General features: G+C 69.9%; 54 protein-coding genes, 1 tRNA gene and 1 riboswitch (2 of these 56 running past the window's edge). Of the genes, 20 read left to right on the top strand and 35 right to left on the bottom strand.

Annotation, left to right across the window (positions count from 1 at the left end; genetic code table 11):
• From IEY79_RS09830 to IEY79_RS09820, 3 genes are all read right to left on the bottom strand, one after another.
• Positions 1 to 903, bottom strand: partial view of an LLM class flavin-dependent oxidoreductase gene (locus tag IEY79_RS09830; RefSeq protein WP_189106984.1) — the 5' portion only. Its footprint begins 159 nt before the window's first position; only the first 903 of its 1,062 coding nucleotides appear in the window; the start codon lies at positions 901 to 903; its stop codon lies beyond the left edge, outside the window.
• A 95-nt stretch (positions 904 to 998) separates the two neighbouring features.
• Positions 999 to 1,724, bottom strand: a complete 726-nt coding sequence (locus tag IEY79_RS09825; RefSeq protein WP_189106983.1) for a maleate cis-trans isomerase family protein — start codon at positions 1,722 to 1,724, stop codon at positions 999 to 1,001.
• Complete coding sequence (locus IEY79_RS09820; RefSeq protein WP_229700776.1) at positions 1,721 to 2,707, bottom strand: maleate cis-trans isomerase family protein; 987 nt, start codon at positions 2,705 to 2,707, stop codon at positions 1,721 to 1,723. The genes IEY79_RS09825 and IEY79_RS09820 overlap by 4 nt, the downstream gene beginning before the upstream one ends.
• Before the next feature lie 130 nt (positions 2,708 to 2,837).
• Between IEY79_RS09820 and IEY79_RS09815 the strand changes: the two genes are divergently transcribed.
• Together IEY79_RS09815 and IEY79_RS09810 are read left to right on the top strand one after the other, a co-directional pair.
• Positions 2,838 to 3,788 carry a D-2-hydroxyacid dehydrogenase gene (locus tag IEY79_RS09815; protein WP_189106982.1) on the top strand — a complete coding sequence of 317 codons (951 nt, stop codon included), beginning with the start codon at positions 2,838 to 2,840 and terminating at the stop codon, positions 3,786 to 3,788.
• Positions 3,781 to 5,190: an amidase gene (locus IEY79_RS09810; protein ID WP_189106981.1), complete on the top strand. Its 1,410-nt coding sequence runs from the start codon at positions 3,781 to 3,783 to the stop codon at positions 5,188 to 5,190. The genes IEY79_RS09815 and IEY79_RS09810 overlap by 8 nt, the downstream gene beginning before the upstream one ends.
• Positions 5,191 to 5,244: 54 nt before the next feature.
• On the opposite strand, the gene IEY79_RS09805 is transcribed toward IEY79_RS09810, so the two are convergent.
• The gene (locus IEY79_RS09805) at positions 5,245 to 5,745 is read right to left on the bottom strand and encodes a DUF3830 family protein (protein WP_189106980.1); all 501 of its coding nucleotides are present in this window, start codon (positions 5,743 to 5,745) and stop codon (positions 5,245 to 5,247) included.
• A 173-nt stretch (positions 5,746 to 5,918) separates the two neighbouring features.
• Here IEY79_RS09805 and ehuB point away from each other — a divergent pair, with 173 nt between their 5' ends.
• The 5 genes from ehuB to IEY79_RS09780 all read left to right on the top strand — a co-directional run bounded on the left by ehuB (position 5,919) and on the right by IEY79_RS09780 (position 10,060).
• Positions 5,919 to 6,842, top strand: coding sequence for an ectoine/hydroxyectoine ABC transporter substrate-binding protein EhuB (gene ehuB / locus IEY79_RS09800; protein WP_189106979.1), 924 nt, complete (start codon positions 5,919 to 5,921; stop codon positions 6,840 to 6,842).
• Positions 6,839 to 7,585, top strand: coding sequence for an ectoine/hydroxyectoine ABC transporter permease subunit EhuC (gene ehuC, locus IEY79_RS09795; protein ID WP_189106978.1), 747 nt, complete (start codon positions 6,839 to 6,841; stop codon positions 7,583 to 7,585). The genes ehuB and ehuC overlap by 4 nt, the downstream gene beginning before the upstream one ends.
• Complete coding sequence (gene ehuD / locus IEY79_RS09790) at positions 7,582 to 8,232, top strand: ectoine/hydroxyectoine ABC transporter permease subunit EhuD (protein ID WP_189106977.1); 651 nt, start codon at positions 7,582 to 7,584, stop codon at positions 8,230 to 8,232. The genes ehuC and ehuD overlap by 4 nt, the downstream gene beginning before the upstream one ends.
• Positions 8,222 to 9,046: an ectoine/hydroxyectoine ABC transporter ATP-binding protein EhuA gene (gene ehuA / locus IEY79_RS09785; protein ID WP_189106976.1), complete on the top strand. Its 825-nt coding sequence runs from the start codon at positions 8,222 to 8,224 to the stop codon at positions 9,044 to 9,046. Before ehuD ends, ehuA begins: the two co-directional genes overlap by 11 nt.
• Before the next feature lie 255 nt (positions 9,047 to 9,301).
• Positions 9,302 to 10,060 (top strand): IclR family transcriptional regulator, encoded by a 759-nt coding sequence (locus tag IEY79_RS09780; RefSeq protein WP_189106975.1) that lies wholly within the window; start codon positions 9,302 to 9,304, stop codon positions 10,058 to 10,060.
• A gap of 166 nt (positions 10,061 to 10,226) precedes the next feature.
• Here IEY79_RS09780 and IEY79_RS09775 read toward each other — a convergent pair whose 3' ends face one another.
• The 3 genes from IEY79_RS09775 to IEY79_RS09765 all read right to left on the bottom strand — a co-directional run bounded on the left by IEY79_RS09775 (position 10,227) and on the right by IEY79_RS09765 (position 14,366).
• A complete protein-coding gene (locus tag IEY79_RS09775; protein WP_189106974.1) occupies positions 10,227 to 10,820 on the bottom strand; it encodes a lytic polysaccharide monooxygenase auxiliary activity family 9 protein in 594 nt (197 codons plus the stop codon).
• Between the two features lie 154 nt (positions 10,821 to 10,974).
• Positions 10,975 to 13,017, bottom strand: a complete 2,043-nt coding sequence (locus tag IEY79_RS09770; protein ID WP_229700775.1) for an SPFH domain-containing protein — start codon at positions 13,015 to 13,017, stop codon at positions 10,975 to 10,977.
• 14 nt (positions 13,018 to 13,031) lie between these two features.
• A complete protein-coding gene (locus tag IEY79_RS09765) occupies positions 13,032 to 14,366 on the bottom strand; it encodes a peptidoglycan-binding protein (protein ID WP_189106973.1) in 1,335 nt (444 codons plus the stop codon).
• Between the two features lie 181 nt (positions 14,367 to 14,547).
• Here IEY79_RS09765 and IEY79_RS09760 point away from each other — a divergent pair.
• The 3 genes from IEY79_RS09760 (at position 14,548) to glxA (ending at position 18,966) form a co-directional block, all read left to right on the top strand.
• Positions 14,548 to 14,621, top strand: a tRNA-Lys gene (locus IEY79_RS09760).
• Positions 14,622 to 15,049: 428 nt separating this feature from the next.
• Positions 15,050 to 17,017 (top strand): glycosyltransferase family 2 protein, encoded by a 1,968-nt coding sequence (locus IEY79_RS09755; protein ID WP_189106972.1) that lies wholly within the window; start codon positions 15,050 to 15,052, stop codon positions 17,015 to 17,017.
• A complete protein-coding gene (gene glxA, locus IEY79_RS09750) occupies positions 17,014 to 18,966 on the top strand; it encodes a radical copper oxidase GlxA (protein ID WP_189106971.1) in 1,953 nt (650 codons plus the stop codon). The genes IEY79_RS09755 and glxA overlap by 4 nt, the downstream gene beginning before the upstream one ends.
• A 95-nt stretch (positions 18,967 to 19,061) precedes the next feature.
• Here the strand turns inward: glxA and IEY79_RS09745 are convergent, their stop codons facing one another.
• The 7 genes from IEY79_RS09745 to IEY79_RS09715 all read right to left on the bottom strand — a co-directional run bounded on the left by IEY79_RS09745 (position 19,062) and on the right by IEY79_RS09715 (position 26,811).
• Entirely contained in the window at positions 19,062 to 20,081 is a 1,020-nt protein-coding gene (locus IEY79_RS09745; RefSeq protein ID WP_189106970.1) for a glycoside hydrolase family 6 protein, read from the bottom strand.
• Between the two features lie 182 nt (positions 20,082 to 20,263).
• Entirely contained in the window at positions 20,264 to 20,956 is a 693-nt protein-coding gene (locus IEY79_RS09740; RefSeq protein ID WP_189106969.1) for a class F sortase, read from the bottom strand.
• A gap of 19 nt (positions 20,957 to 20,975) precedes the next feature.
• Positions 20,976 to 22,142 carry a hypothetical protein gene (locus IEY79_RS38365; protein ID WP_189106968.1) on the bottom strand — a complete coding sequence of 389 codons (1,167 nt, stop codon included), beginning with the start codon at positions 22,140 to 22,142 and terminating at the stop codon, positions 20,976 to 20,978.
• Between the two features lie 111 nt (positions 22,143 to 22,253).
• Positions 22,254 to 23,033 carry an HAD-IIA family hydrolase gene (locus IEY79_RS09730; RefSeq protein WP_189106967.1) on the bottom strand — a complete coding sequence of 260 codons (780 nt, stop codon included), beginning with the start codon at positions 23,031 to 23,033 and terminating at the stop codon, positions 22,254 to 22,256.
• 117 nt (positions 23,034 to 23,150) lie between these two features.
• A complete protein-coding gene (locus IEY79_RS09725; protein ID WP_189106966.1) occupies positions 23,151 to 24,239 on the bottom strand; it encodes a 2-aminoethylphosphonate ABC transporter substrate-binding protein in 1,089 nt (362 codons plus the stop codon).
• A gap of 261 nt (positions 24,240 to 24,500) precedes the next feature.
• Positions 24,501 to 25,535 carry a hypothetical protein gene (locus IEY79_RS09720; protein ID WP_229700774.1) on the bottom strand — a complete coding sequence of 345 codons (1,035 nt, stop codon included), beginning with the start codon at positions 25,533 to 25,535 and terminating at the stop codon, positions 24,501 to 24,503.
• A gap of 124 nt (positions 25,536 to 25,659) precedes the next feature.
• Entirely contained in the window at positions 25,660 to 26,811 is a 1,152-nt protein-coding gene (locus tag IEY79_RS09715; protein ID WP_373292516.1) for an ROK family transcriptional regulator, read from the bottom strand.
• Between the two features lie 194 nt (positions 26,812 to 27,005).
• On the opposite strand from IEY79_RS09715, the gene IEY79_RS09710 reads away from it, so the two are divergent.
• Complete coding sequence (locus IEY79_RS09710; protein ID WP_189107157.1) at positions 27,006 to 28,106, top strand: Gfo/Idh/MocA family oxidoreductase; 1,101 nt, start codon at positions 27,006 to 27,008, stop codon at positions 28,104 to 28,106.
• A complete protein-coding gene (locus IEY79_RS09705; RefSeq protein ID WP_189106964.1) occupies positions 28,103 to 28,591 on the top strand; it encodes a heme-degrading domain-containing protein in 489 nt (162 codons plus the stop codon). The genes IEY79_RS09710 and IEY79_RS09705 overlap by 4 nt, the downstream gene beginning before the upstream one ends.
• Positions 28,592 to 28,652: 61 nt before the next feature.
• Here the strand turns inward: IEY79_RS09705 and IEY79_RS09700 are convergent, their stop codons facing one another.
• From IEY79_RS09700 to IEY79_RS37295, 6 genes are all read right to left on the bottom strand, one after another.
• Positions 28,653 to 29,249, bottom strand: a complete 597-nt coding sequence (locus tag IEY79_RS09700) for a mycothiol-dependent nitroreductase Rv2466c family protein (protein ID WP_189106963.1) — start codon at positions 29,247 to 29,249, stop codon at positions 28,653 to 28,655.
• A gap of 57 nt (positions 29,250 to 29,306) precedes the next feature.
• Positions 29,307 to 30,164 carry a fumarylacetoacetate hydrolase family protein gene (locus tag IEY79_RS09695; protein WP_189106962.1) on the bottom strand — a complete coding sequence of 286 codons (858 nt, stop codon included), beginning with the start codon at positions 30,162 to 30,164 and terminating at the stop codon, positions 29,307 to 29,309.
• A gap of 196 nt (positions 30,165 to 30,360) precedes the next feature.
• Positions 30,361 to 31,125: a YidC/Oxa1 family membrane protein insertase gene (locus IEY79_RS09690; protein ID WP_189106961.1), complete on the bottom strand. Its 765-nt coding sequence runs from the start codon at positions 31,123 to 31,125 to the stop codon at positions 30,361 to 30,363.
• A gap of 136 nt (positions 31,126 to 31,261) precedes the next feature.
• A complete protein-coding gene (locus IEY79_RS09685) occupies positions 31,262 to 31,582 on the bottom strand; it encodes a DUF6412 domain-containing protein (protein WP_189106960.1) in 321 nt (106 codons plus the stop codon).
• Positions 31,583 to 31,693: 111 nt separating this feature from the next.
• Complete coding sequence (locus IEY79_RS09680; RefSeq protein ID WP_189106959.1) at positions 31,694 to 32,224, bottom strand: winged helix-turn-helix transcriptional regulator; 531 nt, start codon at positions 32,222 to 32,224, stop codon at positions 31,694 to 31,696.
• Between the two features lie 73 nt (positions 32,225 to 32,297).
• Entirely contained in the window at positions 32,298 to 32,498 is a 201-nt protein-coding gene (locus IEY79_RS37295; RefSeq protein ID WP_229700798.1) for a hypothetical protein, read from the bottom strand.
• Here IEY79_RS37295 and IEY79_RS09675 point away from each other — a divergent pair.
• Entirely contained in the window at positions 32,410 to 33,780 is a 1,371-nt protein-coding gene (locus IEY79_RS09675; protein ID WP_229700793.1) for an MFS transporter, read from the top strand. The genes IEY79_RS37295 and IEY79_RS09675 overlap by 89 nt on opposite strands.
• A gap of 74 nt (positions 33,781 to 33,854) precedes the next feature.
• Positions 33,855 to 34,853 carry an SEC-C domain-containing protein gene (locus IEY79_RS09670; RefSeq protein WP_189106957.1) on the top strand — a complete coding sequence of 333 codons (999 nt, stop codon included), beginning with the start codon at positions 33,855 to 33,857 and terminating at the stop codon, positions 34,851 to 34,853.
• 90 nt (positions 34,854 to 34,943) lie between these two features.
• On the opposite strand, the gene IEY79_RS09665 is transcribed toward IEY79_RS09670, so the two are convergent.
• Both IEY79_RS09665 and IEY79_RS09660 read right to left on the bottom strand, forming a co-directional pair.
• On the bottom strand, positions 34,944 to 36,059 hold the full coding sequence (locus tag IEY79_RS09665; RefSeq protein WP_189106956.1) for an MrcB family domain-containing protein: 1,116 nt from the start codon (positions 36,057 to 36,059) through the stop codon (positions 34,944 to 34,946).
• A 126-nt stretch (positions 36,060 to 36,185) separates the two neighbouring features.
• Positions 36,186 to 36,866 (bottom strand): ATP-binding protein, encoded by a 681-nt coding sequence (locus IEY79_RS09660; protein ID WP_189106955.1) that lies wholly within the window; start codon positions 36,864 to 36,866, stop codon positions 36,186 to 36,188.
• A 201-nt stretch (positions 36,867 to 37,067) separates the two neighbouring features.
• Between IEY79_RS09660 and IEY79_RS09655 the strand changes: the two genes are divergently transcribed.
• Both IEY79_RS09655 and IEY79_RS09650 read left to right on the top strand, forming a co-directional pair.
• Positions 37,068 to 37,916: a helix-turn-helix domain-containing protein gene (locus IEY79_RS09655; RefSeq protein ID WP_189106954.1), complete on the top strand. Its 849-nt coding sequence runs from the start codon at positions 37,068 to 37,070 to the stop codon at positions 37,914 to 37,916.
• A complete protein-coding gene (locus IEY79_RS09650) occupies positions 37,913 to 38,113 on the top strand; it encodes a DUF397 domain-containing protein (RefSeq protein WP_189106953.1) in 201 nt (66 codons plus the stop codon). The genes IEY79_RS09655 and IEY79_RS09650 overlap by 4 nt, the downstream gene beginning before the upstream one ends.
• 5 nt (positions 38,114 to 38,118) lie before the next feature.
• On the opposite strand, the gene IEY79_RS09645 is transcribed toward IEY79_RS09650, so the two are convergent.
• The 6 genes from IEY79_RS09645 to IEY79_RS09620 form a co-directional block, all read right to left on the bottom strand.
• On the bottom strand, positions 38,119 to 38,604 hold the full coding sequence (locus IEY79_RS09645) for a hypothetical protein (protein WP_189106952.1): 486 nt from the start codon (positions 38,602 to 38,604) through the stop codon (positions 38,119 to 38,121).
• Positions 38,605 to 38,653: 49 nt separating this feature from the next.
• The gene (locus IEY79_RS09640; protein ID WP_189106951.1) at positions 38,654 to 39,634 is read right to left on the bottom strand and encodes a hypothetical protein; all 981 of its coding nucleotides are present in this window, start codon (positions 39,632 to 39,634) and stop codon (positions 38,654 to 38,656) included.
• A 305-nt stretch (positions 39,635 to 39,939) separates the two neighbouring features.
• Positions 39,940 to 40,662, bottom strand: coding sequence for a hypothetical protein (locus IEY79_RS09635; RefSeq protein ID WP_189106950.1), 723 nt, complete (start codon positions 40,660 to 40,662; stop codon positions 39,940 to 39,942).
• A gap of 143 nt (positions 40,663 to 40,805) precedes the next feature.
• On the bottom strand, positions 40,806 to 41,624 hold the full coding sequence (locus tag IEY79_RS09630) for an alpha/beta fold hydrolase (protein ID WP_189106949.1): 819 nt from the start codon (positions 41,622 to 41,624) through the stop codon (positions 40,806 to 40,808).
• Positions 41,625 to 41,762: 138 nt separating this feature from the next.
• Positions 41,763 to 42,335 carry a dihydrofolate reductase family protein gene (locus IEY79_RS09625; RefSeq protein ID WP_189106948.1) on the bottom strand — a complete coding sequence of 191 codons (573 nt, stop codon included), beginning with the start codon at positions 42,333 to 42,335 and terminating at the stop codon, positions 41,763 to 41,765.
• 210 nt (positions 42,336 to 42,545) lie between these two features.
• On the bottom strand, positions 42,546 to 44,087 hold the full coding sequence (locus IEY79_RS09620; RefSeq protein WP_373292503.1) for a DUF445 domain-containing protein: 1,542 nt from the start codon (positions 44,085 to 44,087) through the stop codon (positions 42,546 to 42,548).
• Between the two features lie 187 nt (positions 44,088 to 44,274).
• On the opposite strand from IEY79_RS09620, the gene IEY79_RS09615 reads away from it, so the two are divergent.
• Positions 44,275 to 45,609, top strand: a complete 1,335-nt coding sequence (locus IEY79_RS09615; protein WP_189106947.1) for an SGNH/GDSL hydrolase family protein — start codon at positions 44,275 to 44,277, stop codon at positions 45,607 to 45,609.
• Positions 45,610 to 45,654: 45 nt separating this feature from the next.
• Here IEY79_RS09615 and IEY79_RS09610 read toward each other — a convergent pair whose 3' ends face one another.
• From IEY79_RS09610 to IEY79_RS09595, 4 genes are read right to left on the bottom strand one after another with little or no spacing between them, the layout of a single operon-like run.
• A complete protein-coding gene (locus IEY79_RS09610; protein ID WP_189106946.1) occupies positions 45,655 to 46,350 on the bottom strand; it encodes a DUF1707 SHOCT-like domain-containing protein in 696 nt (231 codons plus the stop codon).
• Positions 46,351 to 46,381: 31 nt separating this feature from the next.
• A complete protein-coding gene (locus tag IEY79_RS09605) occupies positions 46,382 to 47,398 on the bottom strand; it encodes an ABC transporter ATP-binding protein (RefSeq protein WP_229700773.1) in 1,017 nt (338 codons plus the stop codon).
• Between the two features lie 25 nt (positions 47,399 to 47,423).
• The gene (locus IEY79_RS09600; RefSeq protein WP_189107155.1) at positions 47,424 to 48,296 is read right to left on the bottom strand and encodes an ABC transporter permease; all 873 of its coding nucleotides are present in this window, start codon (positions 48,294 to 48,296) and stop codon (positions 47,424 to 47,426) included.
• Between the two features lie 4 nt (positions 48,297 to 48,300).
• On the bottom strand, positions 48,301 to 49,101 hold the full coding sequence (locus IEY79_RS09595) for an ABC transporter permease (protein WP_189106945.1): 801 nt from the start codon (positions 49,099 to 49,101) through the stop codon (positions 48,301 to 48,303).
• A 222-nt stretch (positions 49,102 to 49,323) separates the two neighbouring features.
• Between IEY79_RS09595 and IEY79_RS09590 the strand changes: the two genes are divergently transcribed.
• The gene (locus tag IEY79_RS09590; RefSeq protein ID WP_189106944.1) at positions 49,324 to 51,771 is read left to right on the top strand and encodes a transglycosylase domain-containing protein; all 2,448 of its coding nucleotides are present in this window, start codon (positions 49,324 to 49,326) and stop codon (positions 51,769 to 51,771) included.
• 284 nt (positions 51,772 to 52,055) lie between these two features.
• Here IEY79_RS09590 and IEY79_RS09585 read toward each other — a convergent pair whose 3' ends face one another.
• From IEY79_RS09585 to IEY79_RS09575, 3 genes are all read right to left on the bottom strand, one after another.
• Complete coding sequence (locus tag IEY79_RS09585) at positions 52,056 to 52,376, bottom strand: DMT family transporter (protein ID WP_189106943.1); 321 nt, start codon at positions 52,374 to 52,376, stop codon at positions 52,056 to 52,058.
• Between the two features lie 32 nt (positions 52,377 to 52,408).
• A riboswitch (guanidine-III (ykkC-III) riboswitch) is annotated at positions 52,409 to 52,479 on the bottom strand.
• A gap of 48 nt (positions 52,480 to 52,527) precedes the next feature.
• Positions 52,528 to 52,830 carry a GroES family chaperonin gene (locus tag IEY79_RS09580; protein WP_189107154.1) on the bottom strand — a complete coding sequence of 101 codons (303 nt, stop codon included), beginning with the start codon at positions 52,828 to 52,830 and terminating at the stop codon, positions 52,528 to 52,530.
• Between the two features lie 166 nt (positions 52,831 to 52,996).
• On the bottom strand, positions 52,997 to 53,335 hold the full coding sequence (locus IEY79_RS09575) for a DUF3618 domain-containing protein (protein WP_229700772.1): 339 nt from the start codon (positions 53,333 to 53,335) through the stop codon (positions 52,997 to 52,999).
• 140 nt (positions 53,336 to 53,475) lie between these two features.
• Here IEY79_RS09575 and bcp point away from each other — a divergent pair, with 140 nt between their 5' ends.
• Positions 53,476 to 53,943: a thioredoxin-dependent thiol peroxidase gene (gene bcp / locus IEY79_RS09570; RefSeq protein ID WP_189106942.1), complete on the top strand. Its 468-nt coding sequence runs from the start codon at positions 53,476 to 53,478 to the stop codon at positions 53,941 to 53,943.
• A gap of 126 nt (positions 53,944 to 54,069) precedes the next feature.
• A protein-coding gene (proP, locus tag IEY79_RS09565; protein WP_189106941.1) for a glycine betaine/L-proline transporter ProP crosses the window boundary here: on the top strand, positions 54,070 to 54,881 show its 5' portion. 697 nt of this gene lie beyond the right edge of the window; the window shows 812 of its 1,509 coding nt (coding positions 1-812); the start codon lies at positions 54,070 to 54,072; its stop codon lies beyond the right edge, outside the window.

Raw genomic sequence — 54,881 nt, 5'->3', positions numbered from 1 at the left:
GTTCGTCAGCCAGCCGTCGACGAAGTCACGCTCCTGCGGGCTGAAGCTGTACGCCTCCGCCTCCTCGGGCGTCGGGACGAGCCCGGGGCGCCCCGTGCGCAGCCGCAGCATCGACAGGGCGCCGGTCAGGACCTGGCGGCGGGCCTCCATCTCGTCGTCGGCCGCGAGGGCGGCGACGCCGATCAGCGCGTACGGCGCGTCGAGGACGGCGGACGGCCGGAAGGACTCGCGGTAGAGCTCCAGCGCGGGGACGGTGTTCTGCGCCGAGAAGTGGTGGGCGAAGGCGAACGGCAGCCCGAGCGTGGCGGCGAGCCTGGCGCTGAACCCGGAGGAGCCGAGGAGCCAGATCGGCGGCCGGCCCGCGGGGCCCTGGACGGGTCCTGGGACGGCGTGGATCCGGGAGTACGGGTGCCCGTCCGGGAAGTCGTCGTCCAGGAAGCGGGTGAGTTCGGCGAGCTGCTGCGGGAAGTCGTCGGCGCCTTCGTTGAGCCGGTCGGTACGGCGCAGGGCGGCGGCCGTCGCCCCGTCGGTGCCGGGCGCGCGCCCGAGCCCGAGGTCGACCCGCCCGGGTGCGAGGGCCTCCAGGGTGCCGAACTGCTCGGCGATGACGAGCGGCGCGTGGTTGGGCAGCATCACGCCGCCCGAACCGAGCCGGATGGTCTCGGTGTGGGCGGCGAGGTGCGCGAGGATCACGGCGGGCGAGGACGAGGCGACGCCGGGCATCGAGTGGTGCTCGGCGACCCAGTGCCGCTGGTAACCCCGGCGCTCGCCGAGCTTGGCGATCTCGACGCTGGTGCGCAGTGAGTGCCGCGCGGTGCTCCCGCTGCCGACGGTGACCAGGTCCAGTACGGACAGCGGCACGGGCGCGGTGCCCAGCTTCGTACCTCGAATTGCGTCAACCACCGGTGCGAGCCCTCCTGAGCGGGAATCAAGTACGAATCCCGACAACAGGAGGACGGCTCCGTTTTATTCCCGGGGCCGGGAGACCCGGCCGGGTTCTAGTCCCTCTCGCGGCCGGCGAAGAGTGTCCCCAGCTTCGGGGCCCACGCGTGCCGCTCGACCAGGCGCAGGCCCTCCCAGACGGTGACCTGGTTGGCGGTGAGGACCGGCTTGCCCACGGCCTCCTCCAGCTCCGGGAGGTACGCCACGGTGTGCAGCGCCGTGTCCGGGAGGAGGAGGACTTCCGCGTCCGGGTGGTCACCGGCGCGGGCCAGGGCCAGTACCTCGTCCCGGCCCCAGGTACCGACCTCGGCGGCGGTGATGATGCCGCTGCCGCGTGTGGAGACCACCTCGATGCCCGCCGCCTTCAGGAAGGCGGCGAAGTAGCCCGCGACGTCCTCCGGATACGTCGCGGCGACCGCGACCCGTTTGGCGCCGAGCGCCTGGACCGCGTGCGCGAAGGCGAAGGACGTGCTCGAAGCGGGCAGTCCCGCGTCCATCGCCAGCCGGCGGGCCTGCTCGTGCGCGCCGTCCCAGCCGTACACGAAGCTGCCGCTCGTGCAGGCCCAGACCACGGACTCGGCGCCCGCCATCCGCAGCTCCTCGACGCCGTCCGCCAGCCGCCGGGCGGAGCCCATTTCCAGGAGCGCGTCGACCCGGTGGGCGTCCTCGCCGATGTCGGTGTGGACGAGAGGCAGTCTGATGTCGCTGTCGAAGAGCATCTCCAGCCGCGGGTAGTCGTCCTCGGCGGAGTGGCCGGGGTAGAGAAGTCCGACGGTCGTCATGTCCACCCTTCCTGTTCCTCGGTCGGAGCGTCCGGCTGGGAAGGCTGCGCCCACTCGCCGGGCTGGGCCGGCTGGATGTCCTGCATCTGCTGGACCGGTTCCATCCGCTCCATCTCCGCGATGCCGGGGATGTCGCTGATCTCGGAGATCTCGTTGATCTCCGCGATCTCGGAGATCGGGACCTCGGGGATGCCCGAGATCTCGACGGGTTCTCCTAACCCTTCCAGCGTAGGCACGTGGCGCACCGGAGGCGGGTTGAGCAGCAAGCCCTGGTACGGGCCGACGGCGTGTGCGCCGATTCTGCGCAGCGCCGCCCACATCGTGACCTGGTTCGCCGACAGCACCGGCATCCTCAGCTCAGCCTCCAACTGCGGGATCGCGTCGTACGTCGGCAGGTTCGTACAGCTGATGAACAGCGCGTCGGCCGCACCGACGACGGCCTGCCGCGCCATGTCCACGACGGACCTGTACGGCACCTTCCAGATGTGCCGGGTCAGCCCCAGAAAGGCGCGACCCGTGACGGTTACCCCGGCCTCCGCCAGGTACTCCTCCAGCGACTCGGTGACCGACTCCGTATAGGGCGTGACCAGCGCGATCCGTTTCGCGCCCAGCTCCTCCAGTGCTTCGAGGAGCGCGCCCGACGTAGTGAGCGAGGGCACCTCGCCCGCTCTGTTCATCGCCTCGCACATGGCCCGCTCGCCGCCGACACCGCCGACGAAGCTGCCCGATGTGCAGGCGTACGCGATCACCTCTGGTTCGGACGCTCCAAGGGCCCGCACCGCCTCTCCGAGGGTCTCGTGCTCACTCACGAGCCTGGCAAGGTCCAGCGACACCTCGACGGGGACGTAAGGGGTCCTCGTCAGGCGCAGCGAGATCTCGTCAGGCATCCAACGCCAGAGTTCACGGTCGAGAGCGAAATCGAATGGGGCGACCACACCGACACCACGCTGCGGCTGTGGTCCACCCAGAAAGGAGACATCCAAGGCACGGCCCCCTTTGGCTGTTGTTGACGACGGTAGGAGCTAAATGCGAGCGTGGTCAATCCGCACAGGAAAGACGTTGCACCGAGTTTTCCTCGGGGAAATCCCCGCCCCGCTCAGAAGGGCTCTCCCGATGGCCGAACCGACCCTTCTCGTACTGGGTGCCGACCCGCCGCCGCGCCTCGGCCGGCTGACCGGCCGAGCCCGGATCCAGTACGCGGACGACTCCACCCTCGCCGCCCAACTCCCCCTGGCCGACGTCCTGTTGGCGTGGGACTTCACCTCGGACGCGATCCGGCTCGCCTGGCCCGGGGACGGGCCGAGGCCGGTCTGGGTCCACACGGCGAGCGCCGGGGTGGACCGGCTCCTCAGCCCCGAGTTGATCAACTCCGAAACATTGGTGACAAACGCGCGCGGCATCTTCGAGGAGCCCATTGCCGAATACGTGGCGAGTCTGGTGCTTGCCATGGCCAAGGATCTGCCGGGAACTCTCGAACTCCAGCGCCAGCGGCGCTGGCGTCACCGCGAGGGACTACGGGTAGCCGGCAGCCGCGCGACCGTCGTCGGCGCGGGTCCGATCGGCCGGGCGATCGCCGACACCCTGAAGGCGCTCGGAGTGACGGTGGCGGTCACCGGCCGTACGGCGCGCCCGGGAATCCACGGCGCCGATCAGCTGGACCGGCTGCTGACCCGCTCCGACTGGGTGATCTGCGCGGCGCCGCTCACGGAGAGCACACGCGGCATGTTCGACGCGCGTCTCTTCGGTCTGATGCAGCCGTCCGCACGCTTCATCAATGTGGGCCGTGGCCAGCTCGTGGACGAGAACGCGCTGATGGAAGCCGTGTCCAAGCGCTGGATCGCGGGCGCCGCCCTCGATGTCTTCGAGTCGGAGCCGCTCGATCCGCAGAGCCCTCTGTGGGACGTGCCCGGACTGATCGTGTCGCCGCACATGAGCGGCGACACCGTCGGCTGGCGCGACCGACTGGGCGAGCAGTTCGTCGCGCTTTACGACATCTGGGCGTCCGGGGAGCCCTTGCCTAACGTGGTGGACAAGAAACGTGGGTACGTCCCCATGCATGACTGAGTCCATGTTCCTCACCGATCTCACCGCACGACAGTTGCTGGCCGGCTACGAGAGGGGTGACTTCTCACCGGTCGACGTGACACGCGCCACGCTGGACCGGATCGAAGCCGTCGAACCGCTCGTCAACGCCTTCGTCCGGGTCGACGCCGACGAGGCGCTGGCCGCCGCCGAGGAGTCCACCGTCCGGTGGCGCGGGAAGGAGCCCCGGGGGCTGCTCGACGGGGTCCCGGTCTCGGTGAAGGACATCTTCCTCCAGCGCGGCGGGCCGACCCTGCGGGGCAGCAGGACCATCGATCCGGCGGGCCCCTGGGACGAGGACGCGCCCGCGGTGGCGCGGCTGCGCGAGCACGGCGCGGTCCTCGTCGGCAAGACGACGACGCCGGAGTTCGGCTGGAAGGGCGTGACGGACTCGCCGCTGAGCGGGGTGACCCGTAATCCGTACGAGCTGTCCCGGACCGCCGGCGGGTCCAGCGGCGGCAGCGCGGCGGCGGTGGCCCTCGGCGCGGCTCCGCTGTCGATCGGCACCGACGGCGGCGGCTCGGTCCGGATCCCCGCGTCCTTCTGCGGCATCTTCGGATTCAAGCCCACCTACGGGCGGATCCCGCTCTTCCCGTCCAGTGCGTTCGGCACGCTGGCGCACGCCGGTCCGATGGCGCGGGACGCCGCCGACGCCGCGCTGCTGCTCGATGTCATCAGCGGCCCGGACTGGCGCGACTGGTCGCAGCTCGCCACGGCACCGGGTGTCGGGGCGACCCTGTCGGACGGGGTGGCGGGGCTGCGGATCGGATACTCGCCGTCGTTCGGCGGCCAGGTCGCGGTGCGGCCGGACGTGGCGGCGGCGGTGCGGCGCGGAATGACGCGGCTCGCCGAGCTGGGCGCGTACATCGAGGAGGCCGACCCGGACATCTCGGATCCGGTGGAGGCGTTCCACATGCTGTGGTTCACGGGCGCGGCCCGGGTGGCGCAGTCGCTCGGCGACGAGCAGCGCGAGCTGCTCGACCCGGGGCTCCGGGAGATCGTGGCGACGGGGTCCCGGGCGAGCGCCCTGGACTATCTGGCGGCCGTGGACACGCGGATGGAGCTGGGCCGGCGGCTCGGCCGGTTCCACGAGACGTACGACCTGCTGGTCACCCCGACCATGCCGATCACCGCCTTCGAGGCGGGGGTCGAGGTGCCGAAGGGCTCGGGGCACCACCGCTGGACCGGCTGGACGCCGTTCACGTATCCCTTCAACCTGACCCAGCAGCCCGCGGCGACCGTGCCCTGCGGGGTGGACGCGGACGGGCTGCCGATCGGCCTCCAGCTGATCGGTGCCCGTCACGCGGACGCGCTGGTGATGCGGGCGGCACACGCGCTGTACGAGTCGGGAGCGACATCGCTCCCGGCACCGACCGGCGCGTAGCGCACTGTCCGCACAGGCTCACCGGCCCCTCCCTCGGCCGGTTCACCCCCGCGCTCAGGCGCGCCTGAAATTCAGTGTTTCCCCCGTCGCGCCCGCGCGCCACAGGTCCTGGCACGCCTCCGCCATCTCGTCGAGCCCCTCGACGACCGAGCCCCAGACGATGCCGGGGATCCACCCCGTATCGCCGTTGATCAGCAGGTTGTTGCGCTCGTAGAAGAGAGCGAGGTCGACGACGGTACGGCGGCCCCGGTGGGCGGCCTTCTCCTCGTAGCCGTACGACGTGGTGCCGAGCACCGTGTCGGAGAAGGTGAAATAGCACAGATCACCCGGAATGGGGGTGACCGTCGGGTTCTCCAACGGCGGCTCCTCCTCCGCGAACCCGGGCATCAGCGCGTAGATCTCGTTGCGCGCGTACTTGGCGTGATAGACGTCACCCCCCAGCGGCAGCGCGTCCCACACCGCGGCGCAGGTGATCGGGGCCAGTTCGTCGAGGAGTTTGGCGGTGCAGCGCACTCCGCGCTTGTCCAGGGAGACTTCGATGAAGCGCTCGCTCATAAGTCTTCGCGCCCTTCTCGTCGGTTCGGTACAGCCGGTGTCCGGCCATGAATACCCGCCCCGGCCGCGCGAATGCCGGGCCGGACGGACCCGCCCTCCCCGCGGGTAACGATAGGCATATCGGTCCGAAAATGATCCGCATACCCCCGGACGATTCGGGTAGCCGCGCGCCTATGGCTCCACTAAAGGGGAACAACACACGAAGCACAGGAAGCGGGCTCCGGCGCCGCTCGCTGCTCGCGGGTGCCGCGGCACTCGGTGTCGCGGGGGCGGTCGGAGCCACCAGCGGATGCAGCCGCGTGGCCACCGCCGACACCGGGGACGGGGGAACTCTCCTGGACCAGTTGCGCGCCAAGGGGACGGTGCGCCTCGGGCTGGCCGGCGAACAGCCGTACAGCTACATCGGCAAGGACGGCGAGATGACGGGCTCGGCCCCGGCGATCGCGTCACGCATCTTCAAGGAGCTGGGCGTGGACAGCGTCCAGCCCTTCGCCACCGAGTTCGGTTCGCTGATCACCGGCCTGAACTCGCTCCAGTTCGATGTGGTCGCCGCCGGGATGTACATCAATCCGGAACGCTGTGAACAGGTGATCTTCGCCGACCCCGAATACCAGATGCTCGACGCGTTCATCGTGCCGAAGGGGAATCCGAAGAACCTGAACAGCTACAAGGACATCGCCGAGGCCGGTGCCACCATGGCGACGGGTGTCGGTTACGCGGAGATCGGTTACGCGGAGGAGGCCGGGGTCAAGAACATCACGACCCTGCCCGACCAGCTGGCCGGCCTGCTCGCCGTCGAACAGGGCCGCGTCGACGTCTTCGCCGGTACGGCGGTCACGGTGTTCAACGTCATCAAGGAGACCGAGAGCACGAAGGCCGAGGCGACCAAGGAGGTCACGCCGATCGTGGACGGCAAGCCCGTCATCGACGTCGGCGGCTTCGCGTTCCGCTCACCGGAGACCAACCTGCGCGACTCCTTCAACCGCGAGCTGCACAAGCTCAAGAAGAGCGGCGAACTCCTGGAGATCATGCGGCCCTTCGGCTTCACGAAGGACCAGATGACGACCATCACCGCCAAGGAGAAGTGCGCGCCATGAGCGAAATTACCTGGGGTCTCTGGGAAATACTCCTCAAGGGCGTCTGGATCACCGTCCAGCTGACCGTGTTCAGCGCCGCACTGGCCGCCGCGGTCGCGCTCGTCGTCGGACTCGCCCGCTCCCACCGGCTGTGGATCGTGCGCTTCATATCCGGGGCGTACTTCGAGATATTCCGCGGCACGTCCGCGCTGATCCTGATGTTCTGGATCTTCTTCGTGCTCCCGCTGGGCTTCGGCTGGCAGCTCGTCCCGCTGTGGGCGGCGACGCTGGCGCTCGGCCTCACCTACGGGGCGTACGGCTCCGAGGTCGTCCGGGGCGCCGTGCAGGCCGTGGCTCCCGCGCAGCGCGAGGCGGGGATCGCGCTGAGCTTCACCCCCGCCCAGCAGCTGCGGAAGATCATCCTGCCGCAGGCCTGGCCGGAGATGATCCCGCCGTTCAACAACCTGCTGATCGAGCTCCTCAAGGGCACGGCACTGGTCTCCATCATGGGCGTGGCCGACATCGCCTTCGGTGCGTCGCTGGTGCGCAACGCCACGGGTCAGAGCGCCCCCGTCTACACGATCATCCTGCTGATGTACTTCGTGCTCGCCTTCGTGCTCACGCGCGGGATGCGCGTCCTCGAACGGCAGGCGAAGGCCGGGATCGGCCAGCGCCCGGAGAAGAGGTCCCGGCTGATCGGCCGCAAGGCCGAGATCCCCCGGCAGGACGCCACTCCGGCGACCGTCGGAGGTGAGGGCCGATGAACTGGGACTGGTCCGCGGTCGGCGACTTCATGCCGATGTTCTGGGACGGCCTGCTCGTCACGCTCCAGGCGCTGGTCCTGGGCGCGCTGCTCGCCTTCGCGCTCGGTCTCGTCTGGGCGATGGCCCAGCGGTCCGGCCTGGCGGTGGTGCGCTGGCCGGTGAACGTCATCACCGAGTTCGTCCGCAACACCCCGCTGCTCGTGCAGCTGTTCTTCCTCTACTACGTGCTCCCCGAGTGGGGTCTCACGCTCAGCGCCATGGTCACCGGTGTGATCGGCCTGGGCCTGCACTACTCGACGTACACGGCCGAGGTCTACCGCGCCGGCATCGACGGCGTCCCGGCCGGCCAGTGGGAGGCGGCCACGGCGCTCAGCCTGCCCAAGTCGCGCACCTGGGGCGCGGTGATCCTGCCCCAGGCGATCCGCCGCGTCGTGCCCGCGCTGGGCAACTACGTCATCGCGATGCTGAAGGACACTCCGATGCTCTTCGTCATCGGAGTACTGGAAATGCTCGGCGAGGCACGGCAGTTCGCCTCCGAGACCTTCCTGACGGTCGAGGTCTTCACCGTCGTGGGTGTGGCCTTCATCGTCATCTCCTATCCGGCATCCCTTCTCATGCGAGCATTGGAGCGTCGCCTTGTCCGCTGACAGCACTCCCCTCAACACCTCGAAGGAAACAGCCAATCCCGCCGCCGACGGCAGCGAGCTGATCCGCTTCGACAAGGTCACCAAGCGCTTCGGGTCCAACACGGTCCTGGACTCACTGGACTTCACCGTCAACTCCGGCAAGCACGTGACGCTGATCGGCGCCTCCGGATCGGGCAAGACCACGATCCTCAGACTCCTGATGACGCTGATCAAGCCGGAGGAGGGCACCATCAAGGTGGCCGGCGACTACCTCACGCACGAGGAGAGGGACGGCGAACTCGTTCCCGCCGGCGACCGCCATGTCCGTGAGGTGCGCAAGAAGATAGGCATGGTCTTCCAGCAGTTCAACCTCTTCCCGAACATGAAGGTGCTGCGGAACGTCACCGAGGCGCCGGTGCATGTGCTCGGGCTCTCCCCGGACGAGGCCGAGGAGCGGGCGCGCGGCCTGCTCGACCTGGTGGGGCTCGGCGACCGCTGCGACGCGTACCCGAGCCAGCTCTCGGGCGGGCAGCAGCAGCGGGTGGCGATCGCGCGTGCGCTCGCGATGCGGCCGCAGGTCCTGCTCCTGGACGAGGTCACGTCCGCGCTCGACCCGGAGCTGGTCGCGGGCGTCCTCGACGTCCTGCGGGACATCGCCCACACGACGGACATCACGATGCTGTGTGTGACGCACGAGATGAACTTCGCACGGGACATCTCCGATGACGTACTGATGTTCGACGCGGGTCATGTCATCGAGTCCGGGCCGCCGGAGAAGATCTTCAGCGAGCCGGAGCACGAGCGCACCAGGGAGTTCCTGAGCGCGGTGCTGTAGGGCGTACGCCCGGCGCGTTCACGCAGGCGACGGGCGCGCCGAATTCGGGGGAACCCGGTCCGATCACGCGGACCGGGTTCCCCCGTTTTCCACGCCACCCCGCCGAAGGTTGTGACGCTGGCATATGCCTGGGCGATACGCCCCAGTTGGGAACGCCGGGCGGGCTGTTCTTCTGGTCAACGTCCGCCCCGCAAAGGGCTCTTGACGGCTATCGTGGTAGGGAAGCTTGCGGTCACAACCTGCTAGGGGGAAACCGTGGCGCTGAAGCCGGAGCCGACCGCGCCGTTCCACTCGGTGCAATACGTCCTGCGCGTCCTCGAAACGGTTTCCAAGCACACCGGCGGCGTCACCGACGTCCAGATCGCCCGCGAGACGGGCCTGCCGACCGGCCATCTCGCCCCGCTGCTCGCGATGCTGCGCCGCGAGGGCTATGTGGAACAGGTCGCGGACGGGGCGTACGTCGTGGGGGACTCGCTGGTGCTCCTCGGCTCCGGCACCACCCGCGAGGAGGCCCTGGAGGCCAAGCTCCGGGACACGCTCGCCGAGCTGCGCGACTCGGTCGGGGCGGCGGTATACATCAGCCGGTACATCGACGGCGAGGTCAAGATCACACAGATCGCCGACGGCCCGGACGCGCCCGCGGTGAACGAGTGGGTGGACTTCCGTTCGGCGGCGCACGCGAGCGCCGTCGGCAAGTGCCTGCTGACCCAGCTCGACCAGAACAGCCGCCGGGATCATCTCTCCCGGCACAAGATCGCGCGCCTCACCTCACGGACCATCACCAGCGAGCGGGTGCTGTTCTCCAAGCTGGACAGCCAGCCGCCGACGGTGCCGATCCTGGACCTCCAGGAGTACGCGGTGGGCACGGTCTGCGCGGCGGTACCGCTGACGGCGGGCTCGTCGGTCGGCTGTCTGGCGCTGTCGATGCCGATCGAGCACGCGCACCGGCTGCGCTCGGCGGCCGACACGCTCAACCGGGGCGCGGCTCCGGTGGTGCTCTCGCTGGCCATCTAGCCGGGGCCGCCGGACCGGGCGTCCGACGGGGGCCGGGGCGCGCAACGGCATCGGACCGGGCCGCGGTAGGCGGGGTGCGGCACACACCCCACGTACGACGACCCGGCCCGTCAGCGATGAAGCGGACCCTCGCCGGTCACATGCTGATGGATCTCATTCGGATGGATCAGAACTTCACGTCCGAGCACGCGTAGAACGCGTTGGACGTGTCCGCCACGTTCCAGACGGCCAGGACGATGTGCTTGCCCGTCTTCCCACTCGGCATCGCGCCCTGGTGGACGAGCGTGGCCGGCGGCTGCTGGTTGCCGTACGGCACGGTCATGAACGGCTGGGGGTCGAGCGCCGCGCGGGTGAGCGGCTGGGTCGGGTCCCATCCGTTCTTGGTGATGTAGTAGCGGAAGTCGGACGTGGAGTGCCGGGCGGTGAACTGCCAGCGGAAGCTGTAGGACTGCCCGCCCGAGACGCTGGTGGCGGGCCAGTTGCCGCCACGCGGGTCGTCGAGCTGCGCGAACTGGCCGTTGCCGCCCGCGCAGATCTTTCCGTCGGCGGGACCGGCGGCCGGGAAGCCCTTGGGCCCCTCGACGCTCTGCGGCTCCCACTGGATGTTTCCGCATCCGGTGACGCTGCCGCTCTGGCACAGCTTCTGACGGCTGATCGGTGAGTCGGTGTAGCCGTGGCTGGTCGCGCTGCCGGTGGCGAGCAGGGACACGCCCGCCACCGCGAGACCGAGTACCGCGGCGCTGATTCTCTTCTTTCGCATGCTCTCGCTCCAGTGACCGTGGGGATGCGGGTGGTGCGGTGACTCCTGACTGCGCAATCAGGTCTAGACCAAGGCTCAGAGTATTGACGGCAAGTGACCGTGTCCATAACAAAGCCAAGAAAGGTCCAGACCAATCCCCACGGGGCTGGAGCGGTCAGCTCCCCTCGTTCAGACCGTGCCTGCCGGTGTAGAACGCCACGGTCAGATCCTTCACGAGGACCTTGCGCTCGTAGTCGTCCAGCTCCACGAGCCCCCGCGACGTCAGCCGGTGCACCGTGTCGTCCACCGCGTCGACCACCGACGTCAGCACGGTGTCCCGGTGCCTGGCGTCGATCGCCGCGATCCTGCTGCGCTGCATGGCCGCCGAGATCTCCGGCGCGTACTCGATCCGGGTCGGCTGCGCCGAGAAGACGTCCAGCCCGACGGGCCGGCACTCGGCCGACAGCATCCGGGTCAGCGCCTCGCCGACCAACTCGGCGTTACGCAGGGTCGGCGCGGCCTCGTTGAACGCGTCGGCGGGCAGCTGCGAGAGCACACGTGCCATGGCCGCCTCGACCTGCTCGCGCAGATACTCCTCGTGGTCTCGCACCCCGAGCGCCGCTCTGACGGTGTCCCTGACCCGCCACACCACCAGGACCACGACCCGCAGCGCCGTACCGTTCGCGTCGACCGCTGGCATCGGCTCGCTGCGCCAGTGCCGCAGCCGTACGTCGACGCGGCGGCGCAGCAGGAGCGGGCTGACCCAGAGAAGTCCCGTACGGCGCACGCTCCCCCGGTACTCGCCGAAGAGCGTGAGCACCCAGGCGTGTCCGACCCGGCCGCGGCCGAGCCCGCCGAAGGCGAAGAGCGTGAACGTCACGGCGACGGTCAGCAGCGTCCACATACCGATGCCGATGCCGTTGTACGGGTTCGAGCCCAGCCCGAACATCTCCGTCAGCGCCTCGGGCACGGCGCCGACCCACCAGAGCACCGTCACGCAGCCGAACAGCCCGGCGACACCGACGAGCGCCGCGGTCCAGCCGGGCAGTGTGGGACCGGGGCGCTCGACCAGCTTCGTGTCCACAGGTGTCGCGGGGCGCGAGGCGGCGGGCGCCAGTACGGGCGGCGCGGGAGGAGTGGCGACGGCGGGCCCGCGCCGGAACTGCGGGCGTCCGGCCGTCGGGGCGGTCGCGGCTTGCTCGTCGCGGAAGAGGAGATGGACGGGGATCTCGTGGGTGGCCTCACCGACGATGAGCGGGCTCCAGCGCTGGCTGTCGAAGGTGAGAGCGGCCCGCGTCGGGACGACGGAGCCGGACCCGGCCGGCACGGTGACGTTCCACACGGGCGCGGGGATCCCACTCGGTGCGCCGGACAAGGCATCTGACGGGTCGTCATCGGCGCTGGTCGCGACCGCCGCTTCCGCCACATCGTGTGGCCACGGGTCGTCGGTCCCGGTCTCCGCCTCGGGCGCCGCCTCCGCGTAGAGGTCCGGTCCGGGCTCGGGATCGGCCGCCTCCTCCGGGGGCTCGTCGGTCGCGGGCATCGCCCAGGACTCGCCTCGCGAGTGCGGGACGTCGGCGTCCTCGGGCGCCGGTGCCGTCTCCGGCGCGGCCGGATCGGCCCCGGTCGGGGCCAAGTCCAGGACATCGCCCGCCACGGCCTGCGGCTCGGCAGGGGACTCGGTGGCGGCCGTGAACAGCGAGGTATCCGTCTCCGCCGGCAGTTCCACCGACACGAACTCCGGCTGCCGCTCCCGCTCCTTCTCGGCCGACGCCCACTCCACGATGTCGGCGACCTCGGGTGCCGTACCGCCGTAGCAGGCCTCCGGTCCTGCCGCGAAGCTGTGTTCGGGCTCGGGCTCGGGCGTCCGCGCGGGCTCGTGCCGAGGCTCCACGGGCTCCTTCGCGAACACGTCCACCCGCTCCGCGGTGGCCACCGGCCCCGGCGGCTCCCCCTCGTGCGGTGGATCCGGCTCGGCAGGAGGCCCGCTCAGCAGCCGTACGTTCTGGTTCCAGCCGGTCTCGTTCCAGCCGGCCGGGGCCACGGGCGCGGCCGGGACTTCGGCCTCCCTGGGCGGAGCCGGGTCCACGGGGTGCTCCGCTTCCACCGGCTCCGCCGGCCCACGCGCCGTCAGCGCGTTGCGTGCCGCCGCCCGGAGCGCCTGTGCGCCGCGCAGCATCTGTCCGTCACCGTTCGGTTGCGATGTCTGTGTGGTCATCCTTGCCTCCGTCGTCATGCGAAGAGTCGTCGCCAAGTCTCGGGGCCGGGGTACCCGTCGGCCGCGCTGCCGCGCCAGCCCTGCGCTCGTTGGAAGGCTTCGACGTTGCGCCGGTCGGCCTCGCCCCACCTCGGCCCGGGGTCCGTGACGTAGTGGTCGCCGTAGCCGCGCTTCACCAGCCGCTTGCCGAGCTGGGTGACGTGCTCGCCGGACCTCCCCGGCCGGAACTGCCCCTTGCCGGGGTACGCCGGCCGCGCGTCCGAACCGCCGGGGCGGCCCGCCCGCGTCGCCGGGATGTCCTTGCCGAGCCCCTCCACCAGATATCGCCAGGTGTCCGGCCCCGGCAGCCCGTCGGCCTCCGCGCCCCGCCACCCCTGAGCCCGCTGGAAGGCCTTGGTGGCGCTCCGGTCCGCCTCACTCCAGCGGGGGCCGGGACCAACGGAGTAGAAGTGTCCGCCGCCCCGGGCGACGAGCATCCGCCCGAGCTTGGTCACGTCCGCGCTGTCGGCCCCGGGCCCGAACGACTTCGCACCGGGGAAGGCCACCGGCTTCGCCGTGTCGGCCTCGGCGCCGCTGTTGCCTCCGGTCACGCCTTTGTAGCGGTACGCCACGTAACTCGCCGAATTGTTCCAGTACGCCATCGGCGTGGACTGCGCCCGCGTGGTCGGCTTCGTCTGCTCGTACGCGAAGTAGTGCGAGTGCGTGTAGTCGCTCCAGCCGCCGAAGATCGTCACGTGCGAGCCCTTGGTGGGGTCGGACGGATTGTGGAACAGCAGGATGTCGCCGGGCTGGAGTTCCTCCCTGGCGATCCGGGTGCCGAAGCGGGACAGGCTGCCCGTCCACTCGTTGCCGTCCAGATTCCAGGCCATCGAGACATAGCCCGAGCAGTCCTGGCGGTAGCCGTCGGACCAGTACTTCGTCATGGAGTACGGGACCTTCGCGCTCACCCACAGCTTGGCGCGGTTGATGATGGCGGCGCGGCTGGTCACGCGCAGCGTGTCGACCGAGTGGTCGGGCGAGGGCCCCGCCGACGGCCGCCCGTACAGCGGGCCGCTCGCGCCCTGCGGGGTCGCGGGATCCGGGTCCGTGTCCGCCCGTTCGGTGCCGAGCGCGGCGCCGGCCGCGGACCCGCCGGTGTCCGCGTCGGCCTCGCCGGCGCCCACGCCCGTGGCGGAGAGGGCGACTCCGGCCGCGGTGACGAGGACCAGGGCGCGCCGAGCGCCGTGCGCGGCCGGGTGGCCGCCCGCGCGCAGGGACAGGCCTTGGGCCAGCAGGCGGCGCTGCTCGACGCATCCGCCACAGGGACAGTCACAAGCGGGTTCGTACTCCTCGAAGACCGGTGCGGTCATGCGATCCCCTCCACACTCGACAAGATGCTGTGCGGTGTTGCACGGGCGTCAGGTCCCAACAGTCCTGACCAATCGCATTTTGACGGATCAAAGGTAAAAAACGACCATCCGACAGGCCACATCGCTCATCAAATGGTTGGGAGCACTCCGGAGCGTCGGGTAGAGTTCTCCAGGTCAGCAGGCGCCGCTAGCTCAGTTGGTTAGAGCAGCTGACTCTTAATCAGCGGGTCCGGGGTTCGAGTCCCTGGCGGCGCACGCACGGCTGAGGCCCCCTCGCAATTGACGCGAGGGGGCCTCGCTCGTTCCCCGATCTCGCGTACGAGCCCGGGTGGCCTTCGCGGGAACTTCACAGTCCGGCCACAGCTCCGCCCCCAGCAGGCCTTCAATAAGGGCATATTAGACGTAAGTAGTATCTTTCACCCTTGCGATCATGGCTGGGGTCGTAGAACCTATCCTGAAGCCGACGGGTCCAAAGAAGCACGCGTTTCTTGCAGTTGGGGCAGCTGAAGAATTTGCTCCGGTTTGCATACCGAGCGGGGTGGGGGTCCCCCTCGTGGGCCGATGTCGCACAAAGGCATCATGCAACCGGATAGGTCCCGATGCGTGTCTGTACCGACGGTGGCGCGCGACCGGACGAACCGACCGACCAATCACGCACCAGCATGCGTGCGGGGGGATGACTGATGACGTCGACGCCGAACGGCGAGCGGCCGAACAACGACGCGTCCCGGACCACTCAGCTCCGGGTCCCCTCCCAGCTCAGGGCCGGCGGATCGCGGTTTCGGCAGAAGAAGACGGAACTGCCAAAGTACGACTACGAGCACTACAGCCGGCTCGCCGGGCCGCTCACCCAGCCCGATCCGGACAAGCCGTACAAGGTGCAGTACCGCTCACTGCTCTCGCAGGAGCCGCACCGGATCCGCGCCGCCCTCCTGCTCGGCGCGGCCCCGCTCCTCTCCCTCGGTCTCTTCGCCTGGCTGATGCAGCCTCAGCACTGGACCGAGCGCGACCCGAACCTGAAGAACGACACGCTCCTCATCCTCGACATCGTGATGCTCGTCTCGATCGGACTGATCGAGCTGTTCCGCACGATGAACGTGCTCTCCAACGCGCACGCGACGCTGGTGGCCCGTGACCCCGTCCCCGTCGTGCCCGCGAGCGGCACCCGCGTCGCCTTCCTCACCTCCTTCGTGCCGGGCAAGGAGCCCCTGGAGATGGTGACGAAGACACTGGAGGCCGCGGTCAGGATCCGGCACCGCGGGCTGATGCACGTCTGGCTCCTCGACGAGGGCGACGACCCCGCCGTCAAGGAGGTGTGCGCCCGTCTCGGCGTGCACCACTTCTCCCGCAAGGGTGTGGCGAAGTGGAACCAGGCGAAGGGCGCGCACCGCGCCAAGACCAAGCACGGCAACTACAACGCATGGCTCGACGCGCACGGCGACGACTACGACTTCTTCGCCTCCGTCGACACCGACCATGTCCCGATGGCCAACTACCTGGAGCGGATGCTCGGTTACTTCCGCGACCCGGACGTCGGCTTCGTCATCGGCCCGCAGGTGTACGGCAACTACGACACGTTCGTCACGAAGGCCGCGGAGTCGCAGCAGTTCCTCTTCCACGCCCTGATCCAGCGCGCGGGCAACCGCTACGGCTCGCCCATGTTCGTCGGCACGAGCAACGCCGTACGGATATCGGCGCTCAAGCAGATCGGCGGGCTGTACGACTCGATCACCGAGGACATGGCGACGGGCTTCGAGATGCACCGCGCCAGGAACCCCCGGACGGGCAACAAGTGGCGCTCCGTGTACACCCCGGACGTGCTCGCCGTCGGTGAGGGCCCGACCGCCTGGACGGACTTCTTCACCCAGCAGCTGCGCTGGTCGCGGGGGACGTACGAGACGATCCTCAAGCAGTACTGGCGGGGCTTCACCACGCTGCCGCCCGGCAAGCTCTTCAACTACACGATGATGATCATCTTCTACCCGATGTCGGCGCTCAACTGGATCCTGGCGGCGCTGAGTTGTGCCCTGTTCCTGGGCATGGGCGCCTCGGGTGTGCAGATCGACCCGGCGATCTGGATGATGCTGTACGGCAACGCCTCCGCCCTTCAGATCGGCCTCTACATCTGGAACCGGCGGCACAACGTGTCGCCGCACGAGCCCGAGGGGTCCGGCGGTCTCGCCGGCATGGCGATGTCGGCGCTCTCGGCACCCATCTACGCGCGCTCACTGCTCGACGCCGTCCTGCGGCGCAAGAGCGGCTTCGTGGTGACGCCGAAGGGCGACTCGTCCAGCCCGGACACCCTGTTCGGGACGTTCCGGATCCATCTGTTCTTCATTCTCGTCTTCGCCGGATCGCTGGTCTCCTCCTTCTTCCTCGGGCACGACCACCCGGCGATGATCACCTGGGCGACACTGGCGCTGCTGATCACGGCGTCGCCGATCATCGTCTGGCGCCTGGGGATGCGCGCGGAGAAGAAGAAGCGCGGGAGGCACGGGGCGCGGCACTCCTCGCGACACTCCGCCCAGCAGCCGCCACAGCCGGCCTCGCAGACACCACAGGCACCGCACGTGCCACCGGCCTCGCAGCAGACGCCCCCCGGGGCGGTCGACCAGACCATACAGATTTCCCTTGGGGGACCTAAGCAATGAGTGCGCTTCCCGTCCGGCCGAACCACCGCAGGAACCGCGCCCGTCGCCTCGCGATAGGCGCGGCGGTGGTCGTCGTGGTGGCCGGGATGAACGGGCCGGCGATGTGGCGGTTCGGTTCGGAGCAGTACCACGAGTACAAGATCAACCGGCCCGAGTACAAGGCCGCGAACGGTCACTGGGACTTTCTCGACATCCCGTCGAAGTACAAGATCAATTCGATTCACGCGTCGCTGCTGCACACCGGCAAGGTGCTGCTGATAGCCGGGTCGGGAAACAACCAGAAGAACTTCGACGCCAACAAGTTCGAGTCGGTCCTCTGGGATCCGGCGACCAACGACTTCAAGATGATCCCGACACCCAAGGACATGTTCTGCTCCGGGCACACCCAACTGCCCGACGGCAGGCTCCTGGTGGCGGGCGGCACGAAGCGGTACGAGAAGCTCAAGGGCGACACCACCAAGGCCGGCGGTCTGATGGTGGTCCACAACGAGGACCCCGACAAGCCGATGACGCTGCCGGCGGGCACGATGTTCACCGGCAAGAAGAACGGCAAGACCTTCGAGTCCAAGGACCCGGTCCTGGTCGAGAAGGCGAAGAAGATATTCGACCCGGTGACCGGCGTCTTTCTGCGGACCGAGCCCGGTCTGGGCCGTATCTACGTCGAGGCCGACAAGTCCGGGAAGAAGTACGAGACCGGCACCGAGGACAACTACCGGGTGCAGGGCATGAAAGGCGCCGACGCCCGTAACGTCTACGGCATCGCGCAGAAGCTCGCGCTCGACAAGAAGGACTTCCAAGGCATCAAGGACGCCTTCGAGTTCGACCCGGTCGCCGAGAAGTACATCAAAGTGGACCCGATGAACGAGGCCCGCTGGTATCCGACGCTGACGACGCTGGAGGACGGCAAGGTCCTCGCGCTGTCGGGCCTGGACGAGATCGGGCAGATCGTCCCCGGCAAGGACGAGATCTACGACCCGGAGACCAAGGAGTGGGAGTACACCGGCATCATCAGGAAGTTCCCCACCTACCCGGCGATCTTCCTGATGGACAACGGCAAGCTCTTCTACAGCGGCTCCAACGCCGGTTACGGCCCCGCCGATGTCGGACGCAAGCCGGGCATCTGGGACCTGGAGACCAACAAGTTCCAGAACATCCCGGGCCTGAGCGACGCGGACACGATGGAGACGTCGGCGACCGTCATGCTGCCGCCCGCGCAGGACCAGAGGTTCATGGTGATCGGTGGCGGTGGCGTCGGCGAGTCCGAGAAGTCGAGCGAGAAGTCCCGGCTGGTCGACCTCAAGGAGGACAAGCCGGAGTTCAAGGACGGCGCCGCGCTCGACAAGGGCACCCGCTACCCCAGCGCGTCGCTGATGCCGGACGACACCGTCCTGGTGACGGGCGGCGCCGAGGACTACCGGGGCCGCGGCGGCTCCAACATCCTCGAAGCGCGGATGTACGACCCGAAGTCGGGCGAGTACACGCGCGTCGCCGATCCTGAGGTCGGCCGCAACTACCACTCGGGGTCGCTCCTGCTGCCCGACGGCCGCGTCATGATCTTCGGCTCCGACTCGCTCTACGCCGACAAGGCGAACACCAAGCCGGGCGTCTTCGAGCAGCGGATCGAGATCTACACCCCGCCGTATCTCTTCCGGGACTCGAAGCCTGAGCTGACCGACGGACCGAAGCGGATCAAGCGCGGCGGCTCGGGAACCTTCACGACGAAGGACGCCGCGTCGCTCAAGTCCGCGAAGCTGCTGCGGCCGAGCGCCGTCACCCATGTCACCGATGTCGAACAGCGGTCCATCGACCTGGACATGGAGAAGACGGCGGACGGGATCAAGGTGACGGTGCCGAAGAAGCGGGCGCTCGTGCCGGCCGGCTGGTACATGCTCTTCGTGACGGACGACAAGGGGACGCCGTCCGAGGGTGTGTGGGTCGAGGTGCCGTAGCCGGTCGCCGTACCGACGTGAGCGGGCCCGTACGTGTCGTACGGGCCCGCTTTCCCTGCCTGCTCGGCCTGCCGCTCGGCTCCCCGCTCGGCCTGCTACTTGGCGTTGCGCGCCAGCTCCAGCGCGTACTCCGGGTACCAGTCGCCGGCCTTGGGCCCGCCCTTGCAGTCGCCGTCCGACTCCCCCGGGCGCTTGACCCACAGATACGCCTTCACGAGCGGATCGCCGGTCTTCGTGGTCGGCGGCTCGCCGAGCGCGCGGCCCGGCGGGTTGCACCAGTTCTCGGCGGGATCGCCCTCCGTGTAGGGGCCGTTGCCGTTACGGCTGGTGTCGATCACGAACGGCTTGTTGCCGACCTTCGCCGACAGCTTCTTGCCGAACTCCTGGCTCAGGTCGGTCGGGAAGAAGTTGGAGACGTTGACCGAGAAGCCGTCCGCCTTGTCGACACCCGCCCGCTGGAGCGGCTCGAAGAGCGCGTCGGGCGACTGCCAGCCGGCGTTGCCCGCGTCCAGGTAGACCGTGGTGGCCGGCTGCTGCTTGAGCCGTTCGACGGCGCCCTTCAGCAGGTCGAAGCGCTCCTCGTGGAACTCCTGGGGCGTACAGCCGTCCACCAGATGCAGCAGCGCGTCGGGCTCCAGGACGACCGTGGCCCGCCGGTCGCCGATGCCCTTGGCGACCTTGTCGACCCACTCCCGGTACGCGTTGCCGTCGGAGGCGCCGCCCTTCGAGAACTGGCCGCAGTCCCGGTGCGGGACGTTGTAGAGGACCAGCAGCGCGTCCCGGTCGGCCTTGGCGGCGGCCTCGGTGAAACCGCGGGCCTCCTCCTCGGGGTTGTCCGGGCCGATCCACTCGCCGACGGGCTGCGAGGCGATCTTCTTGATGAGTTCGGCGTTCTTGTCGTCGCCGTCCTTGGTGTAAGTCTCGACCTGCTTGGCCGCGTTGCCGTCGGGGTTGACCCAGTACGGATCGATCGCCTTGGGCTGCTGGCTCGTCGCCGGGTTCTTCTCGCCCTTGTCCTCGCCGTCGGACGAGCAGCCCGCGACGAGCAGAGCCGCTCCCGTGGCCGCCGCGCACGCCGTCATTCGAAGACCACGACCGGAATTACTGCCGTACATCCACTCCCCCTCGGTGCCCGTTCGTCGGAGCCGCCCCCCAGGCGCCCCGTTCCTGTTCTGCCTGCGTGCCGCCTGCCCGAACAAGACCGGTCCAAGTCATCCTGGCACACGGGCCGGGGCCGTAACGGAGCCTGTTCGGCTTCGTGTACGAGCTGTGACAGCGGGGTCCAGGTGACGCCGGATCAGCCATGGCGAGGTGCCTCCTTCACACCGGTGAGGTACGCCGAGACGACCACGTTCGCCGTGTACGTACGGCTTTCGCGGTCGAAGGTCCCGCCGCAGGTGATCAGGCGCAGTTCGGCGCGGTCCGGCTCGTGGGGGCCGTACACCTTCCGCGCGTCGAACTTCTCCCGGCTGTAGACCCGTACGTCGTCGATGGTGAACTCGGCGACCGAGCTGTCGGCCCGGGACACCCGGATCTTCTCGCCGGGCCGGGTCGCGCTCAGGTCGTAGAAGACGGCGGGCTCGGTCCGGGTGTCCACGTGGCCGACGAAGAGCGCGGTGCCCGTGGCGCCGGGCCGGGCGCCGCCGCCGTACCAGCCGACGGTCTCGGGGAGTTCGTACGGCGGTGGCTCGACCGCCCCCGCGGGGTCGAGGCCACGGGGGACGACGGGCGCCCTTATGCCGACGGAGGGAACCTCGATGCGGCGCGGTTCGGCGGGCTGCCGGGGATCACGGGCCGCCGGTGGCCGCTCCTCCATCGGGCGGCCGACGGCGGCGACGTCGCCGGTCATGGGCGAGGAGGCACCGACGATGCCGTCATGGCCCCAGCCCCAGAGACCGAGCAGCAGCACGGCCCAGGCCACCCCGGTCAGCAGCCGGCCCGATCCGGTCGGGCGGTCGTCGGTCGACGTCTCCTCAGCCGTGTCACCCATGTCAGCCGTCTCAGTCGTCTCAGTCGGAGTCCCGCGCGGCGGAACGTCTCCGGCGCGCACTGCGGATCGCCACGGCCACGGCGGCAACGCCGGCGAGGACGAGACCGATCACGGTGTGGGGGATGCTGGGGCCGGCCTCGTCGCCTGCGAGAGCCGTGGTCGTCCTGCCGCCGCCACCGGCGCGTACCGGCGCGACGGGCGAGGCCTGCCGCTCACTCGGGCGGGCCTGGGCGGACCGAGGCGTCCAGGGGGCCCGGGACTGCCGGGCGGTCCCGATGGGCGCGGGCATCAGCTTCTCGGGCGGCGGGGCGGACGTCATAGGCGGGAGGGGCCTGGGCGGGACCGCTGAGGCCTGCCCCTCGGGCTTGGTCTTGTCGGGCTTGGGGTTGGCCTTCTCGGACTTCGGGGAGGCCTGCGGCTTGGCTGAAGCCCTCGCGGAGGGCTTGGTGGCCGGTTTGGTGGGCGGCTTGCTCGAAGCCTTCGTGGACTGCTCCGGCTTGGGCTTCGCGGAAGCCTTCTCAGACGGCTTGGTGGCCGGCTTGGTGGACGCCTTCGCGGACGGCTTGGCCGAAGACTTGGCGGACGGCTTGGCCGAGGCCTTCGCGGACGGTTTGGCCGAAGACTTGGCGGACGGCTTGGTGGACGCCTTCGCCGACGCTTTCGGGGACGCCTTGGCGGAAGGCTTGGTGGGCGGCTTGCTCGAAGCCTTCGTGGACTGCTTCGGCTTGGGCTTCGCGGAAGCCTTCTCGGACGGCTTCGCGGACGCCTTCGCCGACGGCTTGGCCGAAGCCTTCGCAGAGGCCTTCGGCTTCGCGTCGCGGTCCACCTTGAAGACCGCCGCACCCAGGTGGTCGTGCCCGTCGCACCAGACGTCTGCCTTGTACTTGCCGTCCTTCGTGGACGACTTGATCTTCGCCTCGCCGAGCAGCGTCGGCTTCTTGTCATCGCCCTTGCGGGCCGCGAGCTCGGAGTCGGCGACGAAGACACCGGACCGGGCCGCGGCCGAGCGCGGGTTCGCGCAGCCAGTGACCTTGATCTTCACCTCGCCGCCGGGGCGGACGTCGGACGGGCTGACCGTCGCGTTCACGGAGTCGTGGGCGTCGGCGGCGGTGGTGCCGAGGACGGGAACCGCCACCATGGCGGCCACCAGCCCGGCGGCACGGAGAGCGAGCAAGCCTGAACGCATCGTGAACCTCCTGAAGGGAAGCCTCACGCGTTCAGCCGGATCTCGCATCCGCAGCGCGCCTCGGAAAGCCCGACACACCGCCGTGACCTGCGGTTATTCAGTCAGATCCGGTCAGATCAGATCCACCAGATCGGCGATCGAGTCCACGATCGTCGAGGGCCGGAACGGATAGCGGTCGATGTCCTCCGGCTTTGTCAGACCGGTCAGCACCAGGAAGGTCTCCATCCCGGCCTCAAGACCGGCCAGGACATCGGTGTCCATCCGGTCGCCGATCATCGCACTGGTCTCGGAGTGCGCCCCGATGGCGTTCAGCCCGGTACGCATCATCAGGGGATTCGGCTTGCCCGCGAAGTACGGGGCCTTGCCGGTCGCCTTGGTGATCAGCGCGGCGACGGAACCGGCGGCGGGCAGCGGACCCTCCGCCGACGGGCCCGTCTCGTCGGGGTTGGTGCAGATGAAGCGCGCGCCGTCGTTGATCAGCCGGATCGCCTTGGTGAGGGATTCGAAGCTGTACGTACGGGTCTCCCCCAGCACCACGTAGTCGGGCTCCTGGTCGGTGAGGATGTAGCCGATGTCGTGCAGCGCGGTGGTGAGACCCGCTTCGCCGATGCCGTAGGCCGTGCCGCCGGGGCGCTGGGCATCGAGGAACTTCGCGGTCGCCAGCGCCGAGGTCCAGATGTTGTCCACGGGCACGGCGAGACCCATCCGGGCGAGCCGTGCTTGTAGGTCGCGCGGGGTGTAGATGGAGTTGTTGGTGAGGACGAGGAAGGGCTTGCCCGACTCCCGCAGGCGCTTGAGGAAGCGATCGGCGCCCGGGATGGGGATGCCTTCGTGAACGAGGACACCATCCATGTCGGTGAGCCAGGAATCGATCGGCTTGCGCTCTGACATGTGACGGACTCCTGCCGTAAGCAGTGTGCTGGTGGGGCCGGGGGCACTGCTCCGTACCGCTCGGCGCCCCCAGCCTAATCAGCTTCCGATGATCTTGGCTCTCGGAGGGTGCGGCCGTCAGTGGCCCGTGGCTTCCTTCCAGGAGTCCACGTAACCGTCGAGGCTGGGCTCGATCCGCTGCCAGTTGGGCTCGAAGAGCGTGACGCCGTCGATGACACCGGCCAGCTCGATGGCGTTCTCGTCGGTGGGTCTGACGTCCGTACGGGCGGGGAAGCCGCCGCCGATTCCGCTGACCAGCTTCTGCGCCTTCTCGGTGAGCATGTAGTCGAGCAGCTTCTTGCCGTTCGCGCTGTGCGGGGCGCCGTCCACCAGACCCGCCCCGTAATACATGGCGAACGTGGTCGGCTTGCCGCCCTCCTTCGCCGGGAACCAGATCGCGAGGTTCGACATGCTCTTGGACTGCGCGAAGTTCGTCTGGACGTCACCGTTCGCGACGAGGATCTCGCCCTTGTCGACCTTGGCCGCGAGCTTGAAGGTGGAGGGGGTGGGGCCGACGTTGTTTTCCTCCAGCTTCCGCAGATAGTCCATCGCCGGCTCCTCGCCGCCGAAGTCCTGCATCGCCTTGATGAGGAGGCCCGTGCCGTCGCCCGCGACTCCGGGGGTGGAGTACTGGATCTTGTCCTTGTACTTGGCGTCCAGCAGCTCCTCCCAGGTGGTCGGAGGGTCCGTCAGTTCCTTCTTGTTGTATATGAAGCCGAAGTAGTTGTTGACGATCGAGGTCCACCGGTTGTCCGTGGACTTCCCCGAACCGTGCACCTTGTCCGAGCCCTTGGGGTCGTACGACGCCAACAGCCCCTTCCGCTCGGCGTGCTGGATGTACGGCGGCAGGGCGACTATGAGGTCTGCGCGGACGTCGTCCTTCTCGCGCAGCACCCGGTCCACCATCTCGCCGGAGCCGCCCTCCTGGTACTTCACCTTGATGCCGGTGTCCTTCTCGAAGTCGGCGAAGACCTTGTCGTACCAGCCGTCGTCCGCGACGCCCTTGAGCCCGTCGGCGCTGTAGACGGTGACGACCTTCTCCCCGGAGGCACCCGAGCCACCGCCGCATCCGGCGAGCGAGGCGGTGAGGACGAGGCTGCCGGCGACGGCGGTGAGCGGGGTGCGACAGGATCTGAAGGTGTGGGGGGTGTGGGAGTTGCGGGGCATGACGGCTCGTATCTCCTAGCGGGAGGTGGCTCGGGGCGGAGCCGGGCGGTGTCCCGTACTGCTGTGCACGAACACGCCCGCTCACCACCCCGTAGATCACATAGGGACCCGCGGAAATGACGATATCGAGGGCCACGCACGCGACTTCGTGGGTCGCGGGGGTGACCGGACTCCAGAATCGCTTCGTTCAGGCCCAGGACGACGACGAGATTACCGCTCGCCGCGCCTCCTGGCTGCGTGCGTGCCAGGATCGAGACAGGCTCATGAGCGGTTGCGCGCGCGGCGGAGACCGAGAACCAGCGCGCCACCGGAGAGCAGGAGCAGTACGGCGCCGATCGCGGGGCCGAGGAGGGAGCCGGAGCCGGTGTCGGCGAGGGAGCCGATACCGAGGGGGAGCGACGGTTTCTCGCTGTGGTCCTGGGAGTTGGGGGTGGGGGCCGGGGTGGCGCCGGTAGTGGATTGGGGGGTCGTGCCGGGAGTACGGGCCGGGGCGCCGGTGTCTCTGCCGGTGCCGGTGGTGGGTCCGGCGCTGCGAGTGGCTGAGCCGGCGTCGGTGTCCGTGCCGGGCTCTGTGTCGGCGTCCGTGCCGGCCTCTGTGTCGGCGTCCGTCTCGGTATCGGTATCGGTTTCAGCGTCCGCGTTCGCGGCGCCTACGGAGAAGCGGTAGTCGTTCGACTCCCCCACCCAGTCGCCGTCACCGCCGCGCCGCTGCACCGTGGCCGCGTTCGCCACGATCCCGTTGGCATCGGCTGCGGCCGTGAAGGCCAGCCTCGCCCGTACGGTGACGGTCTTCCCGGCCGGTACCGCGAAGCCGGAGAAGCCGCCTTCGAGGACGGCGATCGTCTCGTCCTCGTCCGACTTCTCCAGCGACATGGTGCGCCACCGGCCCTTGTCGTCGGTGAGTTGGAGCCGGACCTGGGTCTTGTCGAGGGACCGGTGCCGGTCGCTGAGGACGATGACCGGGTGGATGTTGTGGCAGGCCTCGTCCGTGCTGTTGGTGAGATCGATGGACCAGACACCCGCCGGGCCACCGGGGCGGTACGTGTCCGGGCCGCCGTGGATGCGGGTGTCGATGGGGAAGTTCGGGTCGGACGCCTTGCCGCAGCTCGGCTGCCGGTCGGCCCCGGGGCCGTCGCCCGATTCGTCGTCCCTCTCCGGCAGGGAGGCGTCCACGCTCGCGGTCGCGGTCGTCGCGGGCAGCACTGTGGGCACGATCGTGCCGACGGTGACACCGACGGCTCCGATGGCGCCGAGGATTCCGGTGACGAGGACGGGACGCAGTCGCATGGATCGCATGGGGTCCGACGCTGCCACGGGCCGTCCACCCGGCCGGGGAGCCACGTCGCATCCACGGTCGGAAGATCGCACAAATACACTCCGACGGTCCTGCCGATGTCAGGGCCGCGGGCCCGCCGGGGACCTACGGACGCCCCCGGCCGAAGACCCGCGCGTGCCCGAACACGGGCGCGAGCACCAGCTGCGCCGCCCCCTCTGCGACCGAGTACCCGCCTCCGCATGCCACGGCCACCGGGACCACGGGGCCACGCGCCCGCTCTTCGAGTACGGCTCCGACTCCCGTGACGAACTGTTCCTCGGCGGCGGCCACGGCGCGGCCACCGAGCAGCACCCGGTCGATGTCGAGCAGCCCGACCAGATTCGCGGCCCCGGCGCCCAGCACCCGCGCGGCCTCCGCCAGGTCGCCGCGTGCCACCGCCGCCATGCAGAGCGCCTCGATGCAGCCCCGGTTCCCGCAGTCGCAGAGCGGCCCGTCGAGCTGGACGACCTGGTGCCCGAACTCGCCCGCGCCGGTGCGGTCGCCCCGGTAGAGGGCGCCGCCGAGTACGAGGCCGGCGCCCAGTCCCGTACCGAGGTGGAGGTACGCGAACGAGTCGCCCGGCCCGCTCAGCGCGAGGCCGAGGGCCGCGGCGTTCGTGTCCTTGTCGAGGACGACGGGCAGGCCGAGGCGGGCGGCGAGCGCGTCGCGCAGCGGGAAGCCGTCCCACTGCGGGAAGCCGGTGACCCGCTGGGGTACGCCGGTGGTGTGGTCGAGCGGACCGGGCATGGCGACCCCGACGCCCAGCAGACCGCCGGGGCTCCCGCCGACCGCACCGGGCCTGGTCGCCCCGGACGCGTCCGTACGGGCCTCCGCCTCCGCCCGTACCGACTCCACCTGCGCCGCGGCGATCTCCACGACCTCGGCCGCCCCGGCGCCCAGATCGAACGGCACCGTACGGGCGGCGACGGCCGTGCCCGCCAGGTCGACCACGACGGCTGTCAGTTCGTCGCGGTCCAGATGCAGGCCGACGGCGTGCGCGGCGGAGGGGACCAGGCACAGGACGGTCCGGGGTTTGCCGCCGGTGGACGCCCGCTGGCCGGCTCCGGCCGCCAGACCCTCCGTACGGAGCCTGGCCGTGATCTTGCTGACCGCCTGCGGGGTGAGGCCGGTGGACTCCGCGAGTTCCAGCCTGCTGATGCCGCCCTCGCCCGCCGTACGGAGGAGGTCGAGCACGAGGGCGGAGTTGTGGCTGCGCAGGGACGGCAGATTCGCGCCCGTGTGCGGGCTCGGATTCACGCCCGTACGGATGCCGCTCACCGTCGGTACGTCTTCGCCGGCGCCGGCATACGCACCGGCATGCGCGCCGTCGTTCGCGCCGTCGTTCGCGCCGTCGTTGCCTCTACTGTCGCCGAGGCCGGCGTCACTGTTGCCCACGGTGTCATTGTCACGCGCGCTTGCACTATGGCAACACCGTTGCTTAAGTGGAACTCATGACTGGCACCGGTACGCCTCTGCGCGTCGCACTCGTGGGCTACGGCCTGGCGGGCTCCGTCTTCCACGCCCCGCTGATCTCCGCGACCGAGGACCTGGTCCTCGACACGGTCGTCACCTCGAACCCCGAGCGGCAGGCGCAGGCACGCGCCGAGTTCCCCGACGTCCGCTTCGCGGCGTCGCCGGACGAGCTCTGGGAGCGGGCCGGCGAGCTGGACCTGGTCGTGATCGCGTCGCCGAACAAGACGCACGTCCCGATCGCGACGGCGGCGCTGAAATCGGGCCTGGCGGTGGTCGTCGACAAGCCGATCGCCGGTACCGCCGCCGAGGCTCGCGCTCTCGCCGCTCTCGCCGAGGAGCAGGGCGTGCTGCTCTCCGTCTTCCAGAACCGCCGCTGGGACAACGACTTCCTGACGCTCGGCCGCCTGATCGCGGGCGGCGAGCTGGGTGACGTACAGCGCTTCGAATCGCGGTTCGAGCGGTGGCGGCCGGAGACCAAGGGCGGCTGGCGGGAGTCGGGAGCGCCGGAAGAGATCGGAGGGCTGCTCTACGATCTGGGCAGCCACGTCGTGGACCAGGCGCTGGTGCTGTTCGGTCCGGTGGCTTCGGTGTACGCGGAGTCCGACGTACGCAGGCCCGGTGCCGCGGCCGACGACGACACCTTCATCGCTCTCACGCACGCGAACGGTGTCCGCTCGCATCTGTACGTGAGCGCCACGACGGCCCAACTCGGGCCGCGCTTCCGGGTGCTGGGCTCGAAGGCGGGCTATGTGAAGTACGGCCTCGATCCCCAGGAGGCCGACCTGCGGGACGGCAAGCGGCCCAACACTCAGGAAATGGCTGGAAATTGGGGTGCGGAGCCCGAGTCGCTGTGGGGCCGCATCGGGGCCGGTGAGTCTCCGGCGACCGGTGGCGGACACCCGGTGGAGAGCGCGCCCGGCGACTACCCCGCGTTCTACGCGGGTGTCGCGCGGGCACTGCGCGAGGGTACGGCGCCACCGGTGACCGCGCACGAGGCCGCCGCGGCCCTGGACATCCTGGAGGCGGCGCGGCGCTCCGCCCGCGAGGGCGTCACGGTCACGATCGGGGCCTCGTCATGACGGCGGGCCAGGGCCGCGCCCTGCCGACGGTGGACGAACTGGAGGCGCAGGAGGCCCGGTTGGTCCTGCCGCACTTCACGTACGACGACGCGTGGGCGCTCGGCAGTCTGCTGGCCGAGCTGTCGCGCGAGCGGGAGGCGCCGGTCGCGATCGACATCCGGCGGGGTGCCCAGCAGCTGTTCCACTGCGCGCTGCCGGGTTCGTCGGCGGACAACGACGCCTGGATCGACCGCAAGCGGCGGGTGGTGGAGCGGTACGGGGCGAGTTCGTTCCTGGTCGGTGCGCGCTCCCGCGCCAAGGGCAGCACGTTCGAGGACTCCTCACGTCTGGACCCGGACCGGTACGCGGCCCACGGCGGCTCGTTCCCGATCGCGGTGAAGGGGGCGGGAGTTGTCGGCACGGTAACGGTCTCGGGCCTCCCCCAGGAGCAGGACCACGCGATGGTGGTCGAGGCCCTGGAGTGGCTGCTGGGGCGGATGTCGTAGCGACCGGGCCGGGGTGGGCTCGCGCGGGCGCGGTGATCCCGTGGGCTCCGGGCGCGCTCCCTCAGGCCTTGATTTCGAGGAACCCCGGGACGCTCGCGACGAGCAGTGTGCCGTCCCACAGACGCAGCGCGTCCTCGGGGCCCGGTGGTTCGCTGACGACGGGGCCGAAGAACGCGTGCCGGGCGCCGGAGGGGTGGGTGACGGCCAGGACCGGCGTACCCACCTCCCCGACGACCAGGCTCATGGCCTCCGCGTGCGAGGCGCGCAGCGCCTGGTCGTGGTCGGTGGTGAAGCCGGCCCCGGCCAGTTCCGCCGGCAGCCCCGCGGCGCCCAGCGCCTCGCTCATGTCGCCGATCCACTCGCGCCGTCCGCCGTCCGGCGCGGTCCACAGCGCGTCGTAGAACCTGCCGAGTGCCGCGTGCCCGTGTGACGTCTGGATCGCGGCGCACACCCGGGCGGGGATCCAGAGGTAGCCCTCCTCGTCGCCCTCGGGGTCGGCCTCCCTGCCCTCGTTCAGCACCGAGAGGCTCATCACACGCCATCGGATGTCGACCGGGCGCCGCTCGGCGACCGTGACGATCCAGCACGCGGTGATACGGCTGAGGGGGCAGGCGGGGTCGAACCAGAAGTCGACGGTCCGGCGCTCGGCGGTGACCATCGGGGCGCTCCTCTCGCCGGTCCGACCCCTCGTCAAGCTCCCTCCCTGGAGGGGGCGTTACGCGTCCTTGAGTTCCTGCCGCTGCCGCCCCAGTCCCGCGATCTCCAGTTCGACGACGTCCCCCGCCCGCAGATAGGGCTTCGGTTCGGGCTGTCCGAGCGCCACACCCGCCGGCGTACCGGTGTTGATGACATCGCCCGGGTAGAGCGTCATGAACTGGCTGACGTAGCGCACCACTTCGGCCACCGGGAAGATCTGCTCGGCCGTCGTCCCGTCCTGCTTCAGCTCCCCGTTGACGGACAGCTTGAGCGACAGCGCCTGCGGGTCCGGCACCTCGTCGGCCGTGACGAGCCACGGGCCGAGCGGGTTGAACGTCTCGCAGTTCTTGCCCTTGTCCCACTGGCCGCCGCGCTCGATCTGGAACTCACGCTCGGAGACGTCGTGCGAGACGGCGTACCCCGCGACATGCGCCAGGGCCTCCTCGTGGGAGTCCAGGTAGCGGGCGGTGCGGCCGATGACCACGGCCAGCTCCACCTCCCAGTCCGTCTTGACGCTCTTGCGCGGTACGAGGACGGTGTCGTCCGGCCCGACCACCGTGTCCGCGGCCTTGAAGAAGATGATCGGCTCGGACGGGATGTCCGCGCCCGTCTCGCGCGCGTGGTCGTGGTAGTTCAGCCCGATGCACACGATCTTGCCGATCCGGCCGACCGGCGGGCCGGTGCGCAGTCCGGCGGAGTCGACGACGGGCAGCTCGCCGGAGGCGGCGGCGGCCCGTACCCGGTCGAGTGCGGCTTCGTCGGCGAGCAGTGCGCCGTCGATGTCCGTGACCAGTCCGGACAGGTCCCGCAGGGTCCCGTCCTGGTCGAGCAGCGCCGGGCGCTCCGCACCCGCCGTACCGACACGCAGCAGCTTCATGGTCTGTTCTCCCTCTGGTCGAGCGGATCGACCTGGTCGAGCGGGGGCACCACCGACGGGTCGCGGCCGTCGGGGTGTTGGCTGATCGTCCAAGACATCCGATCACTCCGCAAGACCCCGTTCACACCCTGGACCGCGCCGGAGGGCGGGGACGGTGGCGCGCGACGGAAGGCGGCGACGGTGTCAGGCGGCGGTGTCAGGCGGCGGTGGCCAGGGCACCGGGCGCCGGGACGTCCCGGTAGAGGAAGGCCCGTTCGACGGCGGTCCATGTGGTGCTCGTCACGACGTACAGCGCGGCCGCCAGCGGGACCACACCCACCGTGAGGAGCGTCGCGAAGGAGAGCAGCGGCATCAGCTTGGTCATCGCGCCCATGCCGGGCACCCGCTGCCCGTCGGCCCCGGCCGCCGGCATCGGCATGGCGGCCATCTGCTGCTTCGTACGCCGGTAGTTGAAGGTGGCGACGGCCACGACGATCGCGAAGAGCACGACGTACACCAGGCCCGCTCCGCCGAAGATCCCACCGTCGGCCAGGGCGTCCTTCCAGCGGTCGCCGAGCGGCGCGGCGCCGAGGGAGTGGCCGAGCAGTTCGTTCGGCCTGCCGCCGATCTCCCGGCTGGAGAAGAGGTGGTACATCAGGAAGAACGCGGGCAGCTGGAGCAGGCTCGGCAGACAGCCGGAGAGCGGCGAGACCTTCTCCTTCGCGTGCAGCTCCATGATCGCCTTCTGGAGGCGCTCGGGGTTCTTGCGGTGCTTCTTGCGCAGCTCGGCGATCTGCGGCGAGAGCCTGGTGCGGGCCTTCTGGCCGCGGGCCGCCGCCCGGGAGAGCGGGTGGACGGCGAGCCGTACGCAGGCGGTGAAGAGGATGATCGCCACCGCGGTCGCGCCGCCGTGGAAGAGCGGGTCGAGCAGATCGGCGAAGTGCCCGACCAGGGAGGCGAAGCCGGACAGGAAGACGGACATGGGTGAGCCCTCCGAGGGTCTCGTCGTGCCGGATGGAATGCGCGGCGCCGGTGGTGCGGCGCGGCTCGGCATGACGACCCACGTGGGATCGGATCGCTCAAGGCTGCTCTGGGGTGGGTGAAGCGGCGAACCGGTCCTACGCGGTCGTCAGGACGGGACGCCCTGGAGCTCGGGGCCTGGTGCGGCCCCGTGCGTCGGGATCTCGCTGGGGCAGGAAGGCCGTCCGCTGCTCGCGGTCGCGGATCGCCGTACGGACCCGGGTGGGCGGTACGGCGGGGGCGCACCGGGCCGAGATCACCGCGGAGGCGGCGAACGCGGTGGAGGCCGCGGCGGTGGCGGCGAGGGCGACGGCGGCGGAGAGGCTGCCTGCGTCGAGGAGCAGGACCTGGAGGAGGGCGGCGAGCAGGAAGAACACCGGGGGCGCGGGGCGCAGCGGCCGTGTCGCGCGTCGGATCATGGCCTGCCCCTCCTGGTGTCGTGTGCCTGGTCCCGTTGCCTGTTCCCGGCGTCGTGCGGGACCTTCATGGCCGGCCGGGTGTGTCAGGCCGCGTTCCGGCCCCTCCAGCCGTTATACACGATCCGTTTCGATGGGCAGAAGTAGACGGCGGGGGGCGAGCAGCGCCCGGCCCACCGGATTGTCCGGGTCCGGATCGAGCCCGCGCCCGGGCAGCATCTCCACGTCGCGCGGCGGTACGGCGGTGCCGCAGGCCGGGCACTCGCCGTACGAACCCAGTTCCGTCCCGCAGGCGGCGTGGGTGAACACCCGCATCGGGAGGACGCCTTCGATGTGTTCGCGGCCCCAGACGCCGAGGGAGCGCACGACGGGCCAGAGGGCGATGCCGCGCTCCGTCAGGACGTACTCGTCACGCGGCGGCGACTCCTGATACCGCCGCTTCTCCAGGATGCCGGCCTGTTCGAGGCTCTTGAGGCGGGTGGCGAGGACCGCGCGGGGGACGCCGAGGTGGCTGAGGAAGTCGTTGTAGCGGCGGACTCCGTAGAAGGCGTCGCGCACGACGAGCAGTGTCCAGCGCTCGCCGACGATCTCCAGCGCGCGGGCGATCGAGCACTGCTGGGTGGAGTAGTCCTTCCCGAGGGCCATGGGAGCACCTTAACAAGCTGAAGGTTCAATGAACGAACTCACCATGCTACGGTCTGCGCGAGCATGAGTTCACTCATCGAACCTTGAAAGGCCGCCTCGCCATGTCCCCGACGCCCGCGTCCGCGAGTCCCGCCACCTCGACCACGTCCTCGACCGCGTCGTCCGACTCCTCGGCCCGTGACGGCGTGGGCGGCGACGCGGCGCCCGGCCGCTCCGGGCCCCGCCCCGGCGCCACACTCGCCGTGACGAGCGCGGCCACGACCGTCGCGCTCATGAACTACACGGTCCCGATGCTCGCGCTGCCGGACCTGGCCGCCGACTTCGGCACCGCGATATCGGCGCAGGCCTGGCTCCTCAACGGCGCCCCGCTCGGCCTCGCGGCCCTTCTGCTCGTCGCGGGCAGCCTCGCGGACGACTACGGCCGGCGCGGACTCTTCCTCGCGGGCACGCTCGGCCTGGCGCTCACGACCGGACTCGGCGCGCTGGCCGACTCCACCCTCACCTTCACGCTCGCCCGGATCGCACAGGGCGCCTCCAGCGCCGCGATCATCGCCAGCAGCCTCGGCCTGCTCGTACACGCCTTCCCGGCGGGGTCCGCCCGCGTCAGGGCCACCGGCGTCTGGGGCGCGTTCGTGAGCGCGGGGATCGCCACGGGGCCGCTGCTCGCGGGCGGGCTCGGCTCGTACGGCTGGCAGCTGCCGTACGCCGTACTCGCCTCGGCCGCCCTCGTCATCGCGGTCCTCGCCTTCCGTACGCTCACCGAGTCCCGCGCACCGCGCGGCGGGCGCCCCGACCTGGTGGGCGCAGTCGTCCTGGGGCTGGCCATGACCTCGCTGGTCGGCGCGCTGACGCTGGGCCGCGACGGGTGGCTGCGTACGCCCGTAGTCCTGCTGCTGGTGGCCGCCGCCGTACTCACCGGTGTCTTCGCCGCCGTGGAGCGGCGCGGCGGGGCCCCGCTGATCGATCTGGGGCTGCTGGGGCGGCGGCCGTTCCAGGCGGCGACGTCGGGGGCACTGTTCACCGGGCTCGCGGTGATCGGGCTGTTCAGCTACCTCCCCGCGCTGCTCCAGCGCACGCTCGGCATCTCCCCGATGGGCGCGGCGGGCCTGTTCGTGCTCTGGTCGGGCACGGCCTTCCTGGTCGCCCTCCAGACCCGCCGCATCGCGCACCGCGTGGCCGCACGCCACCAACTCGCACTGGGCTTCCTCCTGCACGCGGCCGGCGCCCTGTCGATGCTGGGCGCGGTCGGCGCGGGGTCGTGGGGGCGGCTCGTACCGGGGCTCGTCGTCGCGGGCGTGGGCAGCGGCCTGCTGAACGCCGCGCTGCCCCGCCTCTCCGTCGAATCCGTCCCGCAGGAGCGCGCGGCGATGGGCTCGGGCGCGAACAACACGGCCCGCTACATCGGCTCGGCGGCCGGCGTCGCGCTGATGATCGCGGTGGCGACCTCGGCGTCCACTCCTCAGCAGGGCACGGACCTGGCGATCGTGGTGTCGGCGGGGGCGACGGTGCTGGGCGCGGCGATCATGCTGGCGCTACGGCCCAGTCCCTCACGGTGACGGCGCGTGACGCCCCGTCCCCGTAGCCCGAACACCCTCCGCCCCGACAGGCGTACAGCAGTACGGTGTGGACCATGCGCCCCGACATCCCTGCCGACCACACCACCGAAGCCGAGCGCCTGCTGCGCACGGCCTCCCGGTACCCCGAGGATCGCGAGCCCCTGCTCCTCCAGGCCGCCGCCCACCTGGAACTGGCCGGCGCCCGCGACCGCGCCACCGGCCTCTACGACGACCTCCTCGCCGGCGACCCGGACCACCCCCACCTGGTGAAGGCGTTGAAGGCCGCGAACCTGTGGGAGTACGGCCACGAGGCCGAGGCCCGCGCGATCATCGAGGGCCTGCGCATCGCCGAACCGCTGGAGCCGGCGCCGTGGGAGATCGTGGCGGAGACGCTGGAGGCCCACGACGAACTCGAAGCGGCCCACGACTCCTACACCACGGCCCTGAACCTGCTCCTGACCCCCGGCGAGGAAGTCCCGTACTCCGCCGGCTCCCTCCTCCTCGGCCGCCACCGCCTGCGCCGGCTGCTGGGCCTGGAGCACGACGACTGGGACGCCCTCGGCGACCAGGTGAACAAGACGTCGGTCCCCCTCGACGAACTCCACGACCCCAAACGCCTCTGGGCCCTCGGCTCCGACAACCCGGACGAACTCCAGGCCGAGATCGCCCGCCTGCGCGCCGAGCTGGGCTCGTACCGCTCGGCGCTCTCCCGCCCGTTCCCGGTGGCGGTCCTGCACTGGCCGGCGGCCGAGCTGACCGAACTCCTCACGGCCTACCCCGACCTGCGCACGGAGTACCCCTCCCGCGAGGCCCACCTCGCCCAACTGGAGTCCTCCCTGCGCGAACTGGCGTCCACGGGCACCCCGAACCTGGGCATCGTGACGGGCACGGTCCCCTCCTACGAGGCCTTCGCGGCCTCGGAGTCGACTTCCCCGTCGGACCCGAACCTGCTCCCCCAGTACGCCACGACCCTGGCAGCCCGCGGCCGCGCCACCTCCTGGCCCCCGGCCCGCAACGCCACGTGCTGGTGCGGCTCGGGGGAGCCGTACAGGGAGTGCCACGGGGTGGGTTAGGCGTACGTCTCGCTTCCGACACCCTCCATCCCTGACTGGGCGCGGCAGCCTTTCGGGATGGAGGGCGCAGGCCGCTGAACTATTCGTTTGTCATCCCGTCATGCCCCACCTCGCCGCAGACTGTGACCCATCCCATCCGCCGCCCGAGCGCCATATAGAGGCGATCCCTTTGCTTTCCAGGTAGCGGGAGTAAACGCCGATATCTTGGGTGAACAGCCCTATGAGATGGGGCTCTTTCAGCTGCCGCTCGCGATAGAGGAAATGACTGTACTCGAATAGTTGGCCGACGACTTGGCGAACTGCCTCTGTCGGGTTCCCCGCACGCACGACCTTGGCCTCTACAAGCCACTCCGCTTGGGGGGTTCGCCCCTCTGACGTGCGATGAAGAACAAGATCTTTAGGGTGCATCAAGCGGGTGGTAGGCGTGTATCCCCGAGCGACCACGTGATGGCCGAAAGAATCGATCAGCGCTTCATGGTGGCGCTTCTTCACTTGCTGCCGGGCGACGATGTTGGCGACATAGTCCGAGCTGTCCTTCGGGTGAAAACCCGCGAGAGGATCCTCAGCGGACGCACCATGGCCGTCTGGCGCGAAGTTCACCTCCAACTCACCTTCTCCGTCACTGAAATACCAGGCCTCCTCCGCGATGGCGGTCCGCCTAAGAAGTTCTGCGGCGTGCGCCAGATCGTCGGCAAGGACCGCATCATCCGGAAGTTCTGCTAGCTCATAGCTACGTGCGATGACACTGGCGGCCTCATAAGCTCGTGGCCGATCAGCGTGATGCCGAAGCGTGGGTTCATCAATCCAGCCAGCTCGCCTCTGCCTCTCCACCGCCCGACGGAGTCGTTTCGCCTGAAGCCGAAGGTGATCCTGCCGCGCTTGCCCCCTACCGAGGCGGTCCTCCAGATGCGTAATGCCTTGTTGCAACGTCAGCGAAACGGTCTTGAGGTCGGCGCTGAAGATGTAGGCGAGATAGAGCCCCTTCCCCGGCTTGCTGTTAATCGCCGGGTCGAACACACCAATCCAAGGAGTCGCAGCGGCACTCGACTGTCCGCCGTATCCCTTGGCGAAGAATGAGGGCGGCAGCGACAAGTCAGTGCGCTCCCCAACTCCACGCAGAACGATTTGACCTACTACATCCCGTTTCGTCTTAGCGTCGGCGTCGTACGTAGCCGCGATCTCACGAAGCAACCCTGACATGCCCATGCGTCGAGGATAGTCAGGGGCACTCGGCTTCAATCAAGAACACAAAGGCCGCCGCGCGAATCTCACCTATCCACCGTGAGGTAGCCCCTGAGCCGTAACTCGATCCAACTGCAACGTCGTTGGACCTCAGACATGGCCGTTGCCAGGGCGGGCCCCTTCCAGCTCCGCCTCGTAGTGCGTTTGAGCGCGATCAAGGGCTTCGTCCGGGTCGCAGCCGTGGGCGTGGAGCCAGTGCAGGACATCGGCGATCAGGTCGATCGCCGCCGTCTCCGCCACTGCCGTCGCCAGTGGGCTCACTTCTTCCGACGAGGAGCACTGAAGAGAGCGATGACGGACGATGGTCATCTCGGCCTGCGCCACGCGCGGATTCGTCGGTTGTTCTCTCGACGCCTCCGGCCCCGTGGCCAACTCGCACCACACCACCTTCGAGTCAGGTCGAGAGATGACGCCCCAGCGGTCGGCCATCGCATCGAGAATCATCAAGCCGCGCCCCGACTCAGCGCCGGGCGTGGGGGCGAGGAGGGTGGGCATCGTGCGCGCGTCCGGGTCCGTCAGCTCAATACGGAGGTGGGCGCCGTCCGTGGAGACCGCAAGGGTGACCGGGGTTCCTGGGCCAACGTGGGTGATCACGTTCGCCACCAGCTCGGATACGCAGACCTGAGCCACGTCCTCAAGGTCTGACAGACCCCAGAGCGAGAGATGCAGTCGGATTGCTCGGCGCACTCGGGCGACCACGCGCGGTTCCGCGGTGAACGGGACCTCCCACGGCCGGCGTTGCACGCAGCCACTCTCCTGGTACCTGGCCATGCTCCTGCTCCTCTCACCCGGGCGATACTCATGCCGTCGCACTCGATTGAGCAAACGGTGACGTTGCGTCACTCGTCGTGACAGAATGGCAGCGCGCATCCCTGGATGCAATGTGCACGATGGGATTACCTCGAACGAGTGATTGGCGGGAGCGCTCGCTTCCTATGGGATGGAACCCCCTTTACCGCTTGAGGAGTTGAAGTGGCCGGATCACCCACCGCACGACGCCGTCGCCTGGCGATCGAGCTCAGGAAGCTGCGCGACGACAGCGGGTTGACCTGCAACCAAGTCGGCAAAGAGCTGGACTGGAGCGGTTCCAAGGTCAATCGGATGGAGACGGGCCAGGGACGGGTGCAGCCCTCTGATGTGGACGCGCTGTGCCGCTTCTACGGCACGTCGGACGAGTTGCGCGAGTTGCTGAAGGGGCTGGCCAAGGAGTCCAAGACCAAGGGGTGGTGGCACGCGCACGGCGATGCCGTGCCCTCGTGGTTCTCGGTGTATGTGGGCCTGGAGCAGGCGGCATCCGACATGCGCAGTTACCAAGGCGAGTTCATCCCGGGGCTGTTGCAGACAGCGGAGTACGCGACGGAGTTGAGCCGGGTCACGCCCGAGCAGGACCACGACGAGATCCCTCGACTCGTCGATGTACGCATGCGCCGACAAGAGTTGCTGACCGGTAGCAACGCTCCAGACTTCTGGGCTGTGGTTCACCAAAGTGCGCTGATGCACGTGATTGGCAGCGGACAGGTGATGGCAGAGCAGCTCGAACGTATGCTGGATATCGGACGGCGGCGGAACGTGACAGTTCAAGTCCTGCCGTACGACGCCGGGGCGTACCCGACAACCGGTCCCTTCACGGTGCTCGGCTTTCCCGAGCAGGAGGATCCAGATGTGGTGTACCGAGAGGGACTGACCGACTCCATCTACCTCGAACTCCCGGCAGACGTAAGCGTCTACACAAAGGCCTTTGACCACCTCAGAGCTCTGGCTCTGAGCCCTCAGCAATCAGCCGCGCTGATCCGAGCAGCCTTGGAGGAACACTCGCCATGACCCCGTCCCCCACCGAACCCCAGTGGCGAAAGAGCAGCTACAGCAATGGAGCCGGCGGCGAGTGTGTGGAGATCGCCGATCTGTCCGGTGTGACCGCCGTGCGGGACTCCAAGGTGCCCAGCGGGCCTCGGATCGCTGTGCGGCACGCCGCGTGGGGTGCGTTCGTCGGCGCGCTGCGTCAGCGACAGTTGGGCTGAGTCCGTCAGCTGTAGTCGTCCGGGTGGTCCTGCATCCAGACGTTGATCTTGTCGCGGGTGCCTATGAGGTCCGTGCGGTGCTTCTCCAGGTTCGGGGTGGATGTGTCGTCGCCCAGGGTCTTCCAGAGCTTGGACGTCCACGCCAGGGGTTCCTTGAAATGGCCCGGGCCCTTCGGGTCCGCCTTCATGGCCGCGTCGAGGCCCGATAGTTCGTCGTGCACGCGGCCGAGGAAGTAGTCGCAGGCGCCTGGCGTGCAGTCGTCGTTCAACGTGGCCTGGAGGGTGGCGAAGGCGTCGCGGACCAGCTCGACCGGTGGGGTTGACGCGTCAGGGGCCGGCTCGGCGGTCGTTGGGTCCGCCGCCGCGGCGCGGGGTGGGGAGGATGTGTCTCCGTCACCCCGCTGTGGGTCCTCGGAACTGGAGCAGGACAGCAGAGTCGCAGCCAGCAGTACTACCAGTGCGGTGGCGGTGCGACCTTGGCGTATGTGCATGTGGGCCCCCCTCGGGCTCGATCCGGGTGAGCTTATCCGTGACGGCCTTTCACGCCCGGAGGACCACCCGGGGACGGGTGGTGCGGGTGGTGGCGAGGTGGAGTTTGGTGAGGACCGCTCTGGTCAGTTCCTCCGGGTGGTCGCGGACCAGGGTGGGCGTCACGCTCAGCACTCCCACGCCGTGGGATTCCAGGAGCAGGCGGCGGCGGAGGGTGGCGCGGTACTCCGTGATGCCCAGGTGGTACTCCGCCGAGTCGACCTCCAGCGCGACGCCCTCGTAGGGCCAGTAGGCGTCCGGGCGGGCCAGGAAGGTGCCCGACGGGGTGTGGAGCGTGGGGTTCCAGAGGGGGTCGGGGATGTCGGCGCGGAGCAGCGCGTCGCGGGTTTCGCCCTCCGCGATGGAGCGGATGCCGACGCGGAGGTCGTCCAGCACCGCGCGGACCGCGGGGTTGCGCAGGGCGTGGGACGCGTGGAGTTCGGCGAGGAGGTCGTCCGGGTGGCAGCGGCCCCGCTGGACCGTGCTCACCAGGAGTGCGCGGACCCGGTCGGGTGAGGGCTCGTGGGCGGCGAAGTCGGAGGCGGCTCGGACCGCGCGGACACAGGGGATGCCCTCGCCGCGCAGGGTCGGTGGCCAGCGGCGGGTGGGGTGGAGACGGACGTACGAGCGGTCGCGGAGCCGGCGGCCCGGGCCGACCAGGACGTCGGCACGGTCGGTGCGGGCGCCGCGTACGCCGTAGATGGCGAGGACCGCCTCGCCCGTGAGTACGGCGGTGTGGCCCGACATCGCGGAGGCGCCTCTGGCCGCGAACAGGACCGCCGCCAGTAGTTGTTGCCAGCTGTCCGGCTTGCCTGTCTGTATCAGGACGACCCCCGGCAGCAGCCGTTGCCAGGGGCCGCCCGGTGCGCAGCGGCGTGCTGTCGTGCTGGTGGCCAGGCCGGTGGCGCGCAGTTGGCCGGAGGTCGCCAGCCGCAGCTGGGTGCGGGCCAGGCGGTCGATCGCCGCGGTGTTCGCTGTCGTGGGTGTCGGCATGGACGAGTTCTGCCCGCCCGTGACTCTGCGTAGCTGAAATCGCGAAATCTTGTTGTCTTGTGTGGTGTGAGCTGCGTTCAGTGCCAGTTCAGCACCGGGAGCAGATGCTCCTCTCGTACGTGAAGTGGTCATCCAGGTCCGTCGCCAGCCGTTCCAGACGGAGCTTCGCTCAGGCGCAGGCGCTCCAACACGAACGCGAACTCGGGTAATTGCCGGTCGAACCCCGAGAGTGGACGTGGGACGGACGGCTCTCCGCGCATCGTGTGATGGAAGCCGTGGCCGGCTGCGGAAACGCGTCGAGCGCGTCAGATCGCTCCGGGGAGACCGGCCGCTTCACCGATGACCTTCAGGCCGTCAGTCCACGGCGAGTCGATCATCAGGTTGTTGAACGCGATCATGCCGAAGAAGAGGAGGTAGAAAGCCATGAACGGCGACGCCTCCATCGGATCGCCCGTGATGCCGTATGCCGGAATGAGGGACAGCTCAATGGCTTCGTCCGACTCCCGGTAGAAGCATTTGGCGGCCGTGAGGGTGGCGTGCGAGAGCTGGGTTTCCCCGATGTACGACTCGAAAAGCCCGCCGCCAAGACTCTTGGCGAGAGCGTTCATCTGCGAGTACTGATTGGCCGGGTTGCTCGGGATCACCGCGTCGCGTACGGCGTCGGCGGCCTCTGTGTCGTACTGGTACCCGTGATCGTCGGCCGTCCTACGGAGACCGGTGTGCTTGAACTGGTGCGCCCTGTTCATGGAGTCGACGGCGTCCTCACCATCCCGGACGAGCCATTGGAGGTGAGCGACGTACTCGACCATCAGGCGTCGGTTGGGCGCGGCTTCGTGGCCAAGTCCCTCGCTGTGCAGAGCGACCACGGCGGCGGCCTGCCGGCCCAGGGCGGCCACCAACCCCCAGCCGACCAGAAAGGGGCGGCAGTTCTCGGGGGCGGGAGCGTGGTCGGCAGCGCCGTCGGCCAGCAGCTTGGTCAGAGCTTCCAGCCCCGGCACCGCCAGCCTGTTGAACTCTGCGATCTCCATATCTGTGACCATGCGGAGATTGTCCCGCCAGCAGCGCCTCGTGCGCACCAGTGTTTCCCGAGCTCGGGCAGTGAAGCAGAAGCAGGGGAGTTGGGCACGTACGCGTACGAGCAGGGGCTGGACAGCCCGGAGGGCAGCGAGTCCTAGGCGGGCGGCAGGCGCAGGAATCGTTCGATCAGTGCGTGCAGTTCCGCCGGTCTGTCCAGGTGTACGTCGTGGCCCGCTCCCGGTACGACCTCGACCCGTGTACCCGCCGGGTGGCGTGCGCGCATCTCCTCGGCCTCCGACGCCGGCATGGCGCCCGAATCGCCGCGCACCACCAGGGTGGGGCAGCGCACCTGGTCCCATTCCCGCCAGAACGAGCGGACCGCGCTCTCCGCCACGCAGTCCACCATCACGTCCCGGTCCACGCGCGGATACAGACCGTCGGGGCGTACGTCCAGGCCCGCCGCCCAGGCCCGGCCCGCCGGGCCGCCGCCGAAGAAGCGCGCCGCCGCGTCGGGCGACTCGAACGGGACCGGCCAGGAGTCCAGCCAGGTCCCGATCTTGCCCGGCAGTTCGGGAGCCGGGCCCCTCGGGCCGGCCTCCACCAGCACCAGGGCGCGGACGAGCTCGGGGTGCGCGGCGGCGGTCAGCAGGGCCGTGAGACCGCCGAGGGACTGGCCGACCAGAACGGGCCTGGGCAGGGCCAGTTGCTCGATGACGGCTACGACGTCGCGTACGTGCGCCGCGCGCGAGACGTCCTTGGGAAGACGGTCGCTCATGCCGTGGCCGCGCGCGTCGTAGCCGACCGGGCGGTGGCCGGGGCCGAGCAGCCCCGCCAGTACGTCCCACTCCGCCGTATGGCCCGCGAGGCCGTGCAGCAGCAGGACGGGGACGGCGTCCCCCTCCTCTGAGGGGGCGTACTCCGTACAGGCCAGCCGTACGCCGTCGTCCGTCGTGAGCGTCGTACGACCTGGCATACCGTTCGCCCTTTCTCCGGACGGCGCTGAACGCCTTCCTACTGGGATACGTACTTGAGAGCACTCCCCCTTGGTTGCTGGGTGTGTGTACCGGGCGGTCCGGTGCGCACACCCAGCCTGGGACAGCTGGGGCCGTCGTCAGTGGACGACGTCGAAGACGTTCTTCTGCAGACCGTTGGCGTACGTCTCGTGCTCGACCAGCCGCAGCTTCTGCGCGTCCTTGTCCGTGTCGCTGAACAGCCGCTTGCCCGCGCCGAGAAGGAGCGGGAAGACCAGCAGGTGGTACCGGTCGATCAGGCCGGCGTCCGAGAGGTTCCGGTTCAGGGTGGCACTGCCGTGGACGATGATCGGGCCGCCCTCGGTCTTCTTCAGCTCGGCGACCTCGTCCAGCGACCGCAGAATCGCCGTCGGGCCCCAGTCCGGGACGAGCTTGTCGTCGGTGAGGGTGGAGGAGACCACGTACTTCGGCATCACCTTGTACTCGGCGAACTCCTCCATGCCGGGCCAGACCGGGCTGAACGCCTCGTAACTGGTTCTGCCCAGCAGCATGGCCCCGGCTTCCTGCTGCTCGCGGCCCTTGATCTCGTATGCCTCGGGGAGGAACTCCACGTCCTTGAAGGTCCAGCCCGAGTTCCGGTAGCCCGGCTCGCCGCCCGGGGCCTCCACGACGCCGTCGAGCGAGACGAAGGCGGTGGTGATCAGTGTGCGCATCGAAGGTCTCCTGGGTGTGTGGTGCGGTGTTGTATCTGTCTGACCGGGCAGCGCGGCGAAACTCATCGGTCGGGGCGGAATCCGCGCGCCCCCGCCCGCGCGCCCCCGCCCGCGCGACCCGGCGGCCTTCCCCGGACCTTAGGACCCTAGGTCGTGTCTTCAAAGTAGCGCCGTCCGCCCGCGGGCCAGACGGGACTTCGAAGACACGGCCTAGCCGCCCAGCGCGTGCGAGATCGTGTAGATCAGCAGGCCCGCCAGCGCACCCACCACCGTGCCGTTGATGCGGATGAACTGCAGGTCACGGCCGATGTGCGCCTCGATCTTCTTCGACGTGTGCTTGCCGTCCCAGCTCGCGACCGTGTCGGAGATCAGTGAGGTGATCTCGCCCCGGTACGTCGTCACGACGTAGTCCGCCGCGTCCTCCACCCAGCCCTCCAGCTTCCGCTGGAGCCTCTCGTCCGTCGCCAGGCGGGCGCCGAGCGAGAGGAGGGAGGCGCGGGCGCGCAGGCGCAGTTCGCTGCGGTCGTCCTCGGCGGCGGCGATGATCATCGCGCGTACGGAGGACCACGCCGACGCGATGATGTCCTGCACCTCCGGGCGGGCCAGCAGCTCCGACTTGAGGCGCTCGACGCGTGCCCGCGTCTCGGTGTCCGACTGGAGGTCGGAGGCGAAGTCCTTGAGGAAGCGGTCGATCGCGCCGCGCGCCGGGTGGCTCGGCATGTCACGCATCTCCGTGACGAAGCGCAGCAGTTCCTTGTAGACGCGGTCGCCGATCCTGCGGTCGACGAAGCGCGGCGTCCAGCCGGGCGCGCCGCCCTGCACCGCGTCCATCACCGAATCGCCGTGCTCGACCAGCCAGTCGTGCGCGCGGACACAGATCAGGTCGACGGCGCGGTGGTGGGCGCCGTCCTCGACCACACGTTCCAGCGTCTTCCCTATGCCGGGGGCGATCTCCGCGGCGTCCGCGCGGCGGGTAATCGCCTCGCCCACGACCGCCTGGACGTCGCCGTCCCGCAGGACGGTCAGCGCGCCGCGCAGGGCCGTGGCCAGCTCGGCGGTGACGCGGTCGGCATGGGCGGGCTCGGCCAGCCAGGCGCCGAGCCTGCCGCCGAGGCCGAGTCCGCGCAGCCGGGTCCGTACGACGTCGCCGGAGAGGAAGTTCTCCCCCACGAACGAGCCGAGCGAGGCGCCGAGTTGGTCCTTCTTGTTCGGGATGATCGCGGTGTGCGGGATCGGCAGGCCGAGCGGGTGGCGGAAAAGGGCCGTGACGGCGAACCAGTCCGCGAGCGCGCCCACCATGCCGGCCTCGGCCGCCGCCGCTACATAACCGGGCCAGCCCGTGACGCCCGAATTCCCCGCCCAGGTGGCGAGGACGTAGATGACCGCGACGAAGAGCAGCAGGCTGGTCGCGGTGGCCTTCATACGGCGGACGCCGCGCCGCTTCTCCTCGTCGGCGGCGGTGAAGCCGAGCGGGGAGAACGGCGAGCGCTTGCCGGGGCCCGAGCCGGGGCCGGCGCCCAGGGCGGAGGAACCCGCCCCCGCGTCCACACTCGCCCCAGCCCCGGCGGCCATGCCCCCGCCCGAGCCCTCCGGACCGGCCGTGATGGCTGCCGCCGACCCGCCCGCCGACCCGCCCGCCGGACCGGCCACGGGCGTCCCGGGCTCCCCGCGCACCGGACCCGCGCCCGTCGCCCCGTCGCCGGCCCCGGACCCCGTCGTACTGTCCGGATCAGCCGGATCGCGTCGTTCCATTCACTCCACCCATCCGCGTACGTACCGCCGAGACCTACCGTCCCGTACCCAGAACCGGCCCGCCAGACGGACCCCTCACCCATCTGTACGCATTGTCCCTACCTCTGGTACTCCCGGGGCGCATCCCGAGTTCCCGCGCCATGCCGGATGATGTCCTTTGTACGTAGGTGAGGGAGTCACGGGGGACATGAACAGACAACGGGCATTCGTCCTGCTCGCGGGCCTTATGACGGTCGTGGCACTGGTGTGCGCCACGATATTCGCCGGGGTCGGCGCACTGGGCGGAGACGAGGGCTCCGACGAGGGCCGCGGTGACCTGGCCGCGGCGTCCGGACGTGGGGCGGGCGCCCGCGCGCCCGCGGCGCCCGCGTCCGCCGACGCCTGGACCGGGACCTGGGCCGCCGCGCCGGCGGGGGTCGAGCCCGGCGTACCGCACGGCCACGTGGGGCGTTCCATCCGTAACGTCGTCCACACCAGCATCGGCGGCACGGCCGCCCGCATCACGCTCTCCAACCTCTTCAGCCGTGAGGCCCTGCTCATCGGCCACGCCTCGGTCGCCGTCGCGGACGACGGCCGGCAGGAACACCCGAGCGCCGCGCCCGGCACCATGCGCCTCGTCACCTTCGGCAAGAAGAGGTCCGTCGTCGTCCCGCCGGGCGGACGCGTCGTCAGCGATCCCGTACGGCTGCGGGTGGCTCCCGACACCGACCTCCTGGTGACGGTCTACACGCCCGCGCCCGGCGGCCCCGTCACCTACCACCCGCGTGCCCTGCGGACCTCGTACACGGCCGTCGGCGACCGTACGCGGGACCTCAGCGGCGCCGCGTACACCGGGCGCGCCCCGGTCTGGCGCTACCTCACCGCCGTCGACGTGCTCAACCGGCGGGCGCGCGGCTCGGTCGTCGTGATCGGTGACTCGATCACGGACGGCATCGGCTCCTCGTACGACTCCGACCACCGCTGGACCGACACGCTGGCGGACCGGGTGCGCGGCAGCGGTCTGGGCGTACTCAACGCGGGCATCAGCGGCAACCGCCTCCTGCGCCCGAGCCTCGGCGCCGGGAAGGGGCCGAGCGCCCTCTCCCGCTTCGGGCGGGACGTCCTGGGGCAGGCGGGGGCCGAGGTCGTCTTCGTCGAGCTGGGCATCAACGACATCATCCGCCGGCCGAACGAGACCGACCCGGACCGGATCACCGCCGGTCTGAAGACCCTCACGCGGCAGGCGCACGGCTGGGGCCTGCGGGTCGTCGGCTCGACGCTCACGCCCTTCGGCGGCAACCCGCGCCACACCGACCGGCTGGAAGCCGTACGCGACCGGGTCAACGAGGCCATCAGGTCGGGCGACGTCTTCGACAGGACCGTCGACTTCGACCGGCTGCTGCGCGATCCGTACGCCCCCGACCGGCTGCGGCCCGACTACGACTCGGGCGACGGTCTGCACCCGAGCGACCACGGCTACGCGGCCATGGGGCGCTTCGTGGACATCGAGGACCTGGTGGGCAGGGAGCCCGCGCGGCTCTGAGCGCCCGGCGGCCGCTCCCTGACACCACAGGGACCAAAAAGGGGATCAGTCGAGTTCCTTGCGGAGTCTGTCCTTCTCCAGCTCCGCCTTCTTGCGCTCCTCCTTGAGACGGCGCTTCTCCACCGATCTCATCTTGCGCTCCACGCCCACGCCGCCCATCAGCGCGAACCCCGTGATGATCACCCGCGGCGATCCGGGGCTCATCTCCGTGCTCTCCCCGCTCTCCCCGAAACCGCCCATCAGACTGAAGCCGCGCACCGTCACGTCCATGTCCGGCGGGACGACGACGTGGATGCCGCCCATCAGCGCGAAGCAGCGGATGGTCGCCTCCCGCTCCTCGAACCGCGCCTCACGCAGGTCGATCTGGCCGCCGCCCATCATCGTGAAGGCGTGGAACCGCCGGCCCACCGTCCACGTGCCCTTGCGGTTGAACCCTCCCCAGAAGGAGAGGGCGGCCCGGGACGTCGCGCGTCCCCGTCCGATCCACGTCGCGAACCGGCCGGCGCCCTCGACGGTGTCGGAGCTACCGGCGGGCGACAGGTCGGCGGTCGAGCCCGCCGCGGGCAAGTCCGCGACCAGCGGCTGGAGTTCACCGCGCGTACGAGCCTTGTACGTCGCGTCCAGGCGAGTGTCGAACTCGTCCATGTCGATGCGCCCTTCGGACAGGGCATCGCGCAGCAGTTCGGCAACGCGCTCGCGCTCGGAGTCCGAGGCGCGCATCTCAGGAAGTTCACTCGTCATGTTGTCAGCCTAGTCATAGGTGAGGCGGACGTCACAGCGCGGAGCGCTCAGCGACCTCCTCGCTCACCGCCGGATCCGGCACCTTCCTCCGGGAGAGCATCTTCGCGATGACCGACTCGATGTCAGGTTCCCGCACGGACAGGTCCATCAGCGGATACTCCGCCGCGATCCGTGCCACCAGTGGCGCCGCCGACGCCGCGGCCGGGAAGGCGAGCCACTGCCGCGGCCCCTCCACCTTCACCACCCGTGCCCCCGGCAGTTCGACCGGCGGCAGTTCGCGTTCGAGGTCGACCACCAGGGTCCGCTCGCTCTCGCCCACCTCGTGCAGCCCGGCGAGCGCCCCGTCGTACACGAGCCGGCCGTGGTCGATGACCATGACCCGCGCGCAGAGCTGCTCGATGTCCGTGAGGTCGTGCGTGGTCAGCAGGACCGTCGTACGGCTCTGCGCGTTCAGATCCCGCAGGAACTCACGGACCCTGGCCTTGGAGATCACGTCCAGGCCGATCGTCGGCTCGTCGAGGTACAGCACCTCGGGGTCGTGGAGCAGCGCCGCCGCGATGTCGCCGCGCATCCGCTGGCCGAGCGAGAGCTGCCGTACGGGAACGTCCAACAGCTCGCCCAGTTCGAGCAGTTCGACGCAGCGCTCCAGATTCTCCCGGTACCGCTTGTCCGGGATGCGGTACATACGGTGCACCAGCCGGTACGAGTCGATCAGCGGCAGGTCCCACCACAGGGTCGTGCGCTGGCCGAACACCACGCCGATACGGCGCGCCAGCCTCGTACGCTCCCGCGACGGGTCGATCCCGGCGACCCGCAGCCGGCCCGCGCTCGGGGTCAGGATGCCGGTGAGCATCTTGATGGTGGTGGACTTGCCCGCGCCGTTGGGGCCGATGTAGCCGACCATCTCGCCGCGGGCCACGCTGAAGCTGATGCCGTCGACCGCGCGCACCTGATGCCGCTCGCGGCGCAGCAGGCCCGCCTTCCGTCGTACGTCGAAGACCTTCTCGATGCCGTCCAGTTCGATGAAGCCGGAGCCGTCCGAATCCATTGCGCGTTCCTCTCCAGTCGTGGCGCTAACTTCCCGTGCTGCGGTACGCGCGCAGCCCCACCCGCCACGCCAGCCCCGCCAGCGCGCAGCACCCGACCGCGACCACCGGCGGCAGGAACGCGGCCCAGTCCGGCAGCCCCAGCGGATCCTCACGGTCCATCACGTACAGCGCGGGGATCCAGTTGACGAAGGCGAGCGGCACCACGAACGTCACCCCGCGCACCAGGTCCTTCGCGAAGACCGTGGGCGGGTACTGGAGCAGCGTGGTCCCGCCGTACGTGAAGGAGTTCTGCACCTCCGCGGCGTCCAGCGCCCAGAACTGGAACGCCCCGCCCGCCACGAACACCGACGCGAAGATCGCCGCCCCGCTGAGGATCATCATCGGGAGCATGGCCACCTTCAGGGGCGTCCACGCGATGTCGAGCGTCACCAGCGCGTATCCGAGCACCAGCAGGCCCTGGGTGATCCGGCCGAGCCTGCGCAGCGCGAACCGGTCGCCCGCGACCTGGGCGAGCACCGGCGCCGGGCGCACCAGCAGGGTGTCCAGGGTGCCGTCCCTGACCCGGCGGCCCAGCCTGTCCATCGACCCGAAGGTCAGGTCGGCGAGGCCGAAGGCGGCGCCCGCGGCGCCGTACAGGAAAGCGACCTCGGGCAGCGAGTAGCCGCCCAGCCGGTCGACGTGCGAGAACATCAGCAGGATCGCGACGAAGTCGAACGCGGTCGCCGCGAAGTTCCCGAAGGCCGTCATGGCGAACGACGCGCGGTAGGCCATCGTCGACCGGATCCACATGGCGATGATCAGGCCGTACGCGCGCAGCCCCTCCCACAGAGGCGGGCGCGACCACTCCCCCTCGGGCGGCACCCCCTTCGGCACCCGTTCGGACACACCTTCCGACAGCCCGTCAGCCACCCTGCACCACCACCCGTCGCGTCGCCACGGACTGGAGCAGCCGCCCGAGCGCCAGCAGCGCCAGCGCCCACCCGGCCTGGAACGCGAACGCCCCCACCAGCCCCCACCCGGTGTGCCGGCCCAGGAAGACGTCCGCCGGGACCTGGAGCAGCGACGACCACGGCAGCACCCTCGCCACCTCCCCCAGCAGCCCGGGGAAGAGCGTCAGCGGCAGCAGCATCCCGGAGAAGAACATCCCCGCCAGGAAGGTGATCTGGCCGACGCCCGCGCCGTCCAGCAGCCAGAAGGCCGACAGGGCCACCAGGAAGCGCACGGCGAAGCTGACCAGGACCCCCAGGAAGACGGAGAACAGGAACGCGAGCCAGACCAGCGGATTTCCGGGCAGTGTCAGGTCGAAGACGAGACCGCCGAGCGCCATCGGGACGATCCCGCGCCCCAGCAGATGGAACGCGGCGCGCCCCAAGTCGCTTGCCAGCCACCACAGTTGGAGATCGGCCGGCCGGTAGAGGTCGATCGCGACATCGCCGGTGCGGATGCGGTCCATCAACTCGTCCTCGAAGCCGCCGCCCATCATGGCGCAGGTCATCAGCAGCGACTGGCCGAGCCAGACGTAGGTGACGGCCTGCGACAGGTCGTACCCGCCGAGCTGGGGCCGCTGCTCCCAGAGTGCCGTGTAGGTGTAGGCCACGATGAAACCGAAGACGGTGTTGGTGAACACCCCCGCGGCCGTGGCGGTCCGGTACGTCGCGTAGCGACGGAACCCGCCCGCCGCGACGACCGCGTACAGACGCACGTCAGCACTCCCCCCTCGGTCCCGTTACGTGTGGTCTCCCCGCGCCGTTTCCGCTGTACGGCACCAAAGCGCACGACCCTAGCCCAAGGGGGTCAGCCACCGCGAGCGGTTATCCGGTCGGCGGCCCCGGTACCGGTTCGACCGTGTTTCATGGTGTCGCACACGAATCACCCGGATAGCCCGTAACTCCCGATTCGACCCGGCCGAGGAGCCTCCGCACACATGAGCGACGCGCAGCAGCAGGGCTGGCCCCCGCGCGACCCGACCGAACACGGCCTCGGCACGAGGCGCGGCGGCGGGAAAGGCGGCGGCGGACGCGCCGCCCGCAAGGCCCGCCGAAGGCGCTCCGGCTGGCGTCGGATCTTCCCCACCTGGCGGATGCTGCTCGGGGCGTTCCTGTTCGGCGCGCTCGTGCTCATCGGCGGGTTCATCGCCGGTTACACGCTCGTCCAGATCCCGGCCGCCAACGTCGCCGCCGTCGCCCAGTCCAACGTGTATCTGTACGAGGACGGCAGCCAGCTCGCGCGCGACGGCGAGGTCAACCGCGAGAACGTGCCGCTCTCCCACATCCCGAAGAGCGTCCGCCGCGCCGTACTGGCCGCCGAGGACCGGGACTTCTACAACGAACCGGCCATCGACCCGCAGGGCATGGTCCGCGCCGCCTGGAACACCGCCACCGGCAAGGGCACCCAGGGCGGTTCCACGATCACCCAGCAGTACGTCAAGAACTACTACCTCGCGCAGGAACAGACCGTCGTCCGCAAGGGCAAGGAGTTCTTCATCGCCATCAAGCTCAACCGCGAGGAGAGCAAGGCGCAGATCCTGGAGGGCTACCTCAACACCAGCTACTTCGGGCGCAACGCGTACGGCATCCAGGCCGCCGCCCAGGCCTACTACAGCAAGGACGTCCAGGACATCGACACCGCGGAGGGCGCCTTCCTGGCCGCGCTGCTCAACGCGCCCAGCGCGTACGACGTCGCGCTGCACCCGGAGAACACACCGCAGGCGGAGGGCCGTTGGAACTACGTCCTCGACGGCATGGTCAAGGAGAAGTGGCTCTCCCCCGCCGACCGCGACGCCATGGTCTTCCCGCTGCCCGGCAAGGCCAAGCCGTCCACCGGCCTGTCGGGGCAGCGCGGCTACATCGTGCAGGCGGTCGAGGACTACCTCACCAAGAACAAGATCCTGGACGACAGCACCCTCGCCTCCGGCGGTTACCGCATCACCACCACGCTCCGACGGCCGACTCAGAAGGCGCTGGTCGACGCGGTCGACGAGCAGGTGACGTCGAAGGTCGACGCCAAGCGCGCGGCCGACCGCAACGTACGCGTCGGCGGCGCCTCCATCGACCCCGCCACCGGCGAGGTCGTGGCCATGTACGGCGGCATCGACTACACGCGGCAGTACGTCAACAACGCCACCCGCCGCGACTACCAGGTCGGCTCCACCTTCAAGCCGTTCGTGTTCGCCGCCGCCGTCGAGAACGGTTCGCACACCCAGGACGGCGAACAGATCACCCCCCACACGGTCTACGACGGGACCAACAAGCGGATGGTGGAGGGGCCGAACGGGTCCACGGGGTACGACCCGGCCAACGAGGACGACGTCTCGTACGGCCCCGTCAGCGTCAGCGAGGCCACCGACAAGTCCGTCAACGCCGTGTACGCGCAGATGGCGCAGGACGTCGGCCCCGGCCGGGTCCGGGACACCGCGGTCCGCCTCGGCATCCCCGAGGACACCCCCGACCTCACCGCGTCACCGTCCATCGCGCTCGGTCCGGCCACGGCGAGCGTGCTCGACATGACGGAGGCGTACGCGACACTCGCCAACCACGGCCGGCACGGCACGTACACGATGGTCACGAGGATCACCAAGGACGGTAGGACCGTCGAACTGCCGCGCCAGCGGCCCGCCCAGGCCGTCAGCCGCCAGGCGGCCGACACCACGACGGCGATCCTCCAGAGCGTCGTGGAGGGCGGCACGGGAACGGCGGCCCAGTCCGCCAACCGCCCGGCGGCAGGCAAGACCGGTACGGCCGAGGACGACAAGGCGGCCTGGTTCGCCGGCTACACGCCCGACCTGGCGACCGTCGTCGCGATCATGGGCGCGGACCCCGAAACGGCGCGCCAGAGGCCGCTGTACGGCGCGCTCGGCCTGGCGCGGGTCAACGGGGGCGGGCCGCCCGCGCAGATCTGGGGCCAGTTCACGGCGGCGGCGCTGGAGGGCACGGACGTCACCGACTTCGAACTGACCCTGGAGGACGGCGTGGACGAGATCGTCCCGCCGGACGACGAGTCCGGCTCGCCCGAAGTGTCGGAGTCACCGGGGCAGTCGGAGAGCCCCGGCTCCTCGGACCAGCCCGACACGCCGGGCCGGACGGGGGGACAGAGCGCGGGCGCGGCGCAGGGCCAGAGCGAGGGCGCCGACACCGGCGGCGGCCGGGGCCAGTCGCAGGGGCAGGCGCAAGGACAGACCTCGGGCCAGCCGGACGGCGGAGGAGGCGGTACTGACGGCGGCCAGGGCGACGGCGGGTCGCAGGGCCAGAGCCAGGGTCAGACGAACGGCCTGACCGACGGGCTCATCGGAGGCGGCCGAGGAGACAGCGGGGGCGGCGCGCCGGACGGAGGCACGGGCAACGGCACAGCCCGCTCCTCACGCCCCCAGGAGTAACCCCGACGCCGGGCGCCCCGGGCCTCAGGGGCCTGGGACGGGGTCCGCGAAGTAGCGCCGTCCGCCCCGCGGCGGGCGGGGGCCAGGCGGGACTTCGCGGACACCCCCTAGGGCGTGTCCGCAAAGTCCCGCCTGGCCCGGGGCGTCTGGTACGGCGCCTCGCCGCGTTGTCGAAGTCGGCCGAGTACGCCCGGTACGAGGCCGATTCTCCGCCTTGCGATGCACCGCACCAGACGCCCCGGGCCCCGCCCTGCGGGCGGACGGCGCTACTTTGCGGACACGCCCTAGTGCCCGGACGTCGCTTTCAGGCCCACCACGGCCACCAGCAGCAGACAGACGAAGAAGATCCGGGCGGCGGTCGTCGGTTCGCCGAGGGCCACCATGCCGACAACGGCCGCGCCGGCCGCGCCGATCCCGACCCACACGCCGTACGCGGTGCCGATCGGCAGCGTCTTGGCGGCCTGCGAGAGCAGCAGCATGCTGGCGACGATTCCCGCACCGGTGAAGAGACTCGGCCACAGCCGGGTGAATCCTCCGGTGTACTTCATCCCGATCGACCAGCCGACTTCGAGCAGACCGGCGACAACGAGCAGGACCCAGGCCATGACAGCACCTCCGAGCGAAACGCGTACAAGGGGGTGCGTCGTCTTTCGCTTGACCCGGTACGGCGCGTCTCGTCGGGGTCCCTCAAACCTAGCAAAGAGACGCCGGAAGGGCCCGGTGACGGTCGTCACCGGGCCCTTCCGTAAGGCGGTACTAGAGATAGAGCCCCGTGGAGTCTTCCGACCCCTCGAACCGGTCGGCCGCCACCGCGTGCAGGTCGCGTTCCCGCATCAGTACGTAGGCCACGCCCCGGACCTCGACCTCGGCACGGTCCTCGGGGTCGTACAGCACCCGGTCGGCGGGCTCCACCGTCCGCACGCTCTGCCCGACGGCGACCACCTCGGCCCAGGCGAGGCGCCGCCCGACGGCCGCGGTCGCCGGGATGACGATGCCGCCGGACGAACGCCGCTCGCCCTCAGGGATGTCGGTCCTGACCAGCACCCGGTCGTGCAGCATCCGGATGGGCAGCTTGTCATGGGAGGTGTCGTGGGAATTGTCGCTCACGCCCACGAATTTACCCGCCCGAGGCCGCGCCGTACGCCGGAGGGGTGGTCCCGTTGGTCCGGCCCGTCCGCCCCGTCGATCAGGCCCGTCCCGCTGGCCCGGTCCGCCGGCCCCGTCCTCAGCCCCGGCGGCGGCGCGCCGACACCGCGAGCAGCCCGACCACACCGACGACGACCAGCGCCACCGGGACGAGCCGCTCCAGCCGCGGCGCGCCGTCGTCCGAGACGAACCTGTCCTTCATACCCGCCACCGTGCGATTCACCGCGACATACGCCTTGCCCGCGGTCTGGTCCACCCGGGAGACCATCCGCGCCTTCGCGTCGCCCACGATCGTCTGCGGGTGCACCCGCACCCCGATCTCGTCGAGCGTCTCGGCAAGCTGGTCGCGCCTGCGGACGATGTCCGCCTCGATCTGCGCAGGGGTCCTGGCATCCGACACCGCTGCCTCCGTCGTCATGTCCGGTTTGAATGGTCCTTCGATCCTTCGTCTTCCCCGACAGTCTGTCAGCTAGACCGCTCTCGCACCCCGCGGCGCCCCTACTACGCTCGGGCCGATACACCTGGGCGCCCCTGCCCGCCCCCGTACCGAGGAGAACCATGAGCGACCGACTTGAGCCCGGCGACACCGCCCCCGCCTTCACCCTGCCCGACGGCGACGGCAACGACGTCTCGCTCGCCGACCACAAGGGGCGCAAGGTCATCGTCTACTTCTACCCGGCCGCGCTCACCCCCGGATGCACCAAGCAGGCCTGCGACTTCACCGACAACCTCGACCTGCTGGCGGGCGCCGGCTACGACGTCATCGGCGTCTCGCCCGACAAGCCGGAGAAGCTCGCCAAGTTCCGCGAAAAGGAGAACCTGAGGGTCACCCTGGTCGGCGACACCGACAAGTCCGTCCTCACGGCGTACGGCGCCTTCGGCGAGAAGAAGCTCTACGGCAAAACGGTGACGGGTGTCATCCGCTCGACGGTCATCGTCGACGAGGGGGGCAAGGTCGAGCGCGCGCTGTACAACGTCCGCGCCACCGGCCATGTCGCGAAGATCATCAAGGATCTCGGCATCTGAGGGTCCGGGACACCCGCGCGGAGCGCGAGCCGGAGCCGCCCGTTCCGTGGCTCCGGCTTGCGGCCGTCACAGCGGCGCGGAGGCTTTCCCTGAGGACTGACGTCCCCGAGGAAAGGAAACCGGCCGATGACGGCACCCGAGCGCGACCAGGCTGCCGACTCCCCGGCGGTCCGACGCCACCGGAGGCTCTTCCGCGCGCTCCAGCGCCGTAAGAACCCCCCGCTGCGCAGGTCGGACATCACCGTCACCGACGAGGCGGCCGTCAAACGGGCGGTGAAGGCGGCCTCGCTGGGCAATGCCATGGAGTGGTTCGACTTCGGCATCTACAGCTATCTCGCCGTCACCATCGGCCATGTCTTCTTCCCCTCCGGCAATGCCACGGTCGAACTGCTCGCGACCTTCGCGACCTTCGCGGTGGCCTTCCTCGTACGGCCACTCGGCGGCATGTTCTTCGGCCCTTTGGGTGACCGCATCGGCCGCAAGAAGGTCCTGGCCATGACCATGATCATGATGGCGATCGGCACCGGCGCGATCGGGCTGATCCCGTCGTACGCGTCGATCGGCTTCTGGTCCCCCGTTCTGCTGATCCTCTTCCGGCTGGTCCAGGGCTTCTCCACCGGCGGTGAGTACGGCGGCGCTTCGACCTTCATCGCCGAGTACGCCCCCGACAAACGGCGCGGCTTCTTCGGCAGCTTCCTCGAATTCGGCACCCTCGGCGGCTACATCGGCGCGGCCGGGCTCGTCACCGGGCTCACCGCCGTGCTCGGCTCCTCCGGGATGGTGGCGTGGGGCTGGCGCGTACCGTTCCTCGTCGCCGCGCCGCTCGGGCTCATCGGCCTCTATCTGCGGCTGAGACTGGACGAGACCCCCGCGTTCACGAAGATGGAGCAGGACACGGTCCAGGCGACCGAGGCCGCCGATCTGGTCGAGACCAGCAC

The organism is Streptomyces camponoticapitis, assembly GCF_014646115.1.
In the GTDB taxonomy this organism is placed as follows: Bacteria; Actinomycetota; Actinomycetes; order Streptomycetales; family Streptomycetaceae; genus Streptomyces; species Streptomyces camponoticapitis.
The sequence above is the reverse complement of the archived record's forward strand: the minus strand, read 5'-3'. Positions and strand labels throughout refer to the sequence as shown.

What these genes read in the sequence shown, in the direction of transcription:
- IEY79_RS09695 (WP_189106962.1), bottom strand. Translation starts at nt 30,164, where the DNA reads ATGAAGCTGCTGCGTGTCGGTACGGCGGGTGCGGAGCGCCCGGCGCTG.
- IEY79_RS09575 (WP_229700772.1), bottom strand. Translation starts at nt 53,335, where the DNA reads ATGACGACGGAGGCAGCGGTGTCGGATGCCAGGACCCCTGCGCAGATC.
- IEY79_RS09620 (WP_373292503.1), bottom strand. Translation starts at nt 44,087, where the DNA reads ATGGAACGACGCGATCCGGCTGATCCGGACAGTACGACGGGGTCCGGG.
- IEY79_RS37295 (WP_229700798.1), bottom strand. Translation starts at nt 32,498, where the DNA reads ATGAGCGCGACGGTCGTGGCCGCGCTCGTCACGGCGAGTGTGGCGCCG.
- bcp (WP_189106942.1), top strand. Translation starts at nt 53,476, where the DNA reads ATGAGCGACCGACTTGAGCCCGGCGACACCGCCCCCGCCTTCACCCTG.
- IEY79_RS09810 (WP_189106981.1), top strand. Translation starts at nt 3,781, where the DNA reads ATGACTGAGTCCATGTTCCTCACCGATCTCACCGCACGACAGTTGCTG.
- IEY79_RS09745 (WP_189106970.1), bottom strand. Translation starts at nt 20,081, where the DNA reads ATGTACGGCAGTAATTCCGGTCGTGGTCTTCGAATGACGGCGTGCGCG.
- IEY79_RS09690 (WP_189106961.1), bottom strand. Translation starts at nt 31,125, where the DNA reads ATGTCCGTCTTCCTGTCCGGCTTCGCCTCCCTGGTCGGGCACTTCGCC.
- IEY79_RS38365 (WP_189106968.1), bottom strand. Translation starts at nt 22,142, where the DNA reads ATGCGTTCAGGCTTGCTCGCTCTCCGTGCCGCCGGGCTGGTGGCCGCC.
- IEY79_RS09590 (WP_189106944.1), top strand. Translation starts at nt 49,324, where the DNA reads ATGAGCGACGCGCAGCAGCAGGGCTGGCCCCCGCGCGACCCGACCGAA.
- IEY79_RS09765 (WP_189106973.1), bottom strand. Translation starts at nt 14,366, where the DNA reads ATGACCGCACCGGTCTTCGAGGAGTACGAACCCGCTTGTGACTGTCCC.
- IEY79_RS09720 (WP_229700774.1), bottom strand. Translation starts at nt 25,535, where the DNA reads ATGCGATCCATGCGACTGCGTCCCGTCCTCGTCACCGGAATCCTCGGC.
- IEY79_RS09775 (WP_189106974.1), bottom strand. Translation starts at nt 10,820, where the DNA reads ATGCGAAAGAAGAGAATCAGCGCCGCGGTACTCGGTCTCGCGGTGGCG.
- IEY79_RS09635 (WP_189106950.1), bottom strand. Translation starts at nt 40,662, where the DNA reads ATGGAGATCGCAGAGTTCAACAGGCTGGCGGTGCCGGGGCTGGAAGCT.
- IEY79_RS09710 (WP_189107157.1), top strand. Translation starts at nt 27,006, where the DNA reads ATGACTGGCACCGGTACGCCTCTGCGCGTCGCACTCGTGGGCTACGGC.
- IEY79_RS09730 (WP_189106967.1), bottom strand. Translation starts at nt 23,033, where the DNA reads ATGTCAGAGCGCAAGCCGATCGATTCCTGGCTCACCGACATGGATGGT.
- IEY79_RS09670 (WP_189106957.1), top strand. Translation starts at nt 33,855, where the DNA reads ATGCGCCCCGACATCCCTGCCGACCACACCACCGAAGCCGAGCGCCTG.
- IEY79_RS09700 (WP_189106963.1), bottom strand. Translation starts at nt 29,249, where the DNA reads ATGGTCACCGCCGAGCGCCGGACCGTCGACTTCTGGTTCGACCCCGCC.
- IEY79_RS09585 (WP_189106943.1), bottom strand. Translation starts at nt 52,376, where the DNA reads ATGGCCTGGGTCCTGCTCGTTGTCGCCGGTCTGCTCGAAGTCGGCTGG.
- IEY79_RS09660 (WP_189106955.1), bottom strand. Translation starts at nt 36,866, where the DNA reads ATGGCCAGGTACCAGGAGAGTGGCTGCGTGCAACGCCGGCCGTGGGAG.
- IEY79_RS09770 (WP_229700775.1), bottom strand. Translation starts at nt 13,017, where the DNA reads ATGACCACACAGACATCGCAACCGAACGGTGACGGACAGATGCTGCGC.
- IEY79_RS09815 (WP_189106982.1), top strand. Translation starts at nt 2,838, where the DNA reads ATGGCCGAACCGACCCTTCTCGTACTGGGTGCCGACCCGCCGCCGCGC.
- glxA (WP_189106971.1), top strand. Translation starts at nt 17,014, where the DNA reads ATGAGTGCGCTTCCCGTCCGGCCGAACCACCGCAGGAACCGCGCCCGT.
- IEY79_RS09615 (WP_189106947.1), top strand. Translation starts at nt 44,275, where the DNA reads ATGAACAGACAACGGGCATTCGTCCTGCTCGCGGGCCTTATGACGGTC.
- IEY79_RS09625 (WP_189106948.1), bottom strand. Translation starts at nt 42,335, where the DNA reads ATGCGCACACTGATCACCACCGCCTTCGTCTCGCTCGACGGCGTCGTG.
- IEY79_RS09605 (WP_229700773.1), bottom strand. Translation starts at nt 47,398, where the DNA reads ATGGATTCGGACGGCTCCGGCTTCATCGAACTGGACGGCATCGAGAAG.
- IEY79_RS09805 (WP_189106980.1), bottom strand. Translation starts at nt 5,745, where the DNA reads ATGAGCGAGCGCTTCATCGAAGTCTCCCTGGACAAGCGCGGAGTGCGC.
- IEY79_RS09645 (WP_189106952.1), bottom strand. Translation starts at nt 38,604, where the DNA reads ATGCACATACGCCAAGGTCGCACCGCCACCGCACTGGTAGTACTGCTG.
- IEY79_RS09725 (WP_189106966.1), bottom strand. Translation starts at nt 24,239, where the DNA reads ATGCCCCGCAACTCCCACACCCCCCACACCTTCAGATCCTGTCGCACC.
- IEY79_RS09705 (WP_189106964.1), top strand. Translation starts at nt 28,103, where the DNA reads ATGACGGCGGGCCAGGGCCGCGCCCTGCCGACGGTGGACGAACTGGAG.
- IEY79_RS09755 (WP_189106972.1), top strand. Translation starts at nt 15,050, where the DNA reads ATGACGTCGACGCCGAACGGCGAGCGGCCGAACAACGACGCGTCCCGG.
- IEY79_RS09640 (WP_189106951.1), bottom strand. Translation starts at nt 39,634, where the DNA reads ATGCCGACACCCACGACAGCGAACACCGCGGCGATCGACCGCCTGGCC.
- ehuB (WP_189106979.1), top strand. Translation starts at nt 5,919, where the DNA reads ATGGCTCCACTAAAGGGGAACAACACACGAAGCACAGGAAGCGGGCTC.
- IEY79_RS09580 (WP_189107154.1), bottom strand. Translation starts at nt 52,830, where the DNA reads ATGCTGCACGACCGGGTGCTGGTCAGGACCGACATCCCTGAGGGCGAG.
- IEY79_RS09825 (WP_189106983.1), bottom strand. Translation starts at nt 1,724, where the DNA reads ATGACGACCGTCGGACTTCTCTACCCCGGCCACTCCGCCGAGGACGAC.
- IEY79_RS09650 (WP_189106953.1), top strand. Translation starts at nt 37,913, where the DNA reads ATGACCCCGTCCCCCACCGAACCCCAGTGGCGAAAGAGCAGCTACAGC.
- ehuD (WP_189106977.1), top strand. Translation starts at nt 7,582, where the DNA reads ATGAACTGGGACTGGTCCGCGGTCGGCGACTTCATGCCGATGTTCTGG.
- IEY79_RS09680 (WP_189106959.1), bottom strand. Translation starts at nt 32,224, where the DNA reads ATGGCCCTCGGGAAGGACTACTCCACCCAGCAGTGCTCGATCGCCCGC.
- ehuC (WP_189106978.1), top strand. Translation starts at nt 6,839, where the DNA reads ATGAGCGAAATTACCTGGGGTCTCTGGGAAATACTCCTCAAGGGCGTC.
- IEY79_RS09740 (WP_189106969.1), bottom strand. Translation starts at nt 20,956, where the DNA reads ATGGGTGACACGGCTGAGGAGACGTCGACCGACGACCGCCCGACCGGA.
- IEY79_RS09685 (WP_189106960.1), bottom strand. Translation starts at nt 31,582, where the DNA reads ATGATCCGACGCGCGACACGGCCGCTGCGCCCCGCGCCCCCGGTGTTC.
- IEY79_RS09610 (WP_189106946.1), bottom strand. Translation starts at nt 46,350, where the DNA reads ATGACGAGTGAACTTCCTGAGATGCGCGCCTCGGACTCCGAGCGCGAG.
- IEY79_RS09665 (WP_189106956.1), bottom strand. Translation starts at nt 36,059, where the DNA reads ATGGGCATGTCAGGGTTGCTTCGTGAGATCGCGGCTACGTACGACGCC.
- IEY79_RS09630 (WP_189106949.1), bottom strand. Translation starts at nt 41,624, where the DNA reads ATGCCAGGTCGTACGACGCTCACGACGGACGACGGCGTACGGCTGGCC.